General features: G+C 39.8%; 47 protein-coding genes and 3 pseudogenes. 34 read left to right on the top strand and 16 right to left on the bottom strand.

Features of this window, described 5'->3' with window-relative positions:
• A partial coding sequence (locus tag G3O08_RS15555) for an antitoxin Xre-like helix-turn-helix domain-containing protein (protein ID WP_394352326.1) occupies positions 1-278 on the bottom strand: 278 nt, incomplete at its 3' end.
• A gap of 364 nt (positions 279-642) precedes the next feature.
• Here G3O08_RS15555 and G3O08_RS15550 point away from each other — a divergent pair.
• Entirely contained in the window at positions 643-834 is a 192-nt protein-coding gene (locus tag G3O08_RS15550) for a hypothetical protein (RefSeq protein WP_163286306.1), read from the top strand.
• A gap of 17 nt (positions 835-851) precedes the next feature.
• Here the strand turns inward: G3O08_RS15550 and G3O08_RS15545 are convergent, their stop codons facing one another.
• Entirely contained in the window at positions 852-1,175 is a 324-nt protein-coding gene (locus tag G3O08_RS15545) for a type II toxin-antitoxin system PemK/MazF family toxin (protein WP_163286305.1), read from the bottom strand.
• A gap of 8 nt (positions 1,176-1,183) precedes the next feature.
• The gene (locus G3O08_RS15540) at positions 1,184-1,402 is read right to left on the bottom strand and encodes a hypothetical protein (protein ID WP_163286304.1); all 219 of its coding nucleotides are present in this window, start codon (positions 1,400-1,402) and stop codon (positions 1,184-1,186) included.
• Between the two features lie 559 nt (positions 1,403-1,961).
• Between G3O08_RS15540 and G3O08_RS15535 the strand changes: the two genes are divergently transcribed.
• Complete coding sequence (locus G3O08_RS15535; RefSeq protein ID WP_163286303.1) at positions 1,962-4,502, top strand: heavy metal translocating P-type ATPase; 2,541 nt, start codon at positions 1,962-1,964, stop codon at positions 4,500-4,502.
• A 452-nt stretch (positions 4,503-4,954) separates the two neighbouring features.
• Here G3O08_RS15535 and G3O08_RS15530 read toward each other — a convergent pair whose 3' ends face one another.
• Positions 4,955-6,769 carry a BspA family leucine-rich repeat surface protein gene (locus G3O08_RS15530; protein ID WP_163286302.1) on the bottom strand — a complete coding sequence of 605 codons (1,815 nt, stop codon included), beginning with the start codon at positions 6,767-6,769 and terminating at the stop codon, positions 4,955-4,957.
• A gap of 461 nt (positions 6,770-7,230) precedes the next feature.
• Here G3O08_RS15530 and G3O08_RS15525 point away from each other — a divergent pair, with 461 nt between their 5' ends.
• Together G3O08_RS15525 and G3O08_RS15520 are read left to right on the top strand one after the other, a co-directional pair.
• Positions 7,231-7,788 carry a DUF6252 family protein gene (locus tag G3O08_RS15525; RefSeq protein WP_163286301.1) on the top strand — a complete coding sequence of 186 codons (558 nt, stop codon included), beginning with the start codon at positions 7,231-7,233 and terminating at the stop codon, positions 7,786-7,788.
• A 93-nt stretch (positions 7,789-7,881) separates the two neighbouring features.
• Positions 7,882-8,091 (top strand): annotated as a pseudogene (locus G3O08_RS15520) (hypothetical protein); the annotation flags it as partial.
• 437 nt (positions 8,092-8,528) lie between these two features.
• Here G3O08_RS15520 and G3O08_RS15515 read toward each other — a convergent pair.
• Together G3O08_RS15515 and G3O08_RS15510 are read right to left on the bottom strand one after the other, a co-directional pair.
• Positions 8,529-10,568 carry a T9SS type B sorting domain-containing protein gene (locus G3O08_RS15515; protein ID WP_163286300.1) on the bottom strand — a complete coding sequence of 680 codons (2,040 nt, stop codon included), beginning with the start codon at positions 10,566-10,568 and terminating at the stop codon, positions 8,529-8,531.
• Positions 10,569-11,030: 462 nt separating this feature from the next.
• A complete protein-coding gene (locus G3O08_RS15510) occupies positions 11,031-12,863 on the bottom strand; it encodes a T9SS type A sorting domain-containing protein (protein ID WP_163286299.1) in 1,833 nt (610 codons plus the stop codon).
• A 735-nt stretch (positions 12,864-13,598) separates the two neighbouring features.
• On the opposite strand from G3O08_RS15510, the gene G3O08_RS21270 reads away from it, so the two are divergent.
• A complete protein-coding gene (locus G3O08_RS21270) occupies positions 13,599-13,805 on the top strand; it encodes a GDCCVxC domain-containing (seleno)protein (protein WP_163286310.1) in 207 nt (68 codons plus the stop codon).
• A gap of 266 nt (positions 13,806-14,071) precedes the next feature.
• On the opposite strand, the gene G3O08_RS15500 is transcribed toward G3O08_RS21270, so the two are convergent.
• Together G3O08_RS15500 and G3O08_RS15495 are read right to left on the bottom strand one after the other, a co-directional pair.
• Entirely contained in the window at positions 14,072-15,676 is a 1,605-nt protein-coding gene (locus G3O08_RS15500; protein ID WP_163286298.1) for a hypothetical protein, read from the bottom strand.
• A gap of 17 nt (positions 15,677-15,693) precedes the next feature.
• A complete protein-coding gene (locus G3O08_RS15495) occupies positions 15,694-16,284 on the bottom strand; it encodes a hypothetical protein (protein WP_163286297.1) in 591 nt (196 codons plus the stop codon).
• A 713-nt stretch (positions 16,285-16,997) separates the two neighbouring features.
• Here G3O08_RS15495 and G3O08_RS15490 point away from each other — a divergent pair.
• The 22 genes from G3O08_RS15490 to G3O08_RS15380 all read left to right on the top strand — a co-directional run bounded on the left by G3O08_RS15490 (position 16,998) and on the right by G3O08_RS15380 (position 41,368).
• Complete coding sequence (locus G3O08_RS15490) at positions 16,998-18,395, top strand: anthranilate synthase component I family protein (RefSeq protein WP_163286296.1); 1,398 nt, start codon at positions 16,998-17,000, stop codon at positions 18,393-18,395.
• Between the two features lie 3 nt (positions 18,396-18,398).
• Positions 18,399-18,962 carry an anthranilate synthase component II gene (locus G3O08_RS15485; RefSeq protein WP_163286295.1) on the top strand — a complete coding sequence of 188 codons (564 nt, stop codon included), beginning with the start codon at positions 18,399-18,401 and terminating at the stop codon, positions 18,960-18,962.
• Positions 18,959-19,951 (top strand): anthranilate phosphoribosyltransferase, encoded by a 993-nt coding sequence (gene trpD / locus G3O08_RS15480; protein ID WP_163286294.1) that lies wholly within the window; start codon positions 18,959-18,961, stop codon positions 19,949-19,951. The genes G3O08_RS15485 and trpD overlap by 4 nt, the downstream gene beginning before the upstream one ends.
• Entirely contained in the window at positions 19,948-20,736 is a 789-nt protein-coding gene (gene trpC / locus G3O08_RS15475; protein ID WP_163286293.1) for an indole-3-glycerol phosphate synthase TrpC, read from the top strand. Before trpD ends, trpC begins: the two co-directional genes overlap by 4 nt.
• Positions 20,733-21,368: a phosphoribosylanthranilate isomerase gene (locus tag G3O08_RS15470; RefSeq protein WP_163286292.1), complete on the top strand. Its 636-nt coding sequence runs from the start codon at positions 20,733-20,735 to the stop codon at positions 21,366-21,368. The genes trpC and G3O08_RS15470 overlap by 4 nt, the downstream gene beginning before the upstream one ends.
• On the top strand, positions 21,355-22,539 hold the full coding sequence (gene trpB / locus G3O08_RS15465; protein ID WP_163286291.1) for a tryptophan synthase subunit beta: 1,185 nt from the start codon (positions 21,355-21,357) through the stop codon (positions 22,537-22,539). Before G3O08_RS15470 ends, trpB begins: the two co-directional genes overlap by 14 nt.
• Positions 22,536-23,306, top strand: a complete 771-nt coding sequence (trpA, locus tag G3O08_RS15460) for a tryptophan synthase subunit alpha (RefSeq protein WP_204336899.1) — start codon at positions 22,536-22,538, stop codon at positions 23,304-23,306. The genes trpB and trpA overlap by 4 nt, the downstream gene beginning before the upstream one ends.
• Positions 23,303-24,307 carry a 3-deoxy-7-phosphoheptulonate synthase gene (gene aroF, locus G3O08_RS15455; protein ID WP_163286290.1) on the top strand — a complete coding sequence of 335 codons (1,005 nt, stop codon included), beginning with the start codon at positions 23,303-23,305 and terminating at the stop codon, positions 24,305-24,307. Before trpA ends, aroF begins: the two co-directional genes overlap by 4 nt.
• Before the next feature lie 324 nt (positions 24,308-24,631).
• Positions 24,632-25,786, top strand: a complete 1,155-nt coding sequence (locus G3O08_RS15450) for an ATP-binding protein (protein ID WP_163286289.1) — start codon at positions 24,632-24,634, stop codon at positions 25,784-25,786.
• Between the two features lie 690 nt (positions 25,787-26,476).
• Positions 26,477-27,772 carry a T9SS type A sorting domain-containing protein gene (locus G3O08_RS15445; protein WP_163286288.1) on the top strand — a complete coding sequence of 432 codons (1,296 nt, stop codon included), beginning with the start codon at positions 26,477-26,479 and terminating at the stop codon, positions 27,770-27,772.
• A 220-nt stretch (positions 27,773-27,992) separates the two neighbouring features.
• A complete protein-coding gene (locus tag G3O08_RS15440; protein WP_163286287.1) occupies positions 27,993-28,607 on the top strand; it encodes a hypothetical protein in 615 nt (204 codons plus the stop codon).
• A gap of 498 nt (positions 28,608-29,105) precedes the next feature.
• Positions 29,106-31,166 carry a M43 family zinc metalloprotease gene (locus tag G3O08_RS15435; protein WP_204336898.1) on the top strand — a complete coding sequence of 687 codons (2,061 nt, stop codon included), beginning with the start codon at positions 29,106-29,108 and terminating at the stop codon, positions 31,164-31,166.
• Positions 31,167-31,418: 252 nt separating this feature from the next.
• A complete protein-coding gene (gene merTP / locus G3O08_RS15425; RefSeq protein ID WP_163286285.1) occupies positions 31,419-32,042 on the top strand; it encodes a mercuric transport protein MerTP in 624 nt (207 codons plus the stop codon).
• On the top strand, positions 32,039-32,245 hold the full coding sequence (locus G3O08_RS21260; protein ID WP_163286284.1) for a GDCCVxC domain-containing (seleno)protein: 207 nt from the start codon (positions 32,039-32,041) through the stop codon (positions 32,243-32,245). Before merTP ends, G3O08_RS21260 begins: the two co-directional genes overlap by 4 nt.
• Positions 32,246-32,311: 66 nt before the next feature.
• Positions 32,312-32,944 (top strand): arsenate-mycothiol transferase ArsC, encoded by a 633-nt coding sequence (locus G3O08_RS15415; RefSeq protein ID WP_163286283.1) that lies wholly within the window; start codon positions 32,312-32,314, stop codon positions 32,942-32,944.
• Positions 32,945-32,946: 2 nt separating this feature from the next.
• On the top strand, positions 32,947-33,993 hold the full coding sequence (gene arsB, locus G3O08_RS15410) for an ACR3 family arsenite efflux transporter (protein ID WP_163286282.1): 1,047 nt from the start codon (positions 32,947-32,949) through the stop codon (positions 33,991-33,993).
• 177 nt (positions 33,994-34,170) lie between these two features.
• Entirely contained in the window at positions 34,171-34,599 is a 429-nt protein-coding gene (locus G3O08_RS15405; protein WP_163286308.1) for a hypothetical protein, read from the top strand.
• Between the two features lie 102 nt (positions 34,600-34,701).
• Positions 34,702-35,886, top strand: coding sequence for a TolC family protein (locus G3O08_RS15400; protein WP_163286281.1), 1,185 nt, complete (start codon positions 34,702-34,704; stop codon positions 35,884-35,886).
• Between the two features lie 68 nt (positions 35,887-35,954).
• Positions 35,955-36,140, top strand: coding sequence for a hypothetical protein (locus G3O08_RS15395; protein ID WP_239541274.1), 186 nt, complete (start codon positions 35,955-35,957; stop codon positions 36,138-36,140).
• A gap of 87 nt (positions 36,141-36,227) precedes the next feature.
• Entirely contained in the window at positions 36,228-37,730 is a 1,503-nt protein-coding gene (locus tag G3O08_RS15390) for an efflux RND transporter periplasmic adaptor subunit (protein WP_163286279.1), read from the top strand.
• Between the two features lie 118 nt (positions 37,731-37,848).
• Complete coding sequence (locus tag G3O08_RS15385; RefSeq protein ID WP_163286278.1) at positions 37,849-38,196, top strand: four helix bundle protein; 348 nt, start codon at positions 37,849-37,851, stop codon at positions 38,194-38,196.
• A gap of 64 nt (positions 38,197-38,260) precedes the next feature.
• Positions 38,261-41,368 (top strand): efflux RND transporter permease subunit, encoded by a 3,108-nt coding sequence (locus G3O08_RS15380; RefSeq protein ID WP_163286277.1) that lies wholly within the window; start codon positions 38,261-38,263, stop codon positions 41,366-41,368.
• A gap of 568 nt (positions 41,369-41,936) precedes the next feature.
• On the opposite strand, the gene G3O08_RS15375 is transcribed toward G3O08_RS15380, so the two are convergent.
• From G3O08_RS15375 to rhuM, 6 genes and pseudogenes are all read right to left on the bottom strand, one after another.
• Entirely contained in the window at positions 41,937-42,197 is a 261-nt protein-coding gene (locus G3O08_RS15375; RefSeq protein ID WP_163286276.1) for a DUF2442 domain-containing protein, read from the bottom strand.
• A gap of 140 nt (positions 42,198-42,337) precedes the next feature.
• Complete coding sequence (locus G3O08_RS15370) at positions 42,338-43,483, bottom strand: ATP-binding protein (protein WP_163286275.1); 1,146 nt, start codon at positions 43,481-43,483, stop codon at positions 42,338-42,340.
• Positions 43,484-43,776: 293 nt separating this feature from the next.
• Entirely contained in the window at positions 43,777-45,093 is a 1,317-nt protein-coding gene (locus tag G3O08_RS15365) for a T9SS type A sorting domain-containing protein (protein WP_163286274.1), read from the bottom strand.
• 100 nt (positions 45,094-45,193) lie between these two features.
• On the bottom strand, positions 45,194-46,399 hold the full coding sequence (locus G3O08_RS15360) for a T9SS type A sorting domain-containing protein (protein WP_163286273.1): 1,206 nt from the start codon (positions 46,397-46,399) through the stop codon (positions 45,194-45,196).
• Between the two features lie 57 nt (positions 46,400-46,456).
• On the bottom strand, positions 46,457-47,485 hold the full coding sequence (locus G3O08_RS15355) for a T9SS type A sorting domain-containing protein (protein WP_163286264.1): 1,029 nt from the start codon (positions 47,483-47,485) through the stop codon (positions 46,457-46,459).
• A pseudogene (rhuM, locus tag G3O08_RS15350) lies at positions 47,413-48,160 on the bottom strand (RhuM family protein). The gene G3O08_RS15355 and the pseudogene rhuM overlap by 73 nt, the downstream one beginning before the upstream one ends.
• Positions 48,161-48,521: 361 nt before the next feature.
• Here rhuM and G3O08_RS21910 point away from each other — a divergent pair.
• Positions 48,522-48,620, top strand: a pseudogene (locus G3O08_RS21910) (hypothetical protein); the annotation flags it as partial.
• A gap of 252 nt (positions 48,621-48,872) precedes the next feature.
• Here G3O08_RS21910 and G3O08_RS21565 read toward each other — a convergent pair.
• Both G3O08_RS21565 and G3O08_RS15335 read right to left on the bottom strand, forming a co-directional pair.
• Positions 48,873-48,971 carry a type II toxin-antitoxin system RelE/ParE family toxin gene (locus G3O08_RS21565; protein WP_163286272.1) on the bottom strand — a complete coding sequence of 33 codons (99 nt, stop codon included), beginning with the start codon at positions 48,969-48,971 and terminating at the stop codon, positions 48,873-48,875.
• Positions 48,964-49,209, bottom strand: coding sequence for a ribbon-helix-helix domain-containing protein (locus G3O08_RS15335; protein ID WP_163286271.1), 246 nt, complete (start codon positions 49,207-49,209; stop codon positions 48,964-48,966). The genes G3O08_RS21565 and G3O08_RS15335 overlap by 8 nt, the downstream gene beginning before the upstream one ends.
• A 266-nt stretch (positions 49,210-49,475) precedes the next feature.
• On the opposite strand from G3O08_RS15335, the gene G3O08_RS15330 reads away from it, so the two are divergent.
• From G3O08_RS15330 to G3O08_RS15305, 6 genes are all read left to right on the top strand, one after another.
• Entirely contained in the window at positions 49,476-49,892 is a 417-nt protein-coding gene (locus G3O08_RS15330; RefSeq protein ID WP_163286270.1) for an HYC_CC_PP family protein, read from the top strand.
• A 139-nt stretch (positions 49,893-50,031) separates the two neighbouring features.
• Positions 50,032-50,280: a hypothetical protein gene (locus G3O08_RS15325; RefSeq protein WP_163286269.1), complete on the top strand. Its 249-nt coding sequence runs from the start codon at positions 50,032-50,034 to the stop codon at positions 50,278-50,280.
• Between the two features lie 69 nt (positions 50,281-50,349).
• Positions 50,350-50,901 carry a hypothetical protein gene (locus tag G3O08_RS15320; protein WP_163286268.1) on the top strand — a complete coding sequence of 184 codons (552 nt, stop codon included), beginning with the start codon at positions 50,350-50,352 and terminating at the stop codon, positions 50,899-50,901.
• A gap of 85 nt (positions 50,902-50,986) precedes the next feature.
• Entirely contained in the window at positions 50,987-51,178 is a 192-nt protein-coding gene (locus tag G3O08_RS21905; protein WP_163286267.1) for an SHOCT domain-containing protein, read from the top strand.
• A gap of 6 nt (positions 51,179-51,184) precedes the next feature.
• On the top strand, positions 51,185-51,571 hold the full coding sequence (locus tag G3O08_RS15310; protein WP_163286266.1) for a DUF302 domain-containing protein: 387 nt from the start codon (positions 51,185-51,187) through the stop codon (positions 51,569-51,571).
• 86 nt (positions 51,572-51,657) lie between these two features.
• Complete coding sequence (locus G3O08_RS15305) at positions 51,658-52,098, top strand: hypothetical protein (protein ID WP_163286265.1); 441 nt, start codon at positions 51,658-51,660, stop codon at positions 52,096-52,098.
• The last annotated feature ends 221 nt before the right edge of the window (positions 52,099-52,319 follow it).

Below are 52,319 nucleotides of genomic sequence, written 5' to 3'. Positions count from 1 at the left end.
TTAAAGTAATCTGCATCGCCAAAAACTTCAATTCCCCTTTTTTGTAACTGTGCGATTTCTAAAATTCGTTCTGAATAAGGTTGTTCAAACGATCTGCCTTCTTTTTTGTACCGTTGTAATGTTCTTTCGGTAAGATGTAAAAATGAACTCCAGTCTTTTATGGAGTAAGGAGTTGTGGTAAGAATTGAGTTGAATAATGAGTATTCAACGCCTATTCTGGTTAATCGAATCAATTCAATTGTGTCACCAAGGATTTTATTTAATGCTTTTATCGACATAGAATACATTTTGTCGTAAAAATACTGAAAATTGTCGTACTTATCAAATTATAGTCTTCTAAAATACTTAGTTGTTCTGCTCCGCTATTTGGCGGATGATTTTCCTTCCGACGGTAGCAGTTTGAGGCTAATAACTCTGCGGTTAGGTCATCAATTGATGGATTGGGTTCGGACATTTAATATCTCGTTTTCACAGACTTTTTAATTGGTGAACTCCTGGATAACCCTAAAAGTGAAATTTTAAAGCTTAGCGCACTTAAAAGGATATGACTACTTTTAGAAGACTGCGGAAGACATTCATAATATGGGCATTACCGCGGTACTGATTTTTTAATTGAAGCATTTCTTTTTGTAACTTCACATTATGAAAACATCAACTTTAAAAAGACACCTCATTGAAATTGCTGAAAAGCTAACTCCTGAATCTACTATTGAAGATATTTACGCACACCTTTCATTACTCACAGATATTGATGAATCAGAAAGACAGGAGAAAGCCGGTGAAACGCTTACCCAAAATCAGGTTCAAGAAGCTTCTGCAAAATGGCTGAAGTAATATGGTCGTGGGGGCTGTTACTTCACCAATTTCCCGATAAGCACTTTAATTTTTTCTCTAGTAGGTTGATCTACCGTACCCATTCTCATTTCAACCAATTCTTTTTGGAGTGTTGCAAGTTTATGAACACGAATTGCTGATGGCAATTTTAAACCCGATTCATTCCAGTCATCAACTTTAACATCAAATTCTGTGTCATATAGCCTACTGGTAATGCGGCACAAAAGGATATCATCGTCCCCAAAATCGTTTACCACAAGTGCCGGTCTGCGTTTAAAACTTACTCCATCTGTAAATGGAAATTTCAACAATACAACATCTCCAAAGTGCAGCTTTTCCATAATTGGTCTTACAAATCGTCGTAAACCGAATCAGAATCAGAATACCCTTCTAAAAACTGATTCTGTGTAGCTTGATTAAAAGAATGGTCGTCTTCACAATCAACATCATCAATCAGAACGATTATCCGCACAGTAGCATCATCTTTCCCTTTTAAAATAGATTGCAACTTATAAGGAATGTCAATGCGGTTGTTCTTAATTTTAGATTTAAACTCTATTGCTTTCATTGGGTGAATTTTATTCAAATATAACGAATTCTTGCTCACTTTTCACACTTATGCTATTGTCCGATGGATACACATTTTGTTCATGTACACTTGAAATATGACTAAACTTATAGATTGGTGTGGAGTCATTGGCTGGCTTCTATTTATTTGCGTCCTCAAGTATGCTCCTATCGCTATTTCTGGCAATAGCTGGAAAATAATTCCGGTTGGGATTTTCTTATATTTGACAGAAGTTTTTATAATCGTGACTGCGTGACGGTTGACACCGACGCAGTTTAAGGTGGGAAAGCCTGCGGGAAGAATTTCGCTCGACGACTTACAACCAAAATCTAACAAAAATCATCTCTAATTATATAAGAGAACTTAAATCCTGTCACGTAAATTTGTATCTTAGTGTCTGTCTATAAAGTCCAATATCTTCGTTATACTTGCTCTGAAAATAGTCATCCTGACGTTTACAGTCAGGACTCCTTATTTTCAGAGCTGCGCATGCCTTGATCTTGAAGTTTATAGCCGAGACACTTGAGTGCATTAACAGACTCTATTTAACTCAAGCAAAATGCTACATACTTACAAAATATCCGGAATGACTTGCAATGGCTGTAGAAGCCATGTAGAGAAAACACTTAGCGAAGTAGAAGGCGTGCAGAAGGCTTCTGTCGATCTTGAAAAAGCGGAAGCTACCATTGAAATGGAATCCCATATTCCAATTGAAAAATTTCAGGAAGCCTTGAAAAACGATGGTGGCAATTACTCCATTCATAAAAGTGAAGCAGAAAAGCATCGCCACGAACATCAGAAAAAATCCAAAATCGCAGATGCTGACAAATTGTTGATTTCGTCAGTACCCAAAGAGAAGGGCACAGGCAGCTTTTACTGCCCAATGCATTGCGAAGGCGATAAAACCTACGACAAGCCCGGCGACTGCCCGGTTTGTGGAATGGACTTGGTAGAAGAGCAAAGTCTCAAAGCCACAAGCAGCGAGCAATGGACTTGCCCAATGCACCCCGAAGTAGTAAAAGACGAGCCGGGATCTTGCCCAATTTGCGGCATGGATCTGGTGCCTTTGCAACCCGATATTTCTGCCGAAGAGAAAACCTATAAAAAGCTATTGAAGAAATTCTGGATAGCACTAGCTTTCACACTTCCCATTTTTCTTATGGCCATGAGCGAAATGATTCCGAATAATCCGCTTTACGACCTAATGGAACAGAAATACTGGAACTGGGCACAGTTCGCGCTTTCTATTCCTGTTGTTTTTTATGCGACTTGGATGTTTTTTGAGCGTGCTTATCGAAGTATTAAAACGTGGAATCTCAACATGTTTACGCTCATTGGGATCGGCGCAGGAGTAGCTTGGCTATTCAGCATTTTTGGAATGCTCTTTCCTGACTTTTTCCCGGAACAGTTTAAAACAGATTCTGGTGCTGTGCATGTGTATTTTGAAGCGGCAACGGTTATTCTTACGCTTGTGCTGATGGGGCAGGTTTTGGAAGCTCGGGCGCATAGCAAAACCAACTCGGCAGTGAAGGAATTGCTCAAGCTGTCGCCAAATAAAGCCATTCGTGTGGTAGACGGTAAGGAAGAAGAAGTTGCCATTGACAAAATTGTAAAAGGTGATATTTTACGGGTTAAGCCTGGCGACAAGATTCCCGTCGATGGCGTAATTACTGAAGGTGAAACTACGGTTGATGAGTCGATGATTTCGGGTGAACCGATTCCCGTAGAAAAAGGTGAAAACGACAAAATAACCAGCGGAACGATAAACGGCAACCAGTCATTTTTGATGAAGGCCGAGAAAGTGGGAAGCGAAACCCTGCTCTCACAAATTATTAAAATGGTAAACGATGCGAGTCGTAGCCGTGCGCCCATTCAAAAACTGGCAGACACCATTTCGGGTTATTTTGTGCCTGTTGTTGTTGCTATTTCAGCTATCACCTTTGCTGTCTGGGCTATCTGGGGTCCCGAACCGGCTTATGTTTACGCCTTGGTAAATGCCATTGCGGTTATGATTATCGCCTGCCCATGTGCGCTCGGGCTCGCCACGCCCATGTCGATTATGGTAGGTGTGGGTAAAGGTGCTCAAAATGGTGTGCTGATCAAAAATGCCGAAGCACTTGAAAAAATGGACAAGGTGGATACCTTGATTGTTGACAAGACCGGAACCATCACAGAAGGCAAACCAACTGTAGAGAAAATAGGCGCTTTTGTTACGCGTTTCCGCGAAAGCGAACTCATTCATCTCATTGCATCGCTCAACAACTCGAGTGAGCACCCGCTTGCCGAAGCCACCGTGAAATATGGGAAAGAAAAGGAAGTTGAGATTTCAAAAACAGAAAAGTTCAATTCCGTTTCCGGAAAAGGAGTGGAAGGAATTGTGGACGGGAAAAAGCTCGCACTGGGAAATGCGAAAATGATGGCGTATGCCCAAGCAAAGATTTCACCGGAAATGGAAAGCGAAGCTTCAGCATTTCAGAAACAAGGTAAAACTGTTTCTTATTTATCGGTTGATGGCGAAGTATCGGGATATGTGGTAATTGGAGACAAAATCAAAGCGACGAGTGCAAAGGCTATCAAAGAACTTCAGGAAAAAGGGATTGCTGTAATTATGCTTACGGGAGATAATCACGATACGGCGCAGGCTGTAGCCAAAGAGCTCAATCTCACAGAATTTAAAGCTGGTATGCTTCCCGAAAACAAATTGGAAGAAGTCAAAAAATTGCAAGAAGCCGGGAAAGTAGTTGCAATGGCCGGCGATGGAATTAACGATGCACCCGCACTTGCCCAAAGCGATGTGGGAATTGCGATGGGAACTGGAACCGACGTAGCCATTGAAAGTGCCATGATAACGCTGGTTAAAGGTGATCTTCACGGCATAGTGAAAGCACGGAACTTGAGCGATGCAGTGATGAAGAATATTAAAGAGAACTTGTTTTTTGCGTTGGTTTACAATTCATTGGGCGTGCCGATTGCCGCCGGTGTGTTGTTTCCGTTTTTCGGGATTTTGCTTTCGCCGATGATTGCAGCTTTGGCGATGAGTTTTAGCTCTGTTTCTGTCATTGCGAATGCGTTGAGGCTGCGGGGGAAGAAGATAGGATAGGAGTTTTTGGTTCTTAGTTTTTGGTGATTGGACGCGGTGAACGAGTTTACTTCTGTAAGACTACTTTCTCGTTTTTGTTCATAAGCTCGTAAAGAAATTCGGGTGCCAGATCTGCACCATTTGGCCATTCAAGTGTCCAATTGTCAAAGTGTTAAGGTTAATGTTTTTGAAAAAGGTTTTATCCTATATGGGTTCGACTTTACTTGGAACTTCTCCTTTCTGACATTTAAGCCATTTGGTGTTCTAAGTTCAGCTTCTTGCTTACCCATTCAAAAAACACCTAAATGGGGTGTCCAGATTCATTGAGAAAGTCTCAAATAACAACGAACAGTAATCGCTTATTACTTCTGGTGAAGAAAGGCAAAACTCGAGTTACTTATTAAGGACTTTTCTGGACAGCATAATATAGAACCTGATGCCTATTTACATGAGATCAATTCATCTATCAAATACTACTCCTTAAGCACTTTAACTGAACCGTTCAAAGTTCGGACGAAATACATTCCAGCAGCCAATTTCGATAAATCAAGAGATACTTCATTTTGTGCCGCCCTGTTTATTGGCGTCCCAGCCGTAACTTCCCGTCCGAGTGCATTGAAGATTCTGATTTGTTTTAATTCGGTGTCATTGCCTTCTATCACTATTCTCCCACTTGTAGGATTGGGATACGCCATGATGAGATTATTCTCATTCGAAGAACGGACGTCTGCCGACAAAAGAAGTCCACATTCTCCACCGCTAAATTCGTCTCCAGCAATTGTCCATCCTTGTGCAATGATAAGCGAATCTCTGAAAGCAACAGCTTCGGTGCCGAACTCTAATCCGTAGGAGCTCATTTGTATTCCTGTTACAGTGGGATTATTCAAGCGAAATCCTGCCAGCGTAGCAGAATAGTGATCGCAATCCATACCGCAATCGTTAAAGGCATTGACCAATATCACACTCGGGTACAAGATCCAGCTACCCAGGTTCTGATTAAAGGAACTGGCGTCTCTAAACATCAAGACCATGTTTTCTACATTGGACACATCCCAACCGGAGATGTCCTGATTAAAAGCTATAGCTTCATTAAACATGACTCCCATAGTATTTACGCTCGATACATCCCAACCACTAATATCCTGATTGAAAGAATCCGCCCCACGGAACGTACCATCCATTTCTTGCACAGAGGTAACATCCCAGTTTCCAATATCCCGGTTAAAGGCGCTGGCACTTTCAAACATACCTGTCAAATTGGTCACATTTGAAACATCCCAAGCATCGATATCTCCATTAAAGAAATCGGTATTGGCAAACATATAATTCATATAATTCACATTGGAGACATCCCAACTAGCAAGATCTTGATTGAAAGAAGTAGCTCCATCGAACATATTCCGCGTGTTAGTAACATTTGATATATCCCAGCTATCGATGTTTTGATTGAAAGATGCAGCGTCCATGAACATCTCAGTCATGTCGAAAATTCCGGAAACATCCCAAGCATTAATGTCCTGATTAAAAGCTTCAGCTTCTTTAAACATTCCCTCCATGGCAACAACATTAGACACATTCCATTCGGACAAGTCCTGATTAAATAAAAGGGCACCGTAAAACATTTCTTCCATATCCGTTACATTGGATACATTCCAATTGCTGATATCTTGGTTAAACGACTCTGCATCATAAAACATGAGGGACATATCGGTGACGCTTGAAACGTCCCAATCTCCGATATCCTGATTAAAGGAGCTTGCATTGGAAAACATTCGGGACATGTCTGTGACATTGACTAGGATAGGTACGTCTGTCGCACTGATGTCGGCATTCACACACCCATGAAGAAATTGGCTCATGCTCGTCCAGAAAACACCGCCCCATTGCACCACATCTGTTAAGCGAAGTCGATCGGGACCATGAGCTATATAAAAACGATTAAGGTTGTTCGGAAGAATCTCCAAAGTTACTACATCTCCTGCTTCTATTGATAAGCCTGAAAGGACGACACTCGAATACTCCGGATTAAAACTTCCGCTACCGTTATTTCCGGACGGACTTGCACTCCAGGAATAAAATACATCGCCTTCGGTAGATGCTCTAAACTCTATCTCATCAGATGCTTCGGGAAAAGTCCACTCAGTAATGAAATTTTGGCTGAAGCCAATCTGGGAAATCATGACACAGAGAGCTAGCATGAGAGAATGTCTCATAATTGCCAAAGCATTTATACCAGTAGGGTTATCTTTCGGGAAATTCTTATTTGGTTGGTGCAATATTCGTTTCATATCGTTCATTTTGGTTACTATTAGTATTTGGCTCCATTCGAACTTTTCGAAAATAAACCGCCTTCTCACTTGCGTTTCTCTACTTTAGTAATGTACCATACTTCAAAATTCCATGTATATTTTTTAGCCTGTGCCTATGGATTGTTTAAGCGGCAGAGCATGTATGGGAAGATAAGTTGCGCAGCCAAATGCCTCAACAAATTTACGATTATAAATGAGAATAAAAAATTATCTAAAAGTAGTTTTATTGAAATTTTATGGTGACTCCCTAAATTTGATATTCCCAGATAGCTACCTGAACTAATATAGCATCATAAATTTAAAATATTGCTATACAATAACTTAAGTTTCTAATACAAGGGTTGGGTTTGGAATTTACTGAGAGATTTAATACCTTTATAGCATCAAATAATTACTCACAAAAATTAGATTATAGATTGGTAAAAAAAAATCAAAACCCTATGAAGTACGTATTCAACACCTTATTTTTAACCGCTTTACTTTTAACTTTTACAGCTTGCTCTGACGACGACGAGAGTCCTTCCACAGGATCCAATGGCGATGACACTGGACATGGTGGGAGTGCCTCATTTACTGTTTCTGGCGATCTGGAAGGAGAACACACCGGAATCGCTGATTTCAGAGCATTTGAAATCAACGGTATTCACACATGGGACATCACGCTCATAGATCAAAATCCAATAACGTTTAATATCTCATTCGCACAAACGGGTGGTGAATCGATCGATGCGCCAACTGTTGGAGTCTATCCATTGGAAGTCAGTCAAGATGAAAACGTATATTTAACTACCTACGAGCATTTTGACGGCAACCCTTTCCAGGGTGAGACTTACACCGCTGGTATTGACGGTACTTCGGGTGTTATGGAAATCACCACATCAACCGAATCTCTGATTGAAGGAACCTTTTCATTCACCGCCGCCCGATTTGAAGACGGTCAGATCGTTGGTTCAATAGAAGTAACCAACGGCGAGTTTAGTGCCGTTCCTAGACCTTAGAATAATAAGCGCTTGTTTAGAAATTTGAAGCTTTCTTAAAGTATGCTGAACTGTCGGCTTATTGCGATGTTTGCAAGTAAGCTAAAGCACTGAAATGTGACAGATGCAGTGATGAAGAATATTAAAGAGAACTTGTTTTTTGCGTTGGTTTACAATTCATTGGGCGTGCCGATTGCCGCCGGTGTGTTGTTCCCGTTTTTCGGAATTTTGCTTTCGCCGATGATTGCAGCTTTGGCGATGAGTTTTAGCTCTGTTTCTGTCATTGCGAATGCGTTGAGGCTGCGGGGGAAGAAGATAGGTTGAGAGTTCTTGGTGATTGGTTCTTAGTTATTGGACGATGTCGACGAGTTTATTTCTGTGTGATTACTCTCGGAGCGATTTAAGCATTTATTGATGGTAAGTGCATCTGTACAGCGCTTTTGGTTAGTCGGAACTTCTCGTAGCCGCGCGATTCATCGCGCGGTGAGAGAAGTATTACATGTTTAGGTTGTGGCGGTATTTTTGCTTTTTCGCAAAAATGGTGACAACTTAGCGGAGCGTTCTCACAACCGAAGGGCGTAGAATTGGGTCGCAAGCAATTTATTTCTGTGAAAATACTTTCTGATCTTCGCTTACAAGATCGTAAAGAAATTAGGGAGCCAAATCTGCGCCATTTGGCCATTCAGGTGTTTAGTTCGAAATTTTTCGAAAGATGTTTTATCTTTTAAGGGTTCGAAATAGTGTTGTTCTCTGAAATTATCTCAATCTCTAAACAGATTGACTGTGCCTGATTGGTTAAGCGCTTCACTAAGAATAGTTTCATATTGAACAATCCAATTATAAACACCTTCCGTTACAAGTTCACCCGCGATAGTCCCATCCCACCCTTGAGATAGATCGTTTGTTTCGTAAATCTGCCTACCCCAACGGTTGAACACAAAAAGCTTTGCCCTAGTAATTCCCTTCATTTGTAATGCTGCAAACACTTCATTCATTGCATCACCATTTGGCGTGAACACATTTGGCATGGTCAGTATGATTTCACAATCGTAAAAATCGAGTTCGAAGGTGTCAGTGCGGGAACAAAGTGAATCATAAAATTGAACCCAATAAATTCCCGGCTGATTGATTGTGCGAATAGCATCTGTGGAATTGTCGCTCCATAAGATATTATAATTTGAAGGGTTCAAGCGGATATCCAATTCAGAATTATCACACAGCTTTATTAAGCTATCAATTTCCAAACGGGGAAGTGAATTAAAATCAACTGTGAAATTGCGATAAGTCGTACATTCTTCCTGCGAGATTACCACATCATAATCTCCTGCTTCATCAACATCTAAGGTTGGCGTTGTTTCTCCAGTATTCCACAAATAGGTGGCATTGGAAGTTGAAGCATCCAAAATAACCTGACTTTGATCGCACAACGTAGTATCCGCTTGAACCGGATTAATATCCAGCTTGTACTTAGCGAAATAGGTATTCCATCCCATGCCGCCCATTGTCAATAATGCTTCGCCTTCATCAGGATCAAAATCGACCGTATATCGAAAACCGCCAGCCATATATTGATGTTCGTCACGCACTACCATTGATGTAATTGACGGGCCGCTGCTGCTTCCGCCAATTTGTTTTACGCTTACAAAATTTCCATCTATATCATACCTCGCCATGTAATGCGTAAATGCAGATGCGACATTAGATTGCAAGAAGGCAATGGCAGACGTAGGATCAAAATCGGCACTCACCAAACTTCCAGTGAGATAAATGTTGTCTCTGCAATCTATCTCCATATCGTAAACTGGGCAAAAACCACCTGTAAGGCTTTTTGCCCAGATGAAATTACCATCAGCACTAAACTTTGCAAAATAGGCTGATGTGGCGAGGCCGCCAAAAAGATAACTCTGCCCCGGTCCCGGGTCGAAGTCGGCGGTTTGTTTGAAATTTCCAGCGATCAAAATATCACCTTCAGTGTTTTCACGAATACAGATGTACTCACTTGGAGAGCAACAGCCGTAACTATTGATGTTAAGTCGTTTTGCCCAAATTAATTCGCCAGCTGATGTATAACGTGCAAAAAAGCGATCGGCAGGACCTTCTGCTTGCATCAGGAATTCATCAGGTCCAGGATCAAAATCTACCAAATTTCCAAAATACCCAGAAAGCAGGATGTCTCCATTTTCACAAATAGACATATCAGTCAGATCGCCAATGTTGCTTATCCCACTAAGAGACTTACCATAAATCAGATTGCCATCAGGATCAAATTTTGCCCAAAAGCCGCCACCGTTTTCGCCATTCAAAATGTACGCTTCGTCGCCGGGGTCGATGTCTATATTTCCATAAAAGCGGCCAGCTAGAATAATGTTTCCCGCATTGTCGCAAAGCACTTTATTCGGAATGGCTGCAGAATTTCCATAAAATTCCCTGGCAAAGATGAATGCTCCGTTTGAAGCATATTTGGCAAAAAAGGCAAAAGGTCCATTTGGACTTGACTCTCCAAGGATATATTCTTCTGGTCCTGGATCGAAATCTATTGGCTTCACGCCATATCCGGTGAAAATTACGTTGTCATATTGATCAACGGTGACCGAATTTCCGTAAGCATTCCACCCCGAAGGAAAAACATACGCCCACTGAAGATTTCCGTTCGTATCGTATTTTGCTAAATATGGATTTTGATCTGGAGTGCGTAAAATTAGCTGGTTGTCTCCAGGGTCAAAATCAACAGAATCAGTAGAATATCCAGTGATGATAATATTTTGATCTGAATCTAAAGCGATGTCCCTAGCTAAGGACATCCCGGGTTCAAGGTTATCAATTGAGGATGTTCCATAGCCTTTCAAGCTCTTGGCCCATACGTAGGATTGAGCGTGAACACTTATAGCAATCGCGCACATAAATGTGACAGACAGAAAATGCCGCAGGTAAGTACCTAGTGGTGAATATGTCGGCATGGTCATTTCAAGTGCATGGTTGCGATTCCAGTTAATACTTTAAATTGCCCTAACAATCCATTAATAGACAGATTATGAAGGTGCTATAAAAATATTGATTGGATCAAAGTCAAATATAGACAATAACTATATCGGTTTTATAAAAGGGAGTCCTAAAAAGAGACTTTGCTTGTAAAGCCAGATCTGATATGGTGTAAACTAAGGAGGTAAAACTAATTACATCTAGAAGAGATCTCCCGAATGCCGAGAAAATAAAAAAGCCCCTTCCAATTGCTCGGAAGGGGCTGAAAATTTCAACCTAAACGATTATTTCGTAACCAGTACTTTTTGCGCATAAGCCTTATCGGCTGTGTCGATGCGCAAGATATACTGACCTGCGGCCAATGTATTGGTTTCAACGCGCGTCATAGTATTTACTACGTTAATTCGCTCAACCACACGACCAGTTATATCCATTAATGAAAGGGTAGTTTTGTCAATGTTTCCATCGGCAAAACTTACGAGGAAATGGTCGTTAGCTGGATTCGGGTAAACACTGATATTGGAGTTAGAAGAAACTTCTTCAACCGATACGGTGCCTCCGAAAGCTAAATCATCCCAAAAGTAAACTTGTTCTCCAGCATCTGAACCCAATGTTCCGAAATTGAAGAAAATAACCAGCTGGTCATAATTGGCATTCAAATCCAAAGCTGGTTGTCCAGTTGCGGGATTATTGAAATCGAACACCAAAGTTTCCCATTGCATGGCAACAGTGGTGGTAGTCTCTGTTTCTGTTGCAGGCCCACCACCGGCAGTTTCTACTTTTAGTCTAACTGGTGTGTTTGCATTCGGCGCCCATACCCGAACAGACATAGTGGTATTTCCCGCCGAAAAAGGCACAGGATTTGCCAAGGGGCCAGCTCCGGGCACTGTACCCGCAAATACATCGGCTGTGTTAGATCGTACAGTTTGACCCACCATATTGTTGGGATCTGTAGGATCTACAACAATAGTAGTCGCCGTCCCTGCAAAGTCAGTAAAGCCGAATGGATCTCCTTCGAAGGTTATAGGTAGATCGAAAGGTTCGGCAACGGAACCATCTCCAAACGCGAGGTCATCCCAGAAATAAATTTGCTCCCCGGCATCCGCACCAGTGGTTCCGAAATTGAAGAAAATAACCAGTTGGTTATAATTGGCATTCAAATCTAAGGCGGGCTGGCCTTCTACCGGATTGCTAAAATCAATAACCAAAGTCTCCCACTCCATAGCTACCGTGGTGGTAGTCTCTGCTTCAGTAGCAGGCCCACCACCGGCAGTTTCTACTTTCAACCGCACGGGCGTATTGGCATTTGGTGACCAAACACGCACCGACATCATCGTATTTCCTTCAGAAAAAGGTACCGGGTTCGCCAAAGGCCCACCTGGAACTGTTCCAGCATAAACTTCAGCAGTATTAGATCGTACAGTGCGGCCAACCATATTGTTGGGATCTGTAGGATCTACAACAATAGTAGTTGCTGTCCCTGCGAAATCGTTAAAGCCAAAAGGCTCTCCTTCGAAGGTGATTGGTAGGTCGAACGGATCGCCTCCACCGCCACCGGTGCCGCCAACAAAGGTCATATCATCCCAATAGAATGTTTGTTCTATTGAAGTACCCGTCGGCTGATTAAAATTGAAGAAAACAGATGCCTTGTTGTAAGAACTACCGAAATTAATGGCTGCTGTTCCCGGCGCTTGTACTGCAAAATCAAACATAACTGTTTCCCAGCCCATGGCAACTGTCGAAATCGTTTCTGTTTCCACGGATACTCCTGGGTCTGTCGAATTTTCCACTTTCATTCGCATCGGTAGCCCAGCTGTAGGCGACCAGATACGAACCGACATAATGGTGTTTTCTGAATCGAAAGGAATTGCCGTATCAAAACCAACTGTGCCGCCTACTGTAGTACCCGCATAGGTTTCGGCTCCAGCCGTACGAATGGTTTCCACCACCTTGTTGCCGGCGTCTGTCGGATCGGTAATAATTTGAGAGGCGCTACCACCAAAATCAGTGAGGCCATAATCGAGCGTTGTAGATTCAAAATCTACTGGCAAGTTGAGCTGTCCAAAGCACGCAGTGCTCGCAGCTAAAAAGAAAAGAAGAATAGAATTTTTCATCATAAAGGAGTTTTTTTTTAAAATAGCCAGATTAGTCTTTCTAATCCTGGGTTTTATGTATAAAGTTAAGAATATCCTAACATAAAGAATAAAAAAATGCGCATTTCATCAATCCGAAAATTTCTGGCGTACCTCAGCGACGGTCTCTATAGTCATGAAAACAAATTTTATTGATGAATTCGGATATAGTCAATTGAATTTTTTTTTAAAAAAAAAATCGCTTGAACTTAGATGGCCTGGAAGCTTTCCGCTAAATTGGTCTAATGGTTGAGTAGAAAACAATTTCCAAAATGTTATACCTACCCACATATGCTTACAAACAAATGGCGTCATTGCACTTTTGAAAAAATACAATATTCCTTATATTTTGAAGGATTCAAATTAAATGAATGAATTGTCAAATAATGAAAGCAATTATATACTTACTCAACATGATGGCAATTAGCTTGATGTTGTTCACTCAAAAGAGCTAACCCCCGCTATTTTGACCTAGTAATCAATAATAAACCATTATTGGAATCGGAAGGATAAGTTCAAACAGCAACAAGGCCTCACACTGTAAAGCTTGTAATTCTGAATAATTAAGAGACGTAGAATGAATACATTCAAAATTATGGCAATCTCAAGTTCCGTTCTTTTAGGATCAGCTTTACTGATTGCCCAAAAAAGGTAATCGTTTGCATTAATGCGTAAAATGGACTTTAAAGAATGGATAGATTTGGCCATAAAAGAAAACGAATGGAAATTCAATTAAAATCAGAAATCACTTGTCCAAAATGCGGACATAAAAAAGAAGAAGATATGCCAACAAATTCGTGTCAATTCTTTTACGAATGTGAGAAATGTAAAACTGTTCTTAAACCAAACGAAGGCGATTGTTGTGTTTATTGCTCTTATGGAACGAGTCCTTGTCCACCAATTCAAGAAAACAAAGGTTGTTGTTAAAAAAGGTTTTAAATCCTATTTTAATTTATTCATTCAATTAATAAATCGCCAGTATGATAACAACCAATACAACGCTATTTTCAGAAATTGAAAATGTGACCGAACTCCACTCATCCTTTATCAAATCCATCTACAACGGAGATGATTCAGACCATCTTCCCGCATAAAAAAGAATGATTCCTTAGTTCTTTTGAAGAGGTAGGAATCGTTCTTTGTATCAGAATTGGTGATCATTCAAAATGAATATTACCGCGTTTATCGGCTTTTTAATTTTTCGGCTTAACCCGTATGAACTGTTTTCTCTTTCCCCTCTCGGAGTAGAGTATTATGTCGTCATTGAGAAGTTGCTCCGAAACCAGGGGTCTCACAATCGTTTTTCCTCCATATTCTTTCATCAAGGCTTTTCGAAAAACCCGACCATCGCTGTCTACCCTTACCAAAGCAACGTAATTCTTCTTTAGGTTCATTCGTTCGATTTTCCCATCACCATTGTACATAAGGTTTTTGGGGTTATCATTAAAAATGAACAGCATATCTGAGCCGCTTATCGCTATTAGATAGGATGAGAAGTAGTCACTATTGTTCATTGTTTGTTCCTTTGGAATTCTGGCATTCCATTCTATATTGCTATTGGGATCGATATTCACAAGAATAATATCGTTGTTGTGATAAATATAATAGGTTCTAGTATTTCCTCGGCTATCGGTAGTGGTTCTCGTCTCTATCCATCGTCTTTCTCCTACTATTATGCCCCCGCCATCTTCGCGCAATACAATATCGTCAAGCTCCAAGCGACTGATGCCAACATTCTTGTCCTTATCCATTCGCCTATTGGCTTTTTTCTTGGCTTTCTTATCTAAATCTTCTACGATAAAACTTTCATCGAATGGCTCAAAACTCTTGTGGGTTATTTTACCAGTTTCGCGATTTATCTTGACAAAAAAGCTTCCCATTGCGCCATAACTGTCAAAAAGAGCATAAAATCCTCCGCAAAGCAATTCATTTTGATCGTTAAGCCGCAAAATCATGGAGCTAACATACTTTTCATCTAAATCAACTTCGTATTGATTCAGCTTAGTTCCTTCTTCGGTCAACTCAATTACTACATACTTATAATTGACTTCCTTTTTCTCACGTTCCTTTTTGTCTTTCCATAATCGTCCCATGATATAAACGTCACCATTCTCGGCAACTTTCCGCGATGTAATGTAAAAGTTTTCATCTGCAAAAGGCAATTCTATTTCTTTCGTCCAAAGCATATTCATTTGATCATCAAAGACATGAACTCCGTATCTTTCATTCTCATCTTCCGCAAAGGGGAGGTCGTAGTACACCACAGTTTTCCCGTTATCTTTTGACCTGAAAACGCTGAATCCGGTACTTTTCAGTTCCTTTTTGGAATCTCCTCCTACCTCGGCAATCTTCTTTATGTCTTTGTTGGGAACTAATGTTTCCTTGTCAATTGTTTGGTAGAAAGCATAACGTACTTTTTGCTTTTTGTTCATAAAAGAAGAAAATAAGTAGAGATTGCCATTTTGCATAAAAAGGCGCTCATAATCCAGCTCATTTCCTTCAAACTCCATTTCAAGTTCCGTTTCCTGCTCCAGCTCCATTGCGTTATTAAAACGAGCCAAAAAAGCTTTAGGCTGCCCGGCCAAAACGCCCATGTTTACGATACTACGTTTTTCCAAAATGGTGTAAAAATGGTCTTCATCATGGGCAACAATATCTATCAAGGCATTTTTAGACTTATACTCCGGGCCTACTTCAACATCTACCAGATTGCTCGGGCTTAAGTCGGCTACTTGGGCATTCACACCCATGTTAAGGCATAGAAAGAATGCCGTTAGTACTCTTAAATCAAATTTCATATTAATTTATTGGTTTGTTATTTATGGTATGCTAGTTTACAAGAAAACCCTAAATTCAGACGAGAGTTTTCTAAGAATCGTGCTTGATTATTGACTTCAATGAGCAGCAATCCTGCATGATAGCCCAATTCAATGCTCATACGACTGCCAATCTCCCATTGATATCCTTGATACAGGCCGATAAAAGTGTCTTTTCGATCTGTAGTAAATCCTGTATATTCAACATCAGTAAGATTTCTGACAAAGAAATTGATTCCGAAAATTAAACCCTCTCGTCGATCTCCCCAAGGATGATACCTCGGGTTGAGCAAGAATTTAAATCCTCCTCCGCGATTGGTGAACATTTGTTCGGTGTCCAAAAAAGTAAATAGAGGTTCAACGCCTCTTCCGAGAGCGAAACCCGCTCCTACTTCCAAGCTCAATTCATCCGTGAAAAAGCGCTCGTACAAAAGGGTGAACTCACCTCCCGCAGTTGCTATTATATCTATCTTAAAAGCATTATCGGGATCGGAAATTCCATCATCGTCGAAGAATTGTGATACGTCGTCTTGTGCAGACAAAGTAATGGATAGGAAAATCCCCACCAGTAGCGTTATTTGACCTTTCATCGTCACCTAGATAATCTGTTTTTTTCAATGGCGAATATATGTCATTTTTTGAATAATGGAAATTTGCCTTTTTCAAAGATCCATTTTTTGCTATATCTTACCTTCCATCGATCTTAAAATCGATTCTATTAAAATAGAATAAAATTCAGTTGACCAGAAATAGACCAGCAACGAGCTGTGCGAATTCCTTAATTGACCCTTAGGTTTACTTACAGGGCAAGTAAATTTGATTTAAAACAATCTCTTGGGCTACTCCTTTTTGACATTTTTTCCAATTTGCATTTAGGTAACCTTTATGCCTGCTCATCCATTTTAAAAATAAGCTTTAATCTTTAACTTGGCATATATAACCTAACTTAAAATCTCTTCATCAATGATTATCACGATGTTAATTGCGTAAAAAACTGACACCTAACATATCAAAAATATTTTTTCTCCGATAATAGTTCAGAAAATCAATGCTTTAATCCGTCATTTTTCTCGCGTATCAAACCCAATTTTTCCTTTTCAGACAAAAATATTTGCATACCGGTTATTTAAATCCTTACTTTTGCCACCGACAAATGAGAATCAATTCGCAAAATACTGCTTGGTGGTGGCTTTCTAAATCCCGTTTCGGATTCGGTTAGTTGTGCCTTTTATTTTGCTCCCAAAATATTTTAAAGCCCACCGATTCCGGTGGGCTTTTTTTATTGCCATAAAATTAAATTGAAGTGAAAAAGAAATTCCGTTTTAAAACAAACATCCGAAAGCAACTTAGTGATCTGCACACTCCGGTGGCGCTGTATCTGAAGCTGCGCGACAAATTTCCGCAGAGTTTTCTGCTCGAGAGCTCCGACTACAAGAGCAAGGAGAACAGCTATTCGTACATCTGTTTGCAGCCGATTGCATCGTTTCAGGCGGGGCGCGAAACAATGGAATGCCGGTATCCGGATGGAACAATAGAGCATTTCAAAACCGCCGAAACAGACGTGGCAGACCGTCTTTCCCAGTTTTCAGCTTCCTTTGAATGCGACGCTCCCGAAATGGGTTTTGAAACAAACGGGCTCTTTGGTTACACATCCTACGATGCGATTCCACTTTTTGGCGATATTGAATTCCAAAACCAATCTTTTGACCTTCCCCTGATGCAGTATCACCTGTTTCGGTACGTCGTAGTCTTTAATCACTTTAACCACGAACTGTATATTCTGGAACACCTTCTGGAAGGCGAAGAATCTGATATTGAAGACTTGTCGGCGATGGTTTTCAGCCGGGCGGTTTCTCAATTCAAATTTTCTGCCAGTGACGAAGAAACATGCAATTTCTCTGATGACGACTTTCTCGAAAAGATAAAAAAAGGAATAACGCATTGCCACCGCGGCGATGTTTTTCAGGTGGTTTTCTCACGAAAGTTTGCCCGCGAGTTTAAAGGAGATGAGTTCAATGTTTACCGTGCATTGTGTTCCATAAATCCGTCGCCATACCTTTTCTATTTCGATTATGGTGATTTCCGAATTTTCGGATCTTCACCGGAAGCGCAGCTCACCATAGCCGACAGAAAGGCGGTGATAAATCCGATAGCAGGCACCTTTCGACGCACAGGAATTCCCGCTGAAGACGCTTTGGCAGCAAAAGCCCTGGCAGCAGACCCGAAGGAGAATGCCGAGCACATCATGCTTGTCGATTTAGCCCGAAACGACTTGAGCAAAAACAGTAGAAATGTTGAAGTAGAGCGGTTTAAAGAAATCGAATTTTACTCGCATGTCATTCACCTTGTTTCACGTGTGAGCGCGCAACTTGATACCCATTACAACGCCATAAAAATTTTCGGCGACACCTATCCAGCAGGTACATTGTCGGGAGCGCCAAAGCACCGCGCCATGCAAATAATAGATGAAAATGAGCCCGAAAGCCGCGGGTTTTACGGTGGGGCTGTAGGCTTTATAGGACTCAACGGCAGTTTCAACCACGCCATTTTTATCCGCTCCTTTTTGAGCAGAAACAACAAACTCACCTATCAGGCTGGTTGTGGCATTGTCGCCAAATCAAATCCCGATAGCGAATTACAAGAAGTTGACAATAAACTCTCGGCTTTGCGCAAAGCCATTGAACTCGCACAAACACTTTAACCGATGAAAATACTGGTAATAGACAATTACGATTCGTTTGTTTTCAACCTTGTGCATATGCTCTATGCGCTTGGAGTTGAACATATTGAAGTGGTCAAAAACAACCAATTCAATATTGAAGCTGTCGCCGAATACGACAAGATTCTACTCTCGCCCGGGCCGGGAATTCCAGAAGAAGCTGGGCTCATGCCGGAAGTCATAAAGCGGTATGCATCTTCTAAAAGCATTTTAGGTGTATGCTTGGGTCATCAAGCCATTGCGGAAAGTTTTGGCGGAAAACTTCTAAATCTGGGTACCCCATTGCACGGCGTGGCATCGCAGATTCAATTTTCGGAAGCAGACTATTTATTTGATGGCTTGCCGCAAAATTTTGCCATCGGCCACTATCATTCCTGGGTGGTGGATGCTGCACTGCCACCTTCGCTAAAACTTTTGGCGCAGGATGCAGCCGGAAATATTATGGCCATTAAGCACGCTGAATTCGACCTGCGGGGAGTGCAGTTTCATCCCGAGTCGATACTTACAGAACACGGAATCAAGATAATGGAAAACTGGATAAAACGATGAAAGACATACTGGAATACCTATACCAGCACCGGACGCTCTCTGAAGAAGATGCCGGACAAGTGCTCACCGATATAGCAGAAGGGAAATACAATCAGGCGCAGATAGCTTCCTTTCTCACGGCATTCATCATGCGCAATATCACCTTGAGTGAGTTGAAGGGTTTTCGAAATGCGCTGCTCTCGCTTTGCCACAAGGTAGATCTTTCGGAATTCGATCCCATGGATCTCTGCGGAACCGGCGGCGATGGAAAAAACACATTCAATATTTCGACACTGACATCTTTTGTGGTGGCCGGAGCGGGAATACCCGTTGCCAAGCACGGAAATTACGGGGTGTCGTCGGTTTCGGGTTCATCGAATGTGCTCGAACAACTCGGAATTAAATTTCCTACAGATGAGAGCGGACTGCGTGAGCAAATTTCGGAAGCAAACATTTGCTTTTTGCACGCACCGCTTTTTCATCCGGCCATGCGCCACGTCGGACCGGTGCGGAAAGAACTCGGTGTAAAAACGTTTTTCAATATGCTCGGCCCGCTTGTAAATCCTGCCCGCCCAAGCGTTCAGATGGCTGGTGTTTTTGACCTGGGGCTGGCGAGAATGTATAAGTACCTTCTTCAGGATGAAAATGTGAAATACAGCATAGTTCACGCACTCGATGGATTTGACGAAGTGTCGCTCACCGCAGGGTGTAAAGTCATTGCAAACAGTGGCGAATACAATCTCGATGCAGCCGATTTTGGTTTGACGAAAGTCAATTACACCGAATTGCACGGCGGAGATACTGTTGGTGAGGCCGCGGCAATTTTCACAAAAATACTCGACGGAAAAGGCAGCCAACCACAAAATGAAGTGGTACTGGCCAATGCCGCTCTCGCCATCAGAACTTACCGGCCCGAAACCGCGCTGATTGATGCCATCGAAGCGGCGCGGGAATCACTCTTAGGCCTTAAAGCCAAAAAAGCATTTACCACACTAAAGCAATTATCATGAGCATACTCGAAACCATAAAAGCACACAAAATAAAAGAAGTGGCAGAGCGGAAATCGCTTTATCCATTGCCATTACTCGAAAAAAGCATCTATTTCGGCAGTCCTTGCGTGTCTCTGAAACAGTACATTACCGACCCCGAGAGAACCGGAATCATTGCAGAATTTAAGCGCAAATCGCCATCGAAAGGCGATATAAACAAGTACGCCAATGTCGAAGAAGTGACCCTTGGTTATATGCAGGCTGGCGTTTCGGCGCTCTCGGTGCTCACCGACACACATTTCTTCGGCGCCAAGCCCGACGACCTGCCCACAGCCCGAAAGTTCAACTATTGCCCCATTCTCCGAAAGGATTTCATTTTGGATGCCTATCAGATTTATGAATCAAAATCGATGGGTGCAGATGCTATTCTGCTTATCGCGAAAATGCTGGATGAAAAAACGATTATTGAATTCAGGGAAATCGCTCAAAAACTCGGGATGGAAGTGCTGCTGGAGACCCAGAATGAAGAAGAAGTAAAAATGGCTGCAAATTCCGGTGCCGATTTGGTGGGCATCAACAACCGCGACTTGAGCACCTTTGATGTAGATGTGGAAAACAGCATGCGCCTGGCGGAATTGCTTCCCAAATCGATGGTAAAAGTAGCAGAGAGCGGAATAGAATCGGCTGCGACCATAAAGCTGCTCAAGGCAAATGGATTTGATGGTTTCCTTATCGGTGAATATTTTATGAGACACAGCAATCCGGCGGCCAAATGCAGTCAGCTTATGAAAGAACTACGGAGATGAAGACAAAGATTTGCGGACTTAGGGAAAAGGAAAACATCGCTGCTATTTCCGGTTTGAAACCGGATTTTCTGGGATTTATTTTTTACGAAAAGTCGCCGCGCTATGTTGGTAAGGATTTTTCTGTTGAAGCCTTCAGCAGCCTTCCATCAGAGATCGAAAAGGTTGGGGTTTTTGTGAATGAAAATGTGGAGAATGTCACGGCCATTTGCAGAAAATTCGGGTTTGGCTTTGCACAACTTCACGGAGATGAGTCACCTGCGTTTTGCCAGGAGCTTGCGCAAAATGATATCAAAATAATGAAGGCTTTCCCAATAGACGGGTCATTTGATTTTTCGGTCACCGAAGCTTACGCCGGCACTTGCAGTTATTTTCTTTTCGACACGAAGGTCGAAGGATTTGGCGGCAGCGGAAAATCTTTTAATTGGTCTATTTTGGAACAGTACACCGGTAGTACACCTTTTCTGCTAAGCGGTGGACTGGGTTTAGAAAATATCACTCAATCCATGAAAATTCAACATCCAATGCTGGCGGGCTATGATTTGAACAGCAAGCTCGAAACATCTCCGGGTGTGAAAGATTACGAAAAAGTAAAAACGATTTTAAATACCATCAGAAAGCATGCAATCATTTAATCCCACAGAAGCGGGCTTTTACGGAGAATTTGGCGGTGCCTTTGTCCCTGAAATGCTCTTCCCAAATGTCGACGAGTTGCAACGGGAATACAGGAGTATCATCCATTCGGATAGTTTTCAGGAAGAGTTCAGGGCCCTGCTCAAAGATTATGTAGGTCGGCCCACACCGTTGTTTTATTCCGCAAATCTCTCATCGGAATTCAATGCCCAGATCTACCTGAAAAGAGAAGACCTGAACCATACCGGCGCGCATAAAATCAACAATACGGTAGGCCAGATACTGCTTGCGAAGCGACTCAATAAGAAGCACATTATAGCAGAAACCGGAGCGGGGCAACATGGAGTGGCTACAGCAACAGCCTGCGCATTGATGGGTATTGGCTGCACCATTTTTATGGGCGAAGTAGACATTGAAAGGCAAATGCCAAACGTGGAGCGCATGAAGTTGCTCGGCGCAAAGGTGGTGCCTGCAACGAGCGGCAGTCGCACGCTAAAAGATGCCACAAATGAAGCCATCCGCGAGTGGATTAACAATCCGGTGGATACGCATTATATTATTGGTTCTGTCGTGGGGCCGCACCCCTATCCGGATATGGTTTCAAAATTTCAATCGGTGATAAGCGAAGAAATCAAGGCACAATTAAAAGAGAAAACAGGCAGCAGCGAACCTGATTATATCTTGGCTTGCCTTGGCGGCGGAAGCAATGCCATCGGCGCTTTCTACCACTTTATCGACAATGGAAAAACGAAACTTATAGCCGTGGAAGCCGGGGGCGAAGGAGTGCACAGCGGAAGAACTGCCGCCACCATAGCGCTCGGTCGCAAGGGCATCATTCACGGAAGTAAAACCTACCTGATACAGACCGACGACGGTCAAATCACAGAACCGCACTCGATATCGGCGGGGCTCGACTACCCCGGAATTGGGCCGGTGCACGCGTATCTTCACGACACCGGCAGGGCGCAGGTGGTGAGCGTGACAGATGCCGAAGCGCTGGATGCAGCCTTTCAGCTTTCGCGAAAAGACGGTATTATTCCCGCACTCGAGTCGGCACATGCGCTGGCATATCTGCCAAAAATGAAACTCCGGAAAGACGACGTGGTGGTGGTAAACCTTTCTGGAAGGGGCGACAAGGATATGATGACCTACAAAAAACACTTCGAATTATGAATAGAATTCACAACCTATTCGGCAGAAAAAAGGAAAACATTCTCTCGATTTACTTTACTGCCGGCTACCCGTCACTTGACGATACCACTCAAATAATTCGCCATCTCGACGCAGCGGGTGTTGATTTGATAGAGCTTGGAATGCCCTTTTCAGATCCGCTTGCGGATGGGCCTGTAATTCAGGAAAGCGGTCAGAAAGCGATACAGAATGGAATGTCTGTAAAGGTCTTATTTGAACAGCTCAAAGACCTGCGTTCTTCTACCGAAATACCGGTTATTTTGATGGGCTATCTCAATCCCATCCTTCAATTTGGCGAAGAGCAATTTATTGAAAAATGCGTGGGAACTGGCATTGATGGCGTCATTATTCCAGATATGCCGTTGCCATATTACAAGGAACACTGGGAGCAGCTTTGCCGGAAAAAAGGGCTCTCAAATATTCTGCTCATTACGCCCGAGACCACCGATAGCCGCATCGCCGAAATCGACGTCAACTCCGATGGATTTATTTATATGGTATCGTCAAACAGCATCACCGGAAGCAATAAAGCAATGGATCTGCAAAAGGGCTATTTCGAGCGAATCGAAAAAATGGAACTGCGCAATCCGAGACTCATCGGTTTTGGTATTCACGACCAGCAAAGCTTCGATAATGCATGCAGCTATAGCAATGGAGCGATTATAGGAAGTGCATTTATCAACCATCTTAGCAAAGAAGGAACTTCGGCAGATTCGATACAAAAATTTTACAAAAAGATTAAACCATGATTATTCAGCTAAAAAAAGACATTGCCACTTCAGAACGGCTCGATATTGAAGCCAAACTTACCGGAAACGGAATTCAGGCGGTAGATATTCATACCCAGTACAACCATTATCTGGTGGCCATTGTCAACAAGGAAATTGACATCCGAACAATCGGAAAAATGGCCGGTGTGGCCGATGTTCACCGCGTTACAGATGCCTATAAACTCGTATCCCGGAAATGGAAATTAAGGGCTACCGAGATCGACCTTGGCGACGGAGTGGTGATAGGCGAGAATAATTTCACGTTGATGGCCGGCCCCTGCTCCATAGAAGGAGAAGATCAAATAGAGAAAATTGCTGATCAGCTCGTAAAGAGCGGCGTGAAAATAATGCGTGGGGGTGTATTCAAACCGCGGAGCTCGCCTTACGCTTTTCGCGGAATGGGGATTGAAGGCTTAAAATCGTTCTACGAAATCTGCCGTAGCAAAGGCATTAAAATTATCACAGAAGTAATGCAGGTTTCGCAAATTGAAGAAATGTTTGATTACGTAGACATATTTCAGGTCGGCGCCAGAAACACCCAGAATTTTAATCTGCTCGATGCGCTGGGTGAAGTGGACAAAGCCGTTCTCATAAAACGCGGAATTTCTGGCTCAATCGACGAGCTACTCCAATCTGCGGAGTACGTATTCTCTGCCGGAAATGAGCGGTTGATGCTTTGCGAGCGCGGCATTCGCACTTTCGAAAGCGCCTACCGCAATACTTTTGATATCAATGCCATTCCCATTTTGAAAGAGAAGAGCCACCTGCCGGTTATCGCCGATCCTTCCCACGGAATCGGAATCAGAAAACACGTGTCGCGGATCACACTTGCGTCAATGATAGCAGGAGCCGACGGAGCCATTGTGGAGATTCACCACGAACCGGAAAAAGCCTTTTCGGATGGACAGCAAACATTGAATTTTGAAGAGTTTGAGCATCTTGTGGAGCAGATTGACATGCTGCGAGAAGTGGTGAAATAATTAGTGTCTGTCCATAAAGTCCGATATCTGCCTTGCACTTGTTCTAAAAACAGTCATTGACCAAAGTCAACTCCTTGATTTTTAGAACTGCGTGCGCGTTGCTATCGAACTTTCTGGCTCAACCACTTAAGTGTATTGACAGACTCTAATTCGACAAAAGTGGTGAAAGAATTACCGCCTAAGATCGTAAAGAAATTCGGGAGCTAAATCTGCGCCATTTGGCCATTCAAGAGTCCAGGTGTTAGGCTAAACATTTTCAGAAAAACCATTTTTTTGTAAAAATAGTCAGTACTCTGACTAAATTTAGCTAAATTTGGTCAATACATGGACTATATTGTAAAAAGATCGATCGAAAAAGATGTGTTAAAAAGCCTTGTCCCGAATAAGGTAGTAATACTCCTTGGCCCCAGACGGGTGGGAAAGACCGTGCTTATTCACCAGATTTTGCAGCAAATGAGCGAGCCGTATTTATTGCTGAATGGTGAAAATGCAGATGTCAGAAAAAAACTGGAATACAGAAGTACACAAAATTATCTCAATCTTTTAGGAAGTAATAAATTACTCGTTATAGATGAAGCACAAAAAATACCCGAAATCGGGAATGTGCTGAAGTTAATGGTTGATGAAATAGAAGGACTCAAAGTACTGGTTACTGGATCATCAGCATTCGATATAAATACAATTACTGGCGAACCACTTACTGGAAGAAAAAAAACGTTTAAGCTGTTTGCACTCTCGGAAGAAGAATTAAATCAAGTTGAAAGCCCGCTAGATAAGGCGGCCAATTTGAATCAAAGGCTTATTTATGGGAGCTATCCCGAGCTTATTCAGTTGCCTGATATAAAAGAAAAGCAGGAGTACCTGGAAGATCTTGTAAATTCATATTTGCTAAAAGACATATTGTCATTTGAAAACATTCGCAATTCAGATAAAATTTTTGATTTGCTTCGATTGATTGCATTTCAGATTGGATCCGAAGTTTCGTACAACGAAATAGGACGGCAATTATCGATGAGTAAAAATACCGTCGAAAGGTATTTAGACTTGCTTTCTAAAGTGTACATCTTACATTCGGTAAGTGCCTTTAGCAGAAACCTAAGAAAAGAAATAGTAAAAGGAAAAAAATGGTATTTCTACGATAATGGACTAAGGAATATCCTGATTGGAAATATGAACCCTATAGAGTTGAGAAATGATATTGGTGCACTTTGGGAAAATTACATCATTAGCGAACGTATTAAATATCAAAAATACAGCAGATTGTTGGTTTATAACTTTTTCTGGAGAACTTATGATCAGCAGGAAATAGACTGGATAGAAGACCGCGGCGGAATCTTGCACGGCTATGAATTCAAATGGAATCCGAAGCGCAACGCTAAAGCACCGATTGCATGGAAAAACGCTTATCCAGATTCAAAATTTGAATTAATTAACTCCGAAAACTATTTGGATTGGGTGATGGACGGATCGGCTAAATAGCGGAGTTTAGTCTTTCGACTGAAGAATTGACTCATTCAATCGGATCAATACATGTTCTGAATAAAGAAATTTTGTCGAGCTATCGCAGAAAAACGCTAGCTGTTTTTCAAATATTTTTCAATTTGTACATTAAGCATTCTGGGGTAAGGCTTTATTTCCACGTTGTGAACGAATTAATGTAAATTCGTTCAATCGATTGAACCAATTGACGTTAATTCGTTCATTTTGATTCGTTAATGGTTCTTAGTGATTCGTTCTTAGTGATTGGTTATTATGATGGTTGATGAGCCTGAATTTAAAAGACGAGTTTATTTCGGGGAGACTCCTAAGATAGTAAACAAATTCAGGTGCCAGATCTGCGTTATTGAGCCATTAAAAAGTCCAGATGTTTAATGCGAAGTTTTTGATAGCTTTTAAAGGTTTGAAAATTTGGCTATAAATTTTGCAACCAAATAGGCCTGCAGACACTTTTTCTTTTCGTTCTATCAAGTCTATGAGTCTGTAATTGAGAATCCTATATTACGATTTTTTTAAAATTGTATTGCCTTGAAAAATGGTTAGGTTTAAGCATTTGCAATTGTTAGCGATTTTCGCGAAAGCGATAAAATGGACAATTCTAAGACTTAGAAGTTTCTTTTATTAAAATAATACTTCCCTAAATTTACTCTATCTATTCATAATTCAACCAATATGAAAATTAAAAGCGCAACCCTAATAGTTACAATGCTTCTCTTAGCATCCATAGCACACGCACAATTCCTAACCTGGGAAACCTTAAATACAGGAACCACCAAGACGATTAACGATATTCATTTTCTGGATGCGGATACCGGATATATGGTTGGTAACGATTATCTCTTTAAAAAAACCGTGGATGGGGGAACCACCTGGCAGGACTTACAAGTGCCAACTATTGGCCAGGCCGAAGATGGAAATGGCGACTTGGTAGCGGTCAATCGTCAGGTAGGAGCGGACTTCGGACAACTTGAGAGTGGAATAATATTGGTCTGGAAACAACCCCTGTTTACGGTACTTACTGCCGACGATGGTGAAAGCTACAGTGAAAATTTCGGAACGGGCACACCAATTTGTGATGCAAAAGGTTTAAATATTACTCCACAATTCGATGGAAATGGCTACATCAAACATACTGTATTTGGTAAAAGTTGCAGTAGTGGCGGAGCTTACACTTATTTCTTGGATGGACCTTTTGCTTTTGGAATGAGTGAAGAAGATTATTTTGGCAACGGTGAAGGCTATACGAGCATGGATGTAAATCCAAACACTAATCGTTTCGTCCTAGGTCATGAAGATGGCAATCTTCTTATCAATATAAATGTATTGAACGAGCCCGATACCGTTTTTTTGGATACAACAGGAGTTGGAGCTGTGGCCTATGCCGGTAATAACGTTTGGTATGCTGCCACTTCCGACCTTTATTATAGCATGTATAAATCACTGGATGATGGGCTTACCTTTGAAGTCGATCCTACCTGGATCCCAACATTTTTCTATCCACATTTTAGGGCAATGGAATTTTTGGAGAATGGCCTTGGCCTGGCCGGAGCACAAAGCAATGAAATTTATGGGGCTATTTTCGTTCAGAATGGGAGCGAATGGAGCTATTACAACGCTGATAAACCAATAAATACAGTTACAATACTGCCAAATGGAACCGCTTTTGCAGCCGGCGAAAACGGACTATTGATGCGGAGTAATGAACCAATAACCGTTGGTGTTAAAGAAATTGAATTGAATAATTCAATTGATATTTATCCCAATCCCGCAAATTCAATCGTGCAGCTATCCAATGCTGGCAATTCCATTATAATGGAAATAACGGTTCTGGACAATTCGGGAAGGGTTATAAAATCGTATCCCGCTGGAACTACTACGCTTGATCTTTCATCTTTTGATCCATCCTTGTACTTTGTATGGATAAGTACAGATAAGGGTGCTGTGGTTAAAAAAGTTGTGGTGTTTTGAAATATTCCAGAATCTGAAAGATCAATAGGTCTTTTGCTGGCTTGGAATATAGCACGGCAATTCTCTTGTCATTATCAGAACGCTTAGGGAATAATTTTCAACAGTACAAACTAGTTTTCTGAAATATTAAAAGATCGCAGTTCGCATCTTAAAAGTTCGGGATAAATGCATTTCAACACAAAATATCTTACATTGATGAATGTTTAAATATTGGTTCGTTTTGATTTCAATCATTTCAGTTGCACAACTGAATGCCCAGAATTTGGACTTTCAATGCGATTCAACATTTACATTTTACGGTCGCCAATGGGTTGACCCAGATTGGGTTGCAATTTATGACAGTCTAAATGTAATCGACTATACCGACACAGAGTTGGAGATAAGGTTTTGGACTTATGCGGCTGGTCATACCGGATTGCTCAACGAAGTGATCGTTTTGCGCAAGCCTAAAAATAAAAATTATTGGAACTCTTTTCTGTATAGCGGGTTCATAAATCATGCTAATCATAAAAGCATGGAAACATTCTTTCTGGACAATGAAATCAATTGTTTAAGTAAAAGGAAACTCAAACGAAAGGTAGCGCAACTTCTTGAAAACGATATCCTGACTCTCGAAGAACCCACTTACGAATCTCTTAGTCCTATCATTGATTTACGCGGTCTTAGTACAAGCCATCCAGTCGTTTATACAATTGAGATTTTGAGTGAAAATTGCGCTCGGAAATATAGCATTGGTGGTCTGTGGGCAAATATGGATATACTTCAGGGTATAGATGTTTTCGTGAAATTTAATGCCATTAAATCCATATTTCTCGAAATCGGAAAAAAAGAATAAATCCGGTGAATTAAGACAATGCAGATTTCGTAATATACTTGTAGCCATCTGTGATGGAAGTAGGTGCCTTACCCTGTGAGATGATTCATTTGCAATCAAATGGAAAACAATATAGGATACCAAAAAAAATATCCGCGATTCGTGTCCCACCCCACAATTTCACAACATAAACCCAAAATCTCATAACATGCTTTTAACTCACATCCGTTATATTCGCATTTAAAAAGCGAAAAACCATTGTCTTACCACTCGCAAATCGTATTGCTTAGCAAGTGTGGTTAATGTTTTTAAAGCCATTTTTTCGATTCAAGAAATCTAAACATGTTGGTGTAAACCCCTTTCACAATTTTAATATTGGCAATTGGCCTAAAAGGTATAAGCTCTACTCATTCAAATAGATAGACACCATAACGCATTAAGGAGAATTTGGATTTATTCCTGATCTATCCTTACATTGCAAGAAGATTTAAGTAAATGAAATCAAACAATTACGAGATAATGAAAGCAAATATATTTTTACTCATTTTAATGTCAAGCAGCTTGTCGCTGTTCTCTCAAGATAGTCAGCCTTGCTTTTTTGACCAGGTAACAAATAAAAAATCTTTATTGGAATCTGAACGACAAATTCAGGCGAAAATAAATCAGCGATTAATCTTGGGAAATGAGAGATCTTCATCAGATAGTATTCGAACAATTCCTGTAGTTGTTCATATTATCCATAATGGCAGTTCGGAAAATATATCTGAAGCTCAAGTGCAAAGTCAGATTCAAGTCCTTAATGAAGACTTCGGAAAATTTGCCGGCACCAATGGTGATGGTAGCGGTGTAGATACAAAAGTACGTTTCTGCCTGGCAAAAATAGATCCTGATGGCCACTGCACAAATGGAATAGTAAGGGTAAAATCTCCGCTTACTAACCATCAAGCTTATCAGCGCCTCTTGCTCAAAGCACTTAGCTTTTGGGATAATACCCGTTATTTAAATATTTACATTGTAAAAAGCATCAACGGCAATGTTGGTGGTTATTCTTCATTTCCAGGTGGCCCGGCAGACGAAGATGGAATAGTTGTGAGACACAACTTATTCGGAGATATGGGAACAGCATCTGCAGGTCTTGGCCGCACAACAAGCCATGAAGTTGGGCATTGGTTTGGACTTTATCACACATTTAATAATGGTTGTGGCACTGATCTTTGCACAGATGGTGACTACGTGTGTGATACGCCACCACAGGCAGGGCCGAGTTACACTTGTATTACCCAAAACACCTGCTCTAACGACATACCCGATTTAAATGACCTGAAAGAAAACTATATGAATTACACACCGGATGCGTGTCAGAGTATGTTTACTGATGGTCAGTCTGAAAGAATGCATGCTACACTCGACACCATCCGCACCGAGATCTGGCTCGCCACAAACCTTGAAGCAACCGGCTGTGATAGTAATTATGTTGCCCCCGACATTTGTGCTGTAGCAGCCGATTTCGTTACGCTCAACACAGATATATGCAATGGAAATAATGTGTATTTTATGGATAAGTCTCTCAATGACCCAACGAACTGGCAGTGGACGTTCACAGGTGGCGAACCAGAAAGCTCAACAGATCAAAATCCAACCGTGACATATAATTCTGTTGGCACTTTTGCAGTAAAACTGGTCGTTTCTGATGGAATCAGTAGCGATAGCCTTGAGACAACGGGCTACATTTCGGTAAGTCTGCCAGGAACAGGCGACGCTCTTGGATTTGAAGAAAATTTTGACAGCGGTATATATCCCCCGTCCTACCTGACTATTAATAATCTGGATGGTGGCATAACCTGGGAGTTGGATTCGATGGCATCGGTTTCAGGAAATTATTCCATCAAAATCAACAATCTCATAAATACAAATTACGGTTCTACAGATGAACTTGTATTGCCATATTTGGATTTGACTACCGCGCATCCTGATTCAAACGTGTACATGAATTATAAATGGGCTTATGCCAAATCCGATCCAACTTTTTCGGATGAAATGCTGGTTTTGCTATCTGTAGATTGTGGTGTTAACTACAGTCAGATATTTTACAGAACTCAAAATGGCTTAACAACGGGGCCAGTCCAAACAACACCATTTGTTCCCGACTCTTCACAATGGAAAAATGCGCATATCTCGCTCAATAGCTACCGTGATGAACCATACGTACAGCTTAAAATTGTAAATGTTACTGATGGGGGCAACAACCTGTATATCGACAATATAAATGTGGTCGGGGGCACTAATTTCGCTACCCATATAAATGAAGTGCCAAATGATATATCTAATCTTAAACTTTATCCAAACCCTGCCACCAACAGGGCTACTCTGGAATATTCGCTTGCGCGCCAAAGTAAGGTAACCATCGGAGTCTATAATCTACAAGGGCAATTAATGCGTTCATTAAATGACCAGAACATGACCCAAGGAAACCACGAAATCACCATCTCAACTAAAGGATTTGAACAAGGAATTTATTTTATAAAAATTCAAGCAGCAACAACGCCTAAAACAATGAAACTTGTAATTCTGAATAATTGAAAGACGCAGGATGAATATATTTAAAATTATTGCAATCTCAGGTTCCGTTCTTTTAACATCAGCTTTTTTGATTACCCAAAAAAGGTAATCGTTTGCATTAATGCGTAAAATGGATTTCGAGAATGGATAGTTTAGTCCGTTATACTATCAGCTAACGGCCCAAACGACTTTTTACTCATTGACTACCGAATATTCAGCATTACTGCATCCGTTTTTTGAGATACTCGACAAGAACAAAATTTTAGAAACAATATGAAAAGTGGAAACAAATTAATTGGTGCAGGTTTCCTAACTGCGATTACAGCTTCTTTATGTTGTATCACACCTGTCTTGGCTCTAATTGCAGGAACAACTGGGATTGCATCGACATTTTCCTGGATAGAACCTTTTCGACCTTATCTAATTGGATTGACAATTTTAGTCCTTGGTTTTGCTTGGTATCAAAAACTAAAACATCAAAAGGAAATCGATTGTGAATGTGATACTGACGACCTCCCTGCCGGCAAGGCTGGAAAACCAAAATTCATACAATCAAAAACCTTTTTGGGAATTGTAACCGCATTTGCAATTGTAATGTTGGCTTTCCCTTACTATTCGCGAATCTTTTACCTGAAAACTGAAAAGCATTTAATAATAGTTGATAAATCGGACATATCTAATACAGAATTTAAAATTAGCGGAATGACATGTGCGAGTTGCGAAGAACTCGTCAATCACGAAGTAAATAAACTCAATGGAATTGTAGACTCAAGAGCGTCATACGAAAAGGAAAACGCAATCATTGAATTTGATAGAACCAAAACCAATAAAATGGAGATTGAGAAAGCAATTAACTCAACGGGTTATAAAGTAACAAGCGAAAAAGAAATCGAATGAAAATCGAATTAAAATCAGAAATTACTTGTCCAAACTGCGGGCATAAAAAAGTAGAAGACATGCCAACAAATGCGTGTCAATTCTTTTACGAATGTGAGAATTGTAAAATAGTCCTAAAACCAAACGATGGTGATTGTTGTGTTTATTGCTCTTATGGAACTGTACCTTGTCCACCAATTCAAGAAAACAAAAGTTGTTGTTAAAAAAGTTTAGAATTATTTTTTTGATTCTTTCATCCATCGTAATATTGCAATTAATAATTAACCAATATGATAACAACCAATATTACGCTATATCCAGAAATTGAAAATGTTATTAATCCTTTAAACATTGAGCGTATCACCGATGAACGCAAAGCAACTTTAAAACCGCTAACAGAATTCATTCAATCAAAAGTTTCGAATAATCAAGAAATTCGTATCAATTTCATCTGCACGCATAATTCACGAAGAAGCCATTTAGCGCAGGTTTGGGCACAGACATTGGCATATTATTTCAATATCAAAAATGTCCGTTGTTATTCAGGTGGCACCGAAAGCACATCACTTTTTCCAATGGTTGCCACAACTTTACAAAACTCTGGCTTTGAAATCAAAATGCTTTCAGAAGGCAACAACCCAATTTACAGTATTAAATATGCAGAGAATGAACATGGTATAATTGGATTTTCAAAGAGAATTGATGATGATTTCAACCCAAAATCTGAATTTGTGGCAATTATGACTTGCGATACCGCAAATGAAGCGTGTCCATTGGTTCCCGGTGCCGAAAAACGTATTCCTATAACTTTTGAAGACCCAAAAGCATTTGACGACACAGCACAACAAGCTGAAAAATACAGCGAAAGAAGTCTGCAAATCGCTACCGAACTATTTTACGTCTTCTCTCAAATCAATTCTTAAAAATGGCATCAAAAAAATTAAGTTTTCTCGATAGAAATCTAACACTTTGGATATTTGTCGCGATGGCAATAGGAGTTGGACTTGGATACTTTATTCCATCGTTCCCAGAAATTGTCAATTCATTTAGTAGCGGTAGTACAAACATACCAATCGCGATAGGCTTGATATTGATGATGTATCCACCATTGGCAAAAGTCAATTATGCACTCTTGCCAAAAGTTTTCCGAAACACAAAAATTCTTTCCATTTCCTTAATTCTCAATTGGATAATTGGCCCTGTTTTAATGTTCGTTTTGGCAATCACATTTCTGCGTGATTATCCGGAATATATGGTCGGACTTATTTTAATAGGTTTGGCGCGTTGTATTGCAATGGTTTTGGTTTGGAACGACCTTGCCGAAGGCAGCAGCGAATATGGTGCAGGTTTGGTTGCTTTAAATAGTATTTTTCAAGTTTTTGCTTATAGTTTTTACGCTTGGATTTTCATTACTGTACTTCCGCCTTATTTCGGTTTTGAAGGTGCAATCGTTGATATTTCAATCGGAACGATTGCAGAAAGTGTAGCGATTTATTTAGGGATTCCATTTGTAATGGGAATTTTAAGCAGATTAATTTTAGTGAAATTAAAAGGCGAAGAATGGTACACTAATAAATTTATTCCAACTATTTCGCCCATCACACTGATTGCGCTTTTGTTCACGATTGTCATTATGTTCTCTCTAAAAGGCGAATTGATTGTAGAAATTCCAATGGACGTTTTAATTATTGCAGTTCCACTACTTATCTACTTTAGCTTAATGTTTATCATTGGCTTTTTCGTTACCAAAGCAATGGGTGCGGAATATGATAAAACTGCAGCTGTTGCATTTACTGCAGCAGGAAATAATTTTGAATTGGCGATTGCAGTTGCCATTGCAGTTTTTGGACTCAATTCGGGACAGGCATTTGCAGGAGTAATTGGACCATTGGTGGAAGTTCCAGCTTTAATTTTATTGGTTCGGGTTTCGTTTTGGTTGCGGAAAAAGTATTATAGCAAAGACTACCCTTAAAGCCATTCTCATTTCGAAGAGCTATTTCAATCAATCCTTATTTCTAAAATATCAAAATAAGAATTCGAATAAGAATTGCTTGATGGGGATCAAGTTTAAAACAAAACTGTCTGTAAACTTGATTAAGTTAACATGACGGAAAGCAAAACCAATTTCAAACCATTACATTTGCACCTGATGCAAAAATACAAGCACATAAAAGCTTTTTTCTTTTTAGGGATATTCTCTATGCTCTTGTTGCATCAGGTTGTGCCACATTTGCATCATCAACATGATGTTGAGCACACACATCACGCTGATACGCATGGTGATAATCACCACCACGACGATGCGGAAAAAGAAAATTCTGAAAAAGGTTTTTTAGATTTCTTTTTTGGTGCGCATGTGCATTCTGTTGTTTCTAATGAAATATTTGTTGCACAGGAAAGAAGCGTAAAACAAGTCAAAGTAAATAAGGATGTAAAGGCGCCAGTTTCTGTAGTTCATTATAATAAGTCTATAATTTATGATGAAGCCGACAACATCAGGGTTTATCATCCACCCAGTACTTATTTCAATAGGTATCTCATAAGCTCCGATTCCCGGGGCCCGCCAACTTTAGGTTAATCGTTTAGGAAACTTGTGCCGCTTCGGTACTATTTCCCTTATAACCTGAAGAATAGTCGAAATCAGGTTTAGACTTTCAGATTCAACCTAAAATTTCAAACAATGTACAAACACACCGTATTCGCAATTTGCGGATGCCTGTTCTTTGTTAGTGGTTTCTCGCAAGATAAAAATATAGAGCAACTCCTTAATGAGATAGAACAGAACAATACAGAGTTGAAAGGCTACCAATCATATATTGAGAGTCAGCAACTCGAATATAGGAGCAACAATAATTTGCCCGATCCACAGTTTTCCGGTTATTATTTGCCTTATGGCGACCATGCAACCGGAGATTATACCGAATATGAAATATCGCAATCTTTTGAATTTCCGACGGTATATGCGGCTCGCAGCAAATGGAACAATGCCAAATCGGAACAGTTAGCATCGGCATATTCGAAAAAGAGACAAGAAGTTTTAATAAAAGCAAAAGGGTTTCTTATTGAACTGGCTTATCTGCAAAAGCAAAAATCGATTCAAACCGAACGAAAAACCCAAAGCAGGCAAGTTTTCGATCAAATTCAAGAGCTTTTTGATACAGAGCAAGTAGGTATTTTAGATTTGAATAAAGCCAAAATTGCCTGGATTCAAGAGCAGTTTGTTGTGGAACAGATTGAAAGCGAAATTCAAATTTTGCTCTCAAAACTCCAAACGTTGAATGGTGGGAATGCTGTGAATAGCATTTCAGCACAAAGTGTTTTGGCTATTGAAATTGGAACAGTAGAAAATCTTTGGCAGGAAAAATTGGCTGTTGACCCCTTATTGCAAGAATTAAAAGCCAACGAAGCTGCTTCTCTTCAAAAAATAAAATTGGAGAAAAACAAAGTGCTTCCAAATATGGCACTTGGCTATAATTATCAAGGGGTTAGCGGTAGTAGTTATTCCGGAATATACGGTGGAATTTCTATTCCGCTTTGGAATAGCAAGAACAAAGTAAAATCTGCCGAAGCCAATTATGACTATCTACAGTCCAACACCCAGGTAGTGACCACTTCACTTTACACAGAATTTCAGGAAACCTATAATCGTTACCAATTGATGCTCGAAAAATATATGGAGTATCAAACCACAATGGGCAATTTAAATAGTGAACAACTACTTTTTAAGGCTTATATGCTGGGCGAATATTCGTTTATGGATTACTATGTAGAGCTTCAGTTTTACCGAAATGCATCAGATAAAATGCTGCAAATGGAAAAGGACTTACAACTGCTCCAGGCACAATTATTAAAACATCAATTATAATATTAAAACTTACGATTATGAAAATCTCAAAAATAATATTCGCATTAGCAACAGTTTCAATCTTCGCAATGACATCATGTGGAAACACAAATCCGGAATCGACTGAAGAACAGGGTCACGAGCATGATGCGGACGGTGGTCATATGCAACGTGAAACCGTAGAGCAAGAAGAATTTCAGGTAGAGAAAGATACCACGGAAACACAAACTGAAACTCACAAACACGACGATGGTTCTGATCACCACGATCACTAATAATCAAATAGATATAGAAGATGAAACCGTTATGATTATTTAATCATAAAAGGTTCCATGTGACCAAACCAAAATAAGAACAGACACATGAAATATATAATTATAGTGCTTGCCTTTTTGGCAATGTCGTGTAATAATAACACAGAAGATGCACACGCACACAATGACGATGGTAGCCATGTGGGAGAAGAAATTCCCCGCTTGAGCCATACCATTTGGACGGATAAAACCGAACTTTTTGTAGAATTCCCTGCATTAATTGTAGGAAATCCAAGCCGGTTTGCGGCCCACTTTACGGTATTGGATGAGCACCAACCTGTAAGTGAAGGTTCGGTTACGGTTAGTTTGATTAAGGGCGATAATGGATTGCGAAATACCACTGATTCACCTTCTTCGCCAGGCATATTTGCGCCTACAATTCAACCCAAAGAAGCTGGAATGTATCAACTCGTTTTTGAATTGAAAACTCCGGATTATTCAGATAGAATAACGATTGAAGACGTAACCGTCTATGCCAATGCTGACGAAGCCATGAAAGCTATTGGTACTGCTGAAGAAGATGGTAGCATCTCGTTTTTAAAAGAGCAATCGTGGAAATTAGATTTTCAAACAGCACCCGTGGTTTCGGGTAAAATTTACGATGTCATAAATACTTCCGGCGTCTGGATGCCATCATCCGGTTCGGTTAAATCTTTGGCGGCAAAATCTAATGGCGTGGTCGATTTTAAAGTAAATAATCTCACCGAAGGTAAAGCAGTAAAAAAAGGTGAGTTGTTAATGAGTTTGAATAGTCAAGGTTTGGCAACCAACAATTTAAGCACAGATATCGCTTCCGCGAAAGCGAAATTCGAACAAGCCAAATCTGAATACGACCGTAAAAAACAGCTGTATGACTCTAAAATTGTTCCCAAATCTGAATTTGAAAAGGTGGAGAGCAATTTTGAAATCGCTAAATCAAATTATCAATCATTGTCGTCAGGTGTCTCGGGAGACGGCAAAGAAATTCGAGCACCTTTTGATGGCTTTATCAAATCCATCACAGTTTCCAACGGCGATTATGTAGCGCAAGGCGCGGCATTGGTAGCTATTGGCACACAACAATCGAAAGTATTAAAAACCCAATTAGCACCAAGTTACGGGCTCACAATGGAAAATATACAAGGCATTTGGTACCAAGGTAATGACGGGCAATGGAAAGACGTAACAGATGCAGAAGGCTCTATTCTTTCAATCGGAAAAGTTGTTGAGTTCGAAAAACCGCTGATCTCCGTTTTTGCACAAGTAAATGCAGATGTGGATATGCCGGAAGGTAGTTTAACGCCCGTTCAAATAGCGATTGGAAATGCCAATCAAAACACTATGATTCCTGTGAATGCCTTATTGGAAGATTATGGGAGTTATTCTGTTATCGTTCAGCTTTCGGGAGAAAGTTTTGAAAGACGACCTGTAAAGATTGGTAAGCGAAATGGCGAAAATGTAGAAATTCTTCAAGGTCTTGAAGTAGGAGAAGTGGTGGTAACCACCGGAGCATATCAAGTTAAAATGGCTTCAATGTCGGGTTCAACACCTTCGCATGGGCACGAACACTGATGGAATGTTGAATTGGAAATGTTGAATTGTGAATTATAAATTTTGAATTGTGTACGCATTAAAAATTCAACATTCAACATTAAAAACTAAAAATTAACCATTAATAAAAAAAATAATCATGAATAAAGAGAACATCATTTTAACCAAGTCATTCGATTTTGCTCTGCAAATAATTGAACTTTATAAAGAAATGAAAGCCCAGAATGAGTATGTCCTTTCCAAACAAGTTTTAAGAAGTGGAACAAGTATAGGTGCGAATGTGGAAGAAGCTACGGCAGCCATTTCCAAAAAAGATTTTACAGCCAAAATGTCTATTTCATCAAAAGAAGCAAGAGAAACAAGGTACTGGCTAAAGTTGATTGATAGAAGTAATCTCGTAAATGTGAATGTAAAATCTCACTTGAACGATGTAGAACAACTCATCAATATACTTACCGCAATTGTCAAAACTTCTCAAAACAACTAATTCGCCATTCGAAATTCAACATTGAGCATTCAACATTTAAAATTCAACATTCAAAATTTCTTACATGTTAAACAAAATATTATCAGTTTCACTTCACAATAGATTGCTCATCCTGTTGGGAGCGGTTGCGTTGAGCGTGTTGGGTATTTATTACGCCCGCACAATGAACGTCGATGTATTCCCAGACCTTACTGCACCCACGGTAACCATTCTTACCGAAGCACACGGAATGGAATCTGAAGAAGTCGAAAAATTAGTAACCTATCAATTGGAAACGGCCTTAAATGGTTCGCCAAATGTGAGAAGGATTCGCTCTTCGTCGGCAGCTGGAATATCCATAGTATGGATAGAATTTGAATGGGGAACCGATATATATCGGGCGCGTCAAATTGTGAGCGAGCGAATCCCAATGGTAAGAGAGAATTTGCCGGAAGGTATTGGCGCACCAACAATGGCACCTATCTCATCCATTATGGGCGAAATAATGTTGTTGGGAGTGACTTCAGATAGTTTGTCGCCAATGGAGTTGAGAACCTTATCGGATTGGACAATCAGACCACGTTTAAAAGCGATTGGTGGCATTGCGAACGTAGTGGTCATCGGTGGCGATTACAAGCAATACCAAGTATTTGCCAATCCTGAAAAGATGAAGCATTACGGTGTAGGCCTATCTGAATTGGTAGAAAAGGTTAAAGAATCGAATACGAATGCGCCCGGCGGAATTATCAATCAATATGGTAATCAATACATCATTAAAGGAAGCGGTAGAGCTTATGCGTTGGAAGATTTGCAAGAAGCGGTTTTGAAACAAGTCAATGGTCAAACCATCAAAATAAAAGATGTGGCAACTGTTCAGATTGGTGCTGCGGATAAAATAGGCGATGGATCATTGAATGCAAAACCGGCTGTAATTTTAACCATTTCGAAACAGCCCGATGTCAATACTCTTGAATTGACAGACCGACTTGATGAAGCGATTGCCGATTTGGAAAAAACCTTGCCGAAAGGTGTCGATATCAAAAGTCAAATCTTTAGACAGTCCGATTTTATTGATGCTTCCATCAGCAATTTGAATCAAACTTTATTGGAAGGTGCCTTTTTTGTAATGATTATCCTTTTCATCTTTTTGATGAATTGGCGAACAACGCTCATTTCTTTATTGGCAATTCCTATTTCATTATTGGTGTCAATCATTATTTTAAAATGGATGGGTTATACCATCAATACAATGAGTTTAGGTGGGATGGCAATAGCAATTGGGGCATTGGTAGATGATGCGATTATCGATGTGGAAAATGTGTATAAACGCTTACGCGAAAACATTCGGAAACCAAAGGCAGAACGCCAATCTACCATAACGGTTGTTCGTGATGCTTCGGTAGAAATACGAAGTTCCATCATCATTGCAACACTAATTATTATTGTATCATTTATTCCTTTATTCTTTTTAAGCGGAATGGAAGGACGATTGCTGCAACCATTGGGAATTGCGTTTGTAACATCCGTTTTAACATCATTGGTTGTTGCGGTAACAGTAACCCCTATTTTATGTTCATATTTATTAAATAGCGAAAAGCTATTGAAAAAGCAAGCAGACGGCACGCGTGTAGAACGATGGTTGCAAAAACATTATGGCAACTTATTGGAACGGGCTACAAAAATACCAAAGACCATTATCGGCGTTACGGTAATTGCCTTTGTGATCAGTCTTTTCGTAATGACTCAATTGGGAAGAAGTTTTCTACCCGAATTTAATGAAGGCTCACTGGTAATTAGTGTGGTTGGCCCACCGGCAATGTCTTTGGAAGAGAGCAACAAAACAGGAATATTGATAGAGACAATATTGCTGGATTTACCCGAAGTGGAAGTCGTAACCCGCAGACAAGGTCGTGCCGAATTAGACGAACATGCGCAAGGCGTAAATGCTTCGGAAATTGATGTGCCTTTTGTTCTCAAAGACAAAACCAAAGAAGAATTTTTTGAAGAAGTCAGGAACAAATTGAGCGTTGCGCCGGGTGTTAATATTACGTTGGGGCAACCCATTGCGCACCGCATAGACCACATGCTTTCGGGTACGCGAGCCAATATTGCCATCAAAATATTCGGTTCAGATTTGCAACGCTTGTTTGAAGTAGGTAAAAGCGTGGAGCAGAACATCAAAGATATTGATGGGTTGGCAGATGTTGCGGTTGACCAGCAAATTGAAGTGCCGCAAATACGCATCCAGCCAAAACGCCAAATCCTTTCGGCTTATGGTATGACGGTTGGTAATTTAATGCAGCAAGTAGATATTGCCTTTGCAGGCGAAGAAGCAGGTGAGATTTATGAAGGTCAGAAGTATTTTGATTTGGTGGTTCGCTACGGGAAACCATTTCGGGATAATATCGAAAACATTGGCAATGCCTTAATCAGTTTGCCAAATGGCGGTCAAACTACTTTAGGGGAATTGGCAACGGTTGCTTCTGTAAGCAGTCCGAGTAAGATTAGCCGTGAAGACGTACAACGTAAAATTGTAGTCGCTGCCAATGTACAAGGCAGGGATTTACGCGGTGCCGTAGAAGAAATCAAAGAAGTTGTGGCAAACAATGTAAATATGCCTGAAGGTTATCGAATTCAATACGGCGGACAGTTTGAAAGTGAAGCCAAAGCATCGCGAATGCTTTTGATAACTGCGATTATTGCCATAGCCATTATATTTCTGTTGCTGTATTATGAATTTAAGGATATAAAATTGGCATTTGTGGTACTCATCAATTTACCGTTAGCTTTAATAGGTGGCATTTTAATAGTCTATTTCACATCAGGAATTATCAGTATTGCAGCCACCATCGGATTTATTAGTCTCTTTGGAATTGCAACGCGTAACGGTATTTTATTGGTGTCACGCTATGAAGATTTGAGAAAGGAAGGGATGCAAGGCTTCGAATTGATAAAAACAGGAGCTATAGACCGTTTAAACCCAATTTTAATGACAGCCTTTACAACAGGTTTGGCATTGATACCATTAGCCTTGAAAGGCGGCGAACCGGGAAGTGAAATACAAAGTCCTATGGCTGTGGTTATTTTGGGTGGTTTGCTTACAGCTACGATTTTAAATTTAGTTGTTATTCCTTGTGTGTATCTGTTGGTAGTCAATAAAAGACGGCCTACAAAAGAAGTCAATTTGATTTGAGAGAATAGGTGAAGATGTAAAAACTATTGGAGTCATTCCAAACCGTCGGAACGAGTTGTTCGCTAAGCTTTATTTGGCAATGGCCAGAAGTATAATTGGTAATACGTTTAGGTGGGTTGGTTTGGCTCTTTTGGCAAATTAGTTCGTTAAAGAAAGGGCTGGGGTTGTATTGGCTACAGCCCTTGTTTTGCGGAATTTATAACGCTTCACAAAATTGATTTGGGCAAACTTAGACCCGGCGACCTTTCCGGAATAGCGAAAGTAGGGATTTGAGTAATATGATGATTAAAAATATTGATTTAAACTTATTGATACGTTGATTTACATTGTGTTGCAGGATTCGATTGCTGCTGGAATTTCGTTTCAATTTCTGGGAATTTGGCTTTCGCCAATGATTGCTGCTGTGGCTATGAGTTTTAGCTATGTTTCGGTAATTGCGAATGTTTTAAGGTTAAAGGGGATGAATTTTGGGTGAGATTTCTTGGAGTTTGGTAGTGATGCTGACGGTCACCATCTACGATTCTTGTTAATTGGGCGAGCGGAACGAGCCTTAAATCGGAAGATAAGGTTATTTCTGTGAGAATACTTTCTCATTTTCGCTAATCAAATCATAAAGAAATTCAGGTGCCAAATCTGCGCCATTTGGCCATTCAAGTGTCCAAGTGTTAAGCTTAAAGTTTTTAAAAAAGGTTTTGTCTTTTAAGGGCTCGAAAATATGGCCTTCAAGCTTATCTATTAAATCGACTATACCACTTTTTCCATCATTGAATTTTAAGAAGACTCTAAACTCATCTTTGTAAACTGCTTCGGTAATCCATATTGGTTTCATGCTTTCCTATTTTAATGGTTCAATTTTAATTGGAGCTTCTCCATTCTGGCATTTCCCCGGGTTTGATGATCGCTCTTCTCTATATATGTATTTGGTAACAAACACCATTTAAAAAGGTGACGGTACAGGCTTCATTTATTCTAACCATCTAAATTCAACCACTCAGAATAAGTATCAGGATTAACAACGTTAAAACTGGCATCGGGGTATGCGCTCTTCCATCCTGCGGGGACTCTGGCCTTCTTTCTTACACTCCATTTAAATTCGTAGGCATGAAGTTCCCCTCCTCTATCTTCAATCCAGTCTATTTCTTGTTGATCGTATGTGCGCCAAAAGTAATTGTAAACCAACATATTGCTGTAGCTCTGAAATTTAACGCGCTCGCTAACCATATAATTTTCCCACAATATTCCCATGTCGTTTCGCAACTGAATGGGATTCAAATTACCTATTAGAATATTTCGAATTCCATTATCAAGAAAATAATACATATTGCTTTTGGTCACTTCTTTTCTCAAATTTCGGCTAAACCCGCCTACTTTGGTGATTACAAATACCTTTGTTAGCAGGTCTAAGTACTTATCGACCGTATTTCTGCTAATTTGTAGCGTTTTTGACAATTCAGGAATACTAACTTCACTACCAACTTGAAAAGCAATTAATCTAAGCAGATCGATAATTTTGTCAGAATTCTGTATCGTCTCAAAAGTGAGAATATCTTTTAACAAGTAAGAATGTAATAGTTCGCGCAAATACAGATGCTTTTCCTCATCTGTTTTCATTTGTAATAGTTCCGGGTAATTTCCAAAAATTAAGCTTGAATGTAATTGATCAACCTTGTTAATCAAAGGGTTCACTTTTGATAGTTCTTGCTCTGAAATACTGTAAAGCTTAAACGTCATTTTTCGTCCAGTAAGCGGCTCGCCCGTGTAATTTTCAACATCAAATGCCGACGACCCTGTAACCAGAATTTTTAATCCGTTGATTTCATCAACCATTAACTTTAAAGCATTACCAATATCAGGTATTTTTTGAGCTTCATCAATAATCAGAAAGTTCTTTCCACTTACTATTTTTTCTAAGGCAATTTTACTTCGTCGTGAAAATAATTCTCTTGTAGCAAGATCTTCACCGTTAAGCAATACATAAGGCTCATTGGTTTCACTAAGTATCTGTTGAATAAGAAAAGTCTTTCCTACTCTTCTGGGGCCGAGCAGAACGACAACTTTATTTGGTCTCAAATATTTTTCAATTTGTGTTTTGACTATTCTGGGATAAGGCTTCATTTCCACGTTTTGAACAAATTTACGTAAATTCGTTCAAACGATTGAACCAAATGACGTTAATTCGTTCATTTTGACATTTTCACCGAGCTTCGTTGGTTTTCGATGCAATAAGATCTCTACGAAATTCTGGTGCCAAACCTGCATCTTACGGCCACTGAAGTCAACAATCATTGAGCTCAACATTAACATATCCCCATTTAAAACAAACCAGTCTGTGAACTGACTAAATTTAGCTAAATTTGGTCAAGGCATGGACTATATTATAAAAAGACCCTCTGATGAACTTTAAACAATCACTCCATAACAATCCGCTTATTCACAACTCCATGATCAGTCAAAATCTTTAAAATATAAACTCCCGATGCAAGACCTGAAAGATCAAGCTGGGTGAGATTATTAGGAAATGATTTTACCACCTTGCCATTGGTATCCATTAATTCCAATTGGCGAATAGAAATACCTTCTTCAAATTGAATCTTTAGTTCATTTGATGAAGGGTTTGGAAATACTTTGAGCTTTAAAGATAGTTCGGCCTTGTCAATACTCAAAATTTCACCGCCAGTTGTTGTCTTCAGAATTAACCCATCTGAACCAACTACCCACCCATTCTGTTCGTCAATAAAATAAACGCCGTAGAGCCTGCTTGTAGTGGATGCTCCTGTTTCTAATGGCATCCAAGAATCACCACCGTCTATTGATTTATAAAGTTCTCCATACCAACAAGATGCAAAGTAGGAATTTGGCTGATCGGCATTGATATGAAAGTCGAGTACAGCTGCAGAAAATATCAAACCACTTGTATCAATTGCAGCCTGATTCCAAGTTGCACCACCATCGGTAGTTTTTTCTAATTGGGGATTATACCACCCGCCATTAAAACCTTCATCTTCAGATAGAAATTTAAACGCTTCCAAAACGGTAGGAACTGTAAATCCTTCCCCATTAACAACTTCCCAGTCTACACCACCATTCGTTGTTTTTCCAATCAAATTAGAACCTATTCCATCAATTGCCAAACTCGAAAATCCAATTTCACTATTCAGAAATGATAGGAAATTGAAATGAAATTGCGATGTTTCATCGTATAAAACGTCCCACGTTAATCCATAATCGTTTGAACGTATCAGACGATCCGGATTTCCTGATATTACGCAAGTTGAATCGTTGAAAATTGCAATATCCGCGAAATATTGCAATTGATCAAATTCAACAATAGTCCAATTTATTCCTCCATCAACTGTTCGGTAAATATCACTGCCTATGGCCAGACCAATTTGCTCGTTAAAGAAGGCCACTTTACGCAACCAAATCGTATCTACCGAGAGCACAGTTTCCCAATTAAGCCCGGCATCGATGCTACGAACTATAGTTCCAGAATCACCTACCGCAATTCCTATTTCGGAATCAATAAAAAAGATGTCGTAAAGGTCTTTGGACGTTGAAGAATTGCAGGTTTCAAATTGTGCGAACAATGAATTTGATACCATCAAGAATAGTGCAAAACCTAAGACGCTAATTGCTCTGAACTTAGTAATCTTGCTGTGCCAATTTGCTCGCGCCGCAAAAGGCAAAAAGATAAGGAGATTAAGAATTCGTGTTTTGGTTTTCATGATCGTTTGGTTAAAAGACTCTTGCAAAGTAGGCTTTTGATTTTTGTGAACCTTACGTTAAAAACCTGACTCTTTTAGTCCTATAATTGCATAAACCATCTTACCTCGCTATCACAACCTTCTCCGTTATCGTTCCTTCACTCGTTTCAAAAGTCAGGAAGTAAATTCCAGCAGCAAGGTTTGAAGTATCAATCTCTCTTCTGCTCAACGAAAGCGTTTCAATAATCTGGCCATTTGAATTGGCCAACTGTATTTTATTCAGCTTCAAGCCTTCCGGGAGTTGAAAGGTCAGAATTTCTTTTGCAGGGTTGGGGTAAATATCAATCTTTTTTTTTAAACCTTCAATATCCAATTGACCAGTTATTCCTCCATTGTTGTTGGTTTTAAATATATTGCCAGATTCACCCAATAAAAAACCCATATTATACTGATAATGAATACTATTAACATTATACACACCCTGACTAATCCAATCTATTCCAAAATTAGCCGTATAGTATAAATTGGAATCTATAGCTAAACCATAAATCAAATCTGTCGAGACGATTAAAGAATAATTATCTGGTCCTCCGATAACAGTGTTCCACTCATTTCCAAAGTCATTACTATAATGAATGTTAGAGCCGTATGTGGCTTTTATGATTAAAGTGTCGCCAAAACAAGCAAAGTCCGAGTTGTTAAATTGATTTGCATTTAAGCCTGGTGGAAATGTTTGAGTGCTAAACCAAGTATTGCCGAAATCTGAAGATCGTTCGATATTTGACGCACTTGCATTCATAATAATTAAGCCGTAAGAATTTACATTGAACATTCCTATCTGCGATTTAATTAGAAATAGATCATTATCTATTAATCGCTTTAGACCTAGATCTAATGCATCATGAAGATATAATTTGTTATCATAAACTCTCACGTCAATAGGCTTATAATTGATTTGCTCAATATTCCAATCTTGCATTGGGGGTGATAATAATGTTGAAACCATATAGAACATTCCATTTCGTGATGCGAAGGCAAGAAGCTTAGTTTGATTGCTTTCAGTAATGACCGCGACATGTTGAAATGATAGAGAGTCTATTGAATATATTGTCTCCCAATTTTCACCGCTGTCTTCCGTTTTCAGGATTATTCCATTACCTTGAAATGATGCAGAAATGTTGTCACCACCAACGCAAAAGCCTGTGGTGCTATCAACAAAAAATATGTCGTTTAACTGTTCGCTGGTGTTTGAATTCACCTCATACCATTGGGCTCTAAGATGGGGAAAAGAAAATAGAAACAATACTAATCCTACCAATACCTTCATAATATTTTTTTTAAATTCCCTTCTTCAATAACTTTTGAAGAAGAAAGAGATTAGAACTCATTGTACAATAATCGTTTCAGAATCAACGGACTGTCCATCACAAACCAAGATAACGCTATACGATCCAGGCTGATAGCTCGACAAATTAATTGTGACAACACTCTGGTTTACATCCAATATATATTGGTTAGAAGTATTACCATAAGGCTGCATTAGGGTTAGATAAGCCGAGCTTGCATCACTCGCAAGGTAATTTACATTCACCTGAGTGCTGCTTGGATTAGGAGACATTCCTAAAATTGCATATATCTGCACTTCTACATTTGCTTCATCATAGTCCTTAATTCCATCTGTTCTGGCTATAACCTCTAATTTATATGTGGTAGTTACTGCTGGTGATACCTGCAAATCTTTTCCCGTATAGACAAGAGTTCCTGTTGGATCATACCAATTATAAATTGCTGGTTCAAATATATCTACTGCATCCAGCCTGCCAAAATCACCTTTAAAAATCTCGTCATCATCTCCTGCGTCAGCCAAAAATCCATTTCTAACAGGTGAAATCACCTTGAAAACTTCACCACCGAGCACCTGATTAGATCCATGTTCTCTTTGTATAAGATTGTACTTATACTCGGGCAAAAATGGCATATTATCTACAAGAAAATTGAAACTCAAATGTACCAAACCGCGTTCTTTAGGAGCAAAAGTAAGATTTTTTAATTTCGCAGGATTTCCAGTAACAATTACCTGAAACTTATCTTCGCGAGAAACAGTTAAATTATCAGCTTGGGCACCTCCGGCAATCCATTTATTCCAAATATCTTCTTCCATTGTTATTTTTACCTCTGCTTCATCTGTTATTTGTTTATCACCGCTATACTTTGGTAGCGAAAATTCAAGATCATACTTCATCACCTGATTTGCAATGTTACCGACGGATACGTTTGCGCCTACTATTTTTTCATCATCCCAAGTGCCATTAGGGTTGCCTACCAACTCTTGCATATCAATTACCGAAAGGTTCTTCCAAACAATGTTGTTATTGTTTTTCGTATTGGCATATAAACTATCCGTGCCGTCCAATCCTTCATATACATTGGCTTACGATTATATGCTTGCAACTCGGCAATTTCTAAATAAGCAGTCACCATTCTGTTCAAGACAGCCAATTCCTTTTCATTCAAATAATTCTTAGCAATTTCTATTTCTTTTTTAGTAGGCTTTTCTCCTTTTTAATTGGTAAGACCCAGACTTAGTTTAGCGGCATCTATGCGTTGGTAAATAATTTCAGCAGCGGTATTACCATGTGCTGCCCAGTGCTTTTTATTTTGTACGGTTTTAAAAAAGGTAGCAGATAAATCCGATTTAGGATCATAGTCTATGCTGGTGGCATAAATATCGAGAACTTTGCGCCAGAATACTTTTTCTGAAGACCGAATGTCTCGTATGCGGGTCAATAATTCTTCAAAATAATTGCCCCCACCAGCATCTTTCAGCAGCTCATCATTCATAGTAAAACCTTTAACAAGGTATTCTCGAAGACGTTGCCCAAATTCTAAATTGCGTACCTCTCAAGGATTTAACACGGTAGCCTACCGAAATAATCACATCGAGATTGTAATGATTGGTAGGTTTAGTAGAAAAATCGGAAATTCCGATTTTTCTTATTGATTCCTTTTTTTGTAGTTCCCCCTCTTTGTATATATTCAGAATGTGTTCATTAATAGTTGACTTTGCCTTTTGAAACAATTCAGCCATCTGTTCAATGGTCAGCCAGACGGTTTCATCTTCAAGCCGCGTTTGAATCTTGGTCAGACCATTTTCAGTTTGGTAAATAATGATTTCTGAATTTTCCATTTTATGCTCTGTTGCTGTAAAATCTTACTTCCAGTTATTTCAATGCGCTTAAGGACTTCCTTACCGCTAAAGCCTTAATTATTTCTATGGTGTTGGCGTAGCCTTCTGCTTGCTCATCCATTGCATTTCTGTGTGCGTATTTTTCTAACACTTTTTTCCTGCGTAGTAATCAACTTATAAATCCTATCGCAAAAATACCAATTCTCATCTTACTACTCAAAACATAGAAGTACCGTGAAAAAAGTGGGGCGCCTTCTCCGAAAGTATTACACTTTATCTTTCCGCTTTTGCCTCTTCATTGTATTTTGTGCGGATAAGTACAAATAAGGGTTCTGTGCTTAAAAAAGTTGTGGTGTTTTGAAATAGAAACGTAGTGTTCGGGATTTGCGGAAGGCTGTGTTTTGTTAATGGTTTCTGGCTCAAACTAAAACCGAGTCAATATATCCAGTCCCAAAATGACGGCAATAATCTCGACTCTAAGACCAACAACGCGCAAGTAAATACTCTCTGAAATATAAACGCAGCGATGATAGTCGACTCCGTATTCTGGGACGCCTTGATAGCGCAGTGGGCTTTTGGCAATATCTTCGAAGCCAATAATAAGGCCATCGTATTACCGCTCGGCTTGCTGCTCACCAAAGCGTTCGTATCCGAAACGATATATATTCTTCAGGTCTGTTCTGGCAGCTTCACTTAGGAAATAATCAGACATTCAAGCCAAGCTCTTTTCTGATTTCTTGACGAATATCTTCAGCAGAAAGATCAGTAAAACCACCATCTTCTGCCTTCTTCAACCTTGCTCGTACGTAATCGATATGCGTCTGCTCTGCGCGTGCTTTGCGAATGAGATCATTGACAACTTCGCTCTTCGAACTGAACTCTTCGCTATTGACCTGCGCATTAAGCCACAGATCATTGGGCGATGTGAATGTTATACTTTGTCTTGGCATGGGTTCTTCTTTATGTGGTTCAAATATACATCATAAACGAATCACATTCACTATTGGTTCAAAGGAACTTTTCAGAAGACTTAATCACCGAACTTGAATCGAAGCAGTAGCAAACGAAACAATTGACGAAGCTGATGGATTAAAATGCATCAGATCGAAGCCACAACCAAATCTACCCCTAAAAAATACCCCCACCCCACAATTTCACAACATAAACATAGAATTTTATAACATTTTATAAAATAACATCTACTATATTTGACCCAATGCGCAAAGTCATCGCCATATCACTTTCGTTTATCCTGTTGCTCAGCAATGTAGGCTTAACGCTTGCAAGCCATTATTGCGGTGGTGAAGCTGTAGAGTCGCAGCTTATGATTGGGGAAAAAAGTTTGGATTGCGAAATGCCGGATATGGACGCAACATGTGAAAATGACGGTGCAGCCAATATGGTTCGACCTATTCCGTGCTGCGAAAATCACTATACCACCCTAAGTCTCAAAGATGGTTTTACGACAACAGGTCTTATTACTGCTCCCAACGCCATTTTTATTCAGGCTCTTGTAGCCACTTTTATTGGTTTCTCATTCGCCCGCGAATCTCTAAGGGACGATTTTTTCACTTACCTGCCTCCGGTCGCCTGGCCGGATATCAGCATTCTTTTTCAGGTTTTTCGACTTTGATTTGATGTTGACTTGTGGTGGCCACACCGATTGGCTATCGCGTCCACTTCATTTATTTTATTTCATCAAATCAATTTTATACTGAATACTAGTATTCGCTAATTTTTAGGAGAATAAGCTGGTTACCATCCTTATTCTGATGAAAATTAGACTTTATGGGATGCGTTCTGACAGAAACTCATTTTATCGAAAATGCCATTATGATTGTGGTGTTGATTGTAATGTCAACACAAATTATTTGAATTTAATCGTGTACAAGATGAGTTCGCAAAAGAATTCTGGATTAAGAATATGGTCTGTAGCCGCTACCAAAAGTTATGTAGGCATAGAACGCATGAAGCAGCGAAGATTGTATGCAATCTGGCATGAATATGATGATGAATTTTAAAATCGAATAAAAGAATAGATTTCCAAAATATAAAAAAATCAGTTTAACCGAATATTTAATAATCTAAAAATGAAAAATATGAAAACGACAGTAAAAATTTTAATGACAGTTGGATTAGTTGGAACAATGCTTAGTTGCAAATCATCCTTTAATGCCACCGAAACAATGCAGGTTGAAGAAAATAGAAATGCCATTTATCAAGAAATTATTTCAAACCCTGTTCAGTTTACCAATTTCATCAGCGATGCGCAAAAAAATGAAGGCGCCAAAAAGATATTAATGAAAACGCATATGGAACAGATGGAATCTGGAAACATGAAAATGATGATGGAGAAAAACCCCGAAATGAAGGAAAAAATGCAATCCCATATGCAGGTGATGATGGATAAAAATCCGGAAATGATGCAAAAGATGCAATCTAAAATGCTCGCTAAAATGATGGAGAGTGAAAACGGTCGTAAAATGCTAATGGATGAAATCCATAATAACGAAATGATGAAAATGGAAATGAAAGAAAAGATGATGCAAATGATGGACGAAAACCCTGAAATGATGGAAGAAATGATGCAGAAATTGATGGAAAAAAACCCTGAAATGATGAAGATGATGAAAGGAAAATGAAAAACGATGGATAATAAATTCCTGCCCTAAAGATTGGGGTAATTTTAAATGAAAACAATTAGTTAACTATTAAAACTATACAATTATGATGATGTGGTGGTGGATACTGATACCGATTGTGCTTGTATTGGGCGTATTTCTAAACAATGGAAGAAATAGACAAAAAACAGTGAGGATGGAAAATCCTAAGAATATTCTGGACAACCGATTCGCCAAGGGCGAAATATCCAAAGAAGAGTATGAAGAACAAAAACGAACGTTGAACACTAAAAATTAAAAGATTATGAACTATTATTTTAATAAAACAATGAAAGGCACTTTTGAAGATGTTATCGATAAAGTTACTCAAGGATTGAAAGATGAAGGTTTTGGTATACTCACTGAAATTGATGTGCAAGAAACCTTAAAGAAAAAACTGGATGTAAACTTTAAAAAGTATAGGATACTTGGAGCTTGTAACCCGCCATATGCACATAAAGCTTTGCAAGCAGAAGATAAAATTGGAACGATGTTGCCTTGCAATGTAATTGTCCAGGAAATTGGAGAAGGAGTTATTGAGGTAGCCGCGGTAAATCCAATGGCATCGATGCAAGCTGTGGAAAATGAGAAATTGAACGAGATTGCCAATGAAATAACTTCAATGCTGAAAAATGTAATTGAAAAATTATAAGGCTTTTTAAAAAGTAGTTAAACAACAAATTATAATCACAAACTTAAATCAAAACAAACTAAATAGTAATCTAAAAATTAAATATTATGAGAACACTAGTAATTATTTTTTCAGTAATCGGGCTTATTACACTAAACAGTTGTAAGCAAGAAAAAGATGTAAAAACGATGCTTCAAAACTCAGAAACAAGGAGTGAAGTGATGAAAACCATTGCAGAAAACCACGATTATATGGCCGAGTTTATGGACAATATGCCAAACAACCAACACGCCATGCAAATGATGCAGGGCAACAAAAAAATGATGGTCAACATGATGCAGGGAGGAGGAATGCAAATGATGATGAAAGATAGTGCTATGATGAACTCAATGATGGATGGAATGATGAACGACGGCAAGATGATGGGAACGATGATGAAAATGATGCACCAAAAAGGCATGATGACCGAGGACTGCATGGAATCCTGCACAAAGATGATGGGCGAAAAAGGAATGGATATGCAGGGAATGAATAAAATGGAAAAGTGAGCTACGAGATAAAAATTCTGAAGTTTAATCAACAAAATTTGAAATAATGATGCACAATAACGAAGATTACTATTACTGGGGAATGCATATGGGCTCTCTCCAGCCCCTTAAATGATTGGACACAGATTAAAGTTTGAAAAAAACTTTAATTTAGAACCAATGAAAAACAAAAAACGAAAAAGCACACAGGAAAAGATCACCATCATTAAAGAAGGTAAGGA

Origin of the sequence: Cryomorpha ignava, assembly GCF_010686655.1 — a bacterium.
Classification (GTDB): Bacteria; Bacteroidota; Bacteroidia; order Flavobacteriales_D; family Cryomorphaceae; genus Cryomorpha; species Cryomorpha ignava.
Note: the sequence above shows the minus strand (reverse complement) of the source record. Positions and strands in the feature narration are given on the sequence as shown.

What these genes read in the sequence shown, in the direction of transcription:
- G3O08_RS15515 (WP_163286300.1), bottom strand. Translation starts at nt 10,568, where the DNA reads ATGTCCTTAGCTAGGGACATCGCTTTAGATTCAGATCAAAATATTATC.
- G3O08_RS15395 (WP_239541274.1), top strand. Translation starts at nt 35,955, where the DNA reads ATGACATCATGTGGAAACACAAATCCGGAATCGACTGAAGAACAGGGT.
- G3O08_RS15400 (WP_163286281.1), top strand. Translation starts at nt 34,702, where the DNA reads ATGTACAAACACACCGTATTCGCAATTTGCGGATGCCTGTTCTTTGTT.
- G3O08_RS21270 (WP_163286310.1), top strand. Translation starts at nt 13,599, where the DNA reads ATGGAAATTCAATTAAAATCAGAAATCACTTGTCCAAAATGCGGACAT.
- G3O08_RS15335 (WP_163286271.1), bottom strand. Translation starts at nt 49,209, where the DNA reads ATGCCAAGACAAAGTATAACATTCACATCGCCCAATGATCTGTGGCTT.
- trpD (WP_163286294.1), top strand. Translation starts at nt 18,959, where the DNA reads ATGAAAGACATACTGGAATACCTATACCAGCACCGGACGCTCTCTGAA.
- G3O08_RS15375 (WP_163286276.1), bottom strand. Translation starts at nt 42,197, where the DNA reads ATGAAACCAATATGGATTACCGAAGCAGTTTACAAAGATGAGTTTAGA.
- G3O08_RS15510 (WP_163286299.1), bottom strand. Translation starts at nt 12,863, where the DNA reads ATGATGAAAAATTCTATTCTTCTTTTCTTTTTAGCTGCGAGCACTGCG.
- G3O08_RS15415 (WP_163286283.1), top strand. Translation starts at nt 32,312, where the DNA reads ATGATAACAACCAATATTACGCTATATCCAGAAATTGAAAATGTTATT.
- G3O08_RS15380 (WP_163286277.1), top strand. Translation starts at nt 38,261, where the DNA reads ATGTTAAACAAAATATTATCAGTTTCACTTCACAATAGATTGCTCATC.
- G3O08_RS15310 (WP_163286266.1), top strand. Translation starts at nt 51,185, where the DNA reads ATGAACTATTATTTTAATAAAACAATGAAAGGCACTTTTGAAGATGTT.
- G3O08_RS15535 (WP_163286303.1), top strand. Translation starts at nt 1,962, where the DNA reads ATGCTACATACTTACAAAATATCCGGAATGACTTGCAATGGCTGTAGA.
- G3O08_RS15365 (WP_163286274.1), bottom strand. Translation starts at nt 45,093, where the DNA reads ATGAAAACCAAAACACGAATTCTTAATCTCCTTATCTTTTTGCCTTTT.
- G3O08_RS21565 (WP_163286272.1), bottom strand. Translation starts at nt 48,971, where the DNA reads ATGTCTGATTATTTCCTAAGTGAAGCTGCCAGAACAGACCTGAAGAAT.
- G3O08_RS15530 (WP_163286302.1), bottom strand. Translation starts at nt 6,769, where the DNA reads ATGAAACGAATATTGCACCAACCAAATAAGAATTTCCCGAAAGATAAC.
- G3O08_RS15385 (WP_163286278.1), top strand. Translation starts at nt 37,849, where the DNA reads ATGAATAAAGAGAACATCATTTTAACCAAGTCATTCGATTTTGCTCTG.
- trpB (WP_163286291.1), top strand. Translation starts at nt 21,355, where the DNA reads ATGCAATCATTTAATCCCACAGAAGCGGGCTTTTACGGAGAATTTGGC.
- G3O08_RS15390 (WP_163286279.1), top strand. Translation starts at nt 36,228, where the DNA reads ATGAAATATATAATTATAGTGCTTGCCTTTTTGGCAATGTCGTGTAAT.
- G3O08_RS15540 (WP_163286304.1), bottom strand. Translation starts at nt 1,402, where the DNA reads ATGAAAGCAATAGAGTTTAAATCTAAAATTAAGAACAACCGCATTGAC.
- G3O08_RS15495 (WP_163286297.1), bottom strand. Translation starts at nt 16,284, where the DNA reads ATGAAAGGTCAAATAACGCTACTGGTGGGGATTTTCCTATCCATTACT.
- G3O08_RS15550 (WP_163286306.1), top strand. Translation starts at nt 643, where the DNA reads ATGAAAACATCAACTTTAAAAAGACACCTCATTGAAATTGCTGAAAAG.
- G3O08_RS15525 (WP_163286301.1), top strand. Translation starts at nt 7,231, where the DNA reads ATGAAGTACGTATTCAACACCTTATTTTTAACCGCTTTACTTTTAACT.
- G3O08_RS15545 (WP_163286305.1), bottom strand. Translation starts at nt 1,175, where the DNA reads ATGGAAAAGCTGCACTTTGGAGATGTTGTATTGTTGAAATTTCCATTT.
- G3O08_RS15305 (WP_163286265.1), top strand. Translation starts at nt 51,658, where the DNA reads ATGAGAACACTAGTAATTATTTTTTCAGTAATCGGGCTTATTACACTA.
- G3O08_RS15500 (WP_163286298.1), bottom strand. Translation starts at nt 15,676, where the DNA reads ATGAAATTTGATTTAAGAGTACTAACGGCATTCTTTCTATGCCTTAAC.
- arsB (WP_163286282.1), top strand. Translation starts at nt 32,947, where the DNA reads ATGGCATCAAAAAAATTAAGTTTTCTCGATAGAAATCTAACACTTTGG.
- G3O08_RS15485 (WP_163286295.1), top strand. Translation starts at nt 18,399, where the DNA reads ATGAAAATACTGGTAATAGACAATTACGATTCGTTTGTTTTCAACCTT.
- G3O08_RS15330 (WP_163286270.1), top strand. Translation starts at nt 49,476, where the DNA reads ATGCGCAAAGTCATCGCCATATCACTTTCGTTTATCCTGTTGCTCAGC.
- G3O08_RS15325 (WP_163286269.1), top strand. Translation starts at nt 50,032, where the DNA reads ATGAAAATTAGACTTTATGGGATGCGTTCTGACAGAAACTCATTTTAT.
- G3O08_RS15445 (WP_163286288.1), top strand. Translation starts at nt 26,477, where the DNA reads ATGAAAATTAAAAGCGCAACCCTAATAGTTACAATGCTTCTCTTAGCA.
- G3O08_RS15360 (WP_163286273.1), bottom strand. Translation starts at nt 46,399, where the DNA reads ATGAAGGTATTGGTAGGATTAGTATTGTTTCTATTTTCTTTTCCCCAT.
- trpA (WP_204336899.1), top strand. Translation starts at nt 22,536, where the DNA reads ATGAATAGAATTCACAACCTATTCGGCAGAAAAAAGGAAAACATTCTC.
- G3O08_RS15470 (WP_163286292.1), top strand. Translation starts at nt 20,733, where the DNA reads ATGAAGACAAAGATTTGCGGACTTAGGGAAAAGGAAAACATCGCTGCT.
- G3O08_RS15405 (WP_163286308.1), top strand. Translation starts at nt 34,171, where the DNA reads ATGCAAAAATACAAGCACATAAAAGCTTTTTTCTTTTTAGGGATATTC.
- G3O08_RS15435 (WP_204336898.1), top strand. Translation starts at nt 29,106, where the DNA reads ATGAAAGCAAATATATTTTTACTCATTTTAATGTCAAGCAGCTTGTCG.
- aroF (WP_163286290.1), top strand. Translation starts at nt 23,303, where the DNA reads ATGATTATTCAGCTAAAAAAAGACATTGCCACTTCAGAACGGCTCGAT.
- G3O08_RS15320 (WP_163286268.1), top strand. Translation starts at nt 50,350, where the DNA reads ATGAAAAATATGAAAACGACAGTAAAAATTTTAATGACAGTTGGATTA.
- G3O08_RS21905 (WP_163286267.1), top strand. Translation starts at nt 50,987, where the DNA reads ATGATGATGTGGTGGTGGATACTGATACCGATTGTGCTTGTATTGGGC.
- G3O08_RS15370 (WP_163286275.1), bottom strand. Translation starts at nt 43,483, where the DNA reads ATGAAGCCTTATCCCAGAATAGTCAAAACACAAATTGAAAAATATTTG.
- G3O08_RS15450 (WP_163286289.1), top strand. Translation starts at nt 24,632, where the DNA reads ATGGACTATATTGTAAAAAGATCGATCGAAAAAGATGTGTTAAAAAGC.
- G3O08_RS21260 (WP_163286284.1), top strand. Translation starts at nt 32,039, where the DNA reads ATGAAAATCGAATTAAAATCAGAAATTACTTGTCCAAACTGCGGGCAT.
- merTP (WP_163286285.1), top strand. Translation starts at nt 31,419, where the DNA reads ATGAAAAGTGGAAACAAATTAATTGGTGCAGGTTTCCTAACTGCGATT.
- trpC (WP_163286293.1), top strand. Translation starts at nt 19,948, where the DNA reads ATGAGCATACTCGAAACCATAAAAGCACACAAAATAAAAGAAGTGGCA.